General features: G+C 58.5%; 54 protein-coding genes and 1 pseudogene (1 of these 55 cut by a window edge). 38 read left to right on the top strand and 17 right to left on the bottom strand.

Annotation, left to right across the window (positions count from 1 at the left end; genetic code table 11):
- The first annotated feature begins 562 nt into the window (after positions 1–562).
- The 19 genes from PB2503_RS11715 (at position 563) to PB2503_RS14600 (ending at position 20,329) form a co-directional block, all read left to right on the top strand.
- Positions 563–949, top strand: a complete 387-nt coding sequence (locus PB2503_RS11715) for a hypothetical protein (RefSeq protein WP_013301474.1) — start codon at positions 563–565, stop codon at positions 947–949.
- A 58-nt stretch (positions 950–1,007) separates the two neighbouring features.
- The gene (locus tag PB2503_RS11720; protein WP_034827486.1) at positions 1,008–2,849 is read left to right on the top strand and encodes a copper resistance system multicopper oxidase; all 1,842 of its coding nucleotides are present in this window, start codon (positions 1,008–1,010) and stop codon (positions 2,847–2,849) included.
- A complete protein-coding gene (locus tag PB2503_RS11725; RefSeq protein WP_034813580.1) occupies positions 2,846–3,649 on the top strand; it encodes a copper resistance protein B in 804 nt (267 codons plus the stop codon). The genes PB2503_RS11720 and PB2503_RS11725 overlap by 4 nt, the downstream gene beginning before the upstream one ends.
- A 9-nt stretch (positions 3,650–3,658) precedes the next feature.
- The gene (locus PB2503_RS11730) at positions 3,659–4,753 is read left to right on the top strand and encodes a DUF2231 domain-containing protein (protein ID WP_013301477.1); all 1,095 of its coding nucleotides are present in this window, start codon (positions 3,659–3,661) and stop codon (positions 4,751–4,753) included.
- A gap of 135 nt (positions 4,754–4,888) precedes the next feature.
- The gene (locus PB2503_RS11735; RefSeq protein ID WP_013301478.1) at positions 4,889–5,143 is read left to right on the top strand and encodes a hypothetical protein; all 255 of its coding nucleotides are present in this window, start codon (positions 4,889–4,891) and stop codon (positions 5,141–5,143) included.
- Positions 5,144–5,196: 53 nt separating this feature from the next.
- Positions 5,197–7,422: a copper-transporting P-type ATPase gene (locus PB2503_RS11740; RefSeq protein WP_013301479.1), complete on the top strand. Its 2,226-nt coding sequence runs from the start codon at positions 5,197–5,199 to the stop codon at positions 7,420–7,422.
- Positions 7,423–7,439: 17 nt separating this feature from the next.
- Positions 7,440–7,940: a DUF411 domain-containing protein gene (locus PB2503_RS11745; RefSeq protein WP_049782009.1), complete on the top strand. Its 501-nt coding sequence runs from the start codon at positions 7,440–7,442 to the stop codon at positions 7,938–7,940.
- Positions 7,937–9,280 carry an APC family permease gene (locus PB2503_RS11750; RefSeq protein WP_013301481.1) on the top strand — a complete coding sequence of 448 codons (1,344 nt, stop codon included), beginning with the start codon at positions 7,937–7,939 and terminating at the stop codon, positions 9,278–9,280. Before PB2503_RS11745 ends, PB2503_RS11750 begins: the two co-directional genes overlap by 4 nt.
- Complete coding sequence (locus PB2503_RS11755; protein WP_013301482.1) at positions 9,277–9,726, top strand: ion channel; 450 nt, start codon at positions 9,277–9,279, stop codon at positions 9,724–9,726. Before PB2503_RS11750 ends, PB2503_RS11755 begins: the two co-directional genes overlap by 4 nt.
- 63 nt (positions 9,727–9,789) lie before the next feature.
- Positions 9,790–10,359 (top strand): DUF305 domain-containing protein, encoded by a 570-nt coding sequence (locus tag PB2503_RS11760; protein ID WP_013301483.1) that lies wholly within the window; start codon positions 9,790–9,792, stop codon positions 10,357–10,359.
- A gap of 54 nt (positions 10,360–10,413) precedes the next feature.
- Positions 10,414–11,769: an MBL fold metallo-hydrolase gene (locus PB2503_RS11765; RefSeq protein ID WP_013301484.1), complete on the top strand. Its 1,356-nt coding sequence runs from the start codon at positions 10,414–10,416 to the stop codon at positions 11,767–11,769.
- A gap of 106 nt (positions 11,770–11,875) precedes the next feature.
- The gene (locus PB2503_RS11770) at positions 11,876–12,151 is read left to right on the top strand and encodes a metal-sensitive transcriptional regulator (RefSeq protein WP_034798806.1); all 276 of its coding nucleotides are present in this window, start codon (positions 11,876–11,878) and stop codon (positions 12,149–12,151) included.
- 53 nt (positions 12,152–12,204) lie between these two features.
- Complete coding sequence (locus PB2503_RS11775; protein WP_013301486.1) at positions 12,205–12,624, top strand: hypothetical protein; 420 nt, start codon at positions 12,205–12,207, stop codon at positions 12,622–12,624.
- 72 nt (positions 12,625–12,696) lie between these two features.
- A complete protein-coding gene (locus PB2503_RS11780) occupies positions 12,697–13,911 on the top strand; it encodes a TolC family protein (protein ID WP_049782010.1) in 1,215 nt (404 codons plus the stop codon).
- Positions 13,908–15,770, top strand: coding sequence for an efflux RND transporter periplasmic adaptor subunit (locus tag PB2503_RS11785; RefSeq protein ID WP_041535000.1), 1,863 nt, complete (start codon positions 13,908–13,910; stop codon positions 15,768–15,770). The genes PB2503_RS11780 and PB2503_RS11785 overlap by 4 nt, the downstream gene beginning before the upstream one ends.
- On the top strand, positions 15,763–18,978 hold the full coding sequence (locus tag PB2503_RS11790; protein WP_013301489.1) for an efflux RND transporter permease subunit: 3,216 nt from the start codon (positions 15,763–15,765) through the stop codon (positions 18,976–18,978). The genes PB2503_RS11785 and PB2503_RS11790 overlap by 8 nt, the downstream gene beginning before the upstream one ends.
- The gene (locus PB2503_RS11795) at positions 18,975–19,190 is read left to right on the top strand and encodes a hypothetical protein (protein WP_013301490.1); all 216 of its coding nucleotides are present in this window, start codon (positions 18,975–18,977) and stop codon (positions 19,188–19,190) included. The genes PB2503_RS11790 and PB2503_RS11795 overlap by 4 nt, the downstream gene beginning before the upstream one ends.
- A 94-nt stretch (positions 19,191–19,284) precedes the next feature.
- On the top strand, positions 19,285–19,785 hold the full coding sequence (locus tag PB2503_RS11800; protein WP_013301491.1) for a copper-binding protein: 501 nt from the start codon (positions 19,285–19,287) through the stop codon (positions 19,783–19,785).
- On the top strand, positions 19,766–20,329 hold the full coding sequence (locus tag PB2503_RS14600; protein WP_148235279.1) for a copper-binding protein: 564 nt from the start codon (positions 19,766–19,768) through the stop codon (positions 20,327–20,329). The genes PB2503_RS11800 and PB2503_RS14600 overlap by 20 nt, the downstream gene beginning before the upstream one ends.
- A 70-nt stretch (positions 20,330–20,399) precedes the next feature.
- Here PB2503_RS14600 and PB2503_RS11810 read toward each other — a convergent pair whose 3' ends face one another.
- The 6 genes from PB2503_RS11810 to PB2503_RS11835 form a co-directional block, all read right to left on the bottom strand.
- Positions 20,400–20,738 (bottom strand): YnfA family protein, encoded by a 339-nt coding sequence (locus tag PB2503_RS11810; RefSeq protein WP_013301493.1) that lies wholly within the window; start codon positions 20,736–20,738, stop codon positions 20,400–20,402.
- 60 nt (positions 20,739–20,798) lie between these two features.
- Complete coding sequence (gene merA, locus PB2503_RS11815) at positions 20,799–22,250, bottom strand: mercury(II) reductase (protein WP_013301494.1); 1,452 nt, start codon at positions 22,248–22,250, stop codon at positions 20,799–20,801.
- 59 nt (positions 22,251–22,309) lie between these two features.
- Positions 22,310–23,659 carry a dihydrolipoyl dehydrogenase family protein gene (locus tag PB2503_RS11820; protein ID WP_013301495.1) on the bottom strand — a complete coding sequence of 450 codons (1,350 nt, stop codon included), beginning with the start codon at positions 23,657–23,659 and terminating at the stop codon, positions 22,310–22,312.
- A gap of 144 nt (positions 23,660–23,803) precedes the next feature.
- A complete protein-coding gene (merF, locus tag PB2503_RS11825; protein WP_026180822.1) occupies positions 23,804–24,043 on the bottom strand; it encodes a mercury resistance system transport protein MerF in 240 nt (79 codons plus the stop codon).
- Between the two features lie 88 nt (positions 24,044–24,131).
- Entirely contained in the window at positions 24,132–24,455 is a 324-nt protein-coding gene (locus tag PB2503_RS11830; RefSeq protein WP_013301497.1) for a heavy-metal-associated domain-containing protein, read from the bottom strand.
- A gap of 14 nt (positions 24,456–24,469) precedes the next feature.
- Positions 24,470–24,844 (bottom strand): mercuric transporter MerT family protein, encoded by a 375-nt coding sequence (locus PB2503_RS11835; protein WP_041535673.1) that lies wholly within the window; start codon positions 24,842–24,844, stop codon positions 24,470–24,472.
- An 80-nt stretch (positions 24,845–24,924) separates the two neighbouring features.
- Between PB2503_RS11835 and PB2503_RS14885 the strand changes: the two genes are divergently transcribed.
- Complete coding sequence (locus PB2503_RS14885) at positions 24,925–25,341, top strand: MerR family transcriptional regulator (protein ID WP_013301499.1); 417 nt, start codon at positions 24,925–24,927, stop codon at positions 25,339–25,341.
- Positions 25,342–25,350: 9 nt separating this feature from the next.
- Here PB2503_RS14885 and PB2503_RS15200 read toward each other — a convergent pair.
- The 4 genes and pseudogenes from PB2503_RS15200 to PB2503_RS11860 all read right to left on the bottom strand — a co-directional run.
- Positions 25,351–25,757, bottom strand: a pseudogene (locus tag PB2503_RS15200) (cation efflux transmembrane domain-containing protein); the annotation flags it as partial.
- Between the two features lie 72 nt (positions 25,758–25,829).
- Positions 25,830–26,078, bottom strand: coding sequence for a hypothetical protein (locus tag PB2503_RS11850; protein ID WP_013301502.1), 249 nt, complete (start codon positions 26,076–26,078; stop codon positions 25,830–25,832).
- Positions 26,062–29,175: an efflux RND transporter permease subunit gene (locus PB2503_RS11855; RefSeq protein ID WP_013301503.1), complete on the bottom strand. Its 3,114-nt coding sequence runs from the start codon at positions 29,173–29,175 to the stop codon at positions 26,062–26,064. Before PB2503_RS11855 ends, PB2503_RS11850 begins: the two co-directional genes overlap by 17 nt.
- Before the next feature lie 12 nt (positions 29,176–29,187).
- Complete coding sequence (locus PB2503_RS11860) at positions 29,188–30,165, bottom strand: efflux RND transporter periplasmic adaptor subunit (RefSeq protein ID WP_337998496.1); 978 nt, start codon at positions 30,163–30,165, stop codon at positions 29,188–29,190.
- Here PB2503_RS11860 and PB2503_RS14995 point away from each other — a divergent pair.
- The 13 genes from PB2503_RS14995 to PB2503_RS11925 all read left to right on the top strand — a co-directional run bounded on the left by PB2503_RS14995 (position 30,085) and on the right by PB2503_RS11925 (position 42,250).
- Complete coding sequence (locus PB2503_RS14995) at positions 30,085–30,423, top strand: hypothetical protein (RefSeq protein WP_013301505.1); 339 nt, start codon at positions 30,085–30,087, stop codon at positions 30,421–30,423. The two genes, PB2503_RS11860 and PB2503_RS14995, sit on opposite strands and share 81 nt — an antisense overlap.
- A 35-nt stretch (positions 30,424–30,458) precedes the next feature.
- Positions 30,459–31,600, top strand: a protein-coding gene (locus PB2503_RS11870; protein WP_148235142.1) for an IS3 family transposase whose coding sequence is annotated in 2 segments (ribosomal slippage) — positions 30,459–30,723 and positions 30,723–31,600 — 1,143 coding nt in all. Because the reading frame shifts where the segments join, the coding sequence is not laid out codon by codon here.
- Between the two features lie 484 nt (positions 31,601–32,084).
- A complete protein-coding gene (locus PB2503_RS11875) occupies positions 32,085–32,684 on the top strand; it encodes a cation efflux transmembrane domain-containing protein (RefSeq protein ID WP_013301506.1) in 600 nt (199 codons plus the stop codon).
- 185 nt (positions 32,685–32,869) lie between these two features.
- A complete protein-coding gene (locus PB2503_RS14155; RefSeq protein ID WP_013301507.1) occupies positions 32,870–33,697 on the top strand; it encodes a DNA -binding domain-containing protein in 828 nt (275 codons plus the stop codon).
- Positions 33,698–33,749: 52 nt separating this feature from the next.
- Positions 33,750–34,574: a DNA -binding domain-containing protein gene (locus PB2503_RS14160; RefSeq protein WP_013301508.1), complete on the top strand. Its 825-nt coding sequence runs from the start codon at positions 33,750–33,752 to the stop codon at positions 34,572–34,574.
- Between the two features lie 527 nt (positions 34,575–35,101).
- Complete coding sequence (locus PB2503_RS11890) at positions 35,102–35,665, top strand: antirestriction protein ArdA (RefSeq protein WP_013301509.1); 564 nt, start codon at positions 35,102–35,104, stop codon at positions 35,663–35,665.
- A gap of 5 nt (positions 35,666–35,670) precedes the next feature.
- Positions 35,671–35,865 carry a hypothetical protein gene (locus PB2503_RS11895; protein ID WP_013301510.1) on the top strand — a complete coding sequence of 65 codons (195 nt, stop codon included), beginning with the start codon at positions 35,671–35,673 and terminating at the stop codon, positions 35,863–35,865.
- Positions 35,862–36,335 (top strand): hypothetical protein, encoded by a 474-nt coding sequence (locus PB2503_RS11900; protein ID WP_013301511.1) that lies wholly within the window; start codon positions 35,862–35,864, stop codon positions 36,333–36,335. The genes PB2503_RS11895 and PB2503_RS11900 overlap by 4 nt, the downstream gene beginning before the upstream one ends.
- A complete protein-coding gene (locus PB2503_RS11905; protein ID WP_013301512.1) occupies positions 36,332–38,356 on the top strand; it encodes a ParB/RepB/Spo0J family partition protein in 2,025 nt (674 codons plus the stop codon). Before PB2503_RS11900 ends, PB2503_RS11905 begins: the two co-directional genes overlap by 4 nt.
- Before the next feature lie 456 nt (positions 38,357–38,812).
- Positions 38,813–39,136: a DUF736 domain-containing protein gene (locus tag PB2503_RS11910; RefSeq protein ID WP_013301513.1), complete on the top strand. Its 324-nt coding sequence runs from the start codon at positions 38,813–38,815 to the stop codon at positions 39,134–39,136.
- A 240-nt stretch (positions 39,137–39,376) separates the two neighbouring features.
- Positions 39,377–39,631 carry a helix-turn-helix transcriptional regulator gene (locus PB2503_RS14745; RefSeq protein ID WP_013301514.1) on the top strand — a complete coding sequence of 85 codons (255 nt, stop codon included), beginning with the start codon at positions 39,377–39,379 and terminating at the stop codon, positions 39,629–39,631.
- On the top strand, positions 39,621–40,316 hold the full coding sequence (locus PB2503_RS11920) for a S26 family signal peptidase (RefSeq protein WP_013301515.1): 696 nt from the start codon (positions 39,621–39,623) through the stop codon (positions 40,314–40,316). The genes PB2503_RS14745 and PB2503_RS11920 overlap by 11 nt, the downstream gene beginning before the upstream one ends.
- Positions 40,313–42,250, top strand: coding sequence for a relaxase/mobilization nuclease domain-containing protein (locus PB2503_RS11925; protein WP_013301516.1), 1,938 nt, complete (start codon positions 40,313–40,315; stop codon positions 42,248–42,250). The genes PB2503_RS11920 and PB2503_RS11925 overlap by 4 nt, the downstream gene beginning before the upstream one ends.
- A gap of 26 nt (positions 42,251–42,276) precedes the next feature.
- Here PB2503_RS11925 and PB2503_RS11930 read toward each other — a convergent pair whose 3' ends face one another.
- The 5 genes from PB2503_RS11930 to PB2503_RS11955 all read right to left on the bottom strand — a co-directional run bounded on the left by PB2503_RS11930 (position 42,277) and on the right by PB2503_RS11955 (position 47,659).
- On the bottom strand, positions 42,277–42,813 hold the full coding sequence (locus tag PB2503_RS11930) for an AAA family ATPase (protein WP_158305852.1): 537 nt from the start codon (positions 42,811–42,813) through the stop codon (positions 42,277–42,279).
- Between the two features lie 439 nt (positions 42,814–43,252).
- Positions 43,253–44,578: a hypothetical protein gene (locus PB2503_RS11940; protein WP_013301519.1), complete on the bottom strand. Its 1,326-nt coding sequence runs from the start codon at positions 44,576–44,578 to the stop codon at positions 43,253–43,255.
- Positions 44,575–45,600 carry a hypothetical protein gene (locus PB2503_RS14610; protein ID WP_148235283.1) on the bottom strand — a complete coding sequence of 342 codons (1,026 nt, stop codon included), beginning with the start codon at positions 45,598–45,600 and terminating at the stop codon, positions 44,575–44,577. Before PB2503_RS14610 ends, PB2503_RS11940 begins: the two co-directional genes overlap by 4 nt.
- Positions 45,601–45,620: 20 nt before the next feature.
- The gene (locus tag PB2503_RS11950; protein WP_013301521.1) at positions 45,621–46,196 is read right to left on the bottom strand and encodes a DUF4186 domain-containing protein; all 576 of its coding nucleotides are present in this window, start codon (positions 46,194–46,196) and stop codon (positions 45,621–45,623) included.
- A 2-nt stretch (positions 46,197–46,198) separates the two neighbouring features.
- Positions 46,199–47,659: a helix-turn-helix transcriptional regulator gene (locus PB2503_RS11955; RefSeq protein WP_013301522.1), complete on the bottom strand. Its 1,461-nt coding sequence runs from the start codon at positions 47,657–47,659 to the stop codon at positions 46,199–46,201.
- Between the two features lie 167 nt (positions 47,660–47,826).
- Between PB2503_RS11955 and PB2503_RS11965 the strand changes: the two genes are divergently transcribed.
- Positions 47,827–48,968, top strand: a protein-coding gene (locus PB2503_RS11965) for an IS3 family transposase (protein ID WP_148235142.1) whose coding sequence is annotated in 2 segments (ribosomal slippage) — positions 47,827–48,091 and positions 48,091–48,968 — 1,143 coding nt in all. Because the reading frame shifts where the segments join, the coding sequence is not laid out codon by codon here.
- Positions 48,969–48,974: 6 nt separating this feature from the next.
- Here the strand turns inward: PB2503_RS11965 and PB2503_RS15205 are convergent.
- Positions 48,975–49,316, bottom strand: a complete 342-nt coding sequence (locus PB2503_RS15205; protein WP_083811080.1) for a DUF6932 family protein — start codon at positions 49,314–49,316, stop codon at positions 48,975–48,977.
- A 257-nt stretch (positions 49,317–49,573) separates the two neighbouring features.
- Between PB2503_RS15205 and traG the strand changes: the two genes are divergently transcribed.
- From traG to PB2503_RS11985, 4 genes are all read left to right on the top strand, one after another.
- The gene (gene traG / locus PB2503_RS11970; RefSeq protein WP_083811081.1) at positions 49,574–51,496 is read left to right on the top strand and encodes an IncP-type conjugal transfer protein TraG; all 1,923 of its coding nucleotides are present in this window, start codon (positions 49,574–49,576) and stop codon (positions 51,494–51,496) included.
- A gap of 3 nt (positions 51,497–51,499) precedes the next feature.
- Complete coding sequence (locus tag PB2503_RS11975; protein WP_013301524.1) at positions 51,500–51,877, top strand: hypothetical protein; 378 nt, start codon at positions 51,500–51,502, stop codon at positions 51,875–51,877.
- 89 nt (positions 51,878–51,966) lie between these two features.
- Positions 51,967–52,554 carry a DUF433 domain-containing protein gene (locus tag PB2503_RS14165; protein ID WP_013301525.1) on the top strand — a complete coding sequence of 196 codons (588 nt, stop codon included), beginning with the start codon at positions 51,967–51,969 and terminating at the stop codon, positions 52,552–52,554.
- A gap of 18 nt (positions 52,555–52,572) precedes the next feature.
- A complete protein-coding gene (locus tag PB2503_RS11985) occupies positions 52,573–52,956 on the top strand; it encodes a DUF5615 family PIN-like protein (protein WP_013301526.1) in 384 nt (127 codons plus the stop codon).
- Here the strand turns inward: PB2503_RS11985 and PB2503_RS11990 are convergent.
- Positions 52,953–57,259, bottom strand: the 3' portion of a protein-coding gene (locus tag PB2503_RS11990) for an NACHT domain-containing protein (protein ID WP_013301527.1). 184 nt of this gene lie beyond the right edge of the window; only the last 4,307 of its 4,491 coding nucleotides appear in the window; its start codon lies beyond the right edge, outside the window — the gene reads right to left on this strand; it ends in the stop codon at positions 52,953–52,955. The genes PB2503_RS11985 and PB2503_RS11990 overlap by 4 nt on opposite strands.

The raw sequence follows: 57,259 nt of genomic DNA on the forward strand, positions 1-57,259 counted from the left end.
CTTATTAAAACGTCATGCACAACAAAGACAATAAATACTCTCGACACAGGTGCAAGATATTGATTTTACGATGTTTTATAGAATGAGGAAGCAGGTCTCTTAATCACCGGAATGGCACAATCCGTACTAAACAAAAGGGTCTGGGGTCCAATTTATTTATGAATTGAAGCTCGTACGCAGCGAAACCAGGTTGCCCTTTCGCCAAGAGCCGACAATGGATTCCGAACCGCGAGTGACGCGCCCAGTAATCGTGCTTGAAATTAAATTAATTCAACGCACTATGGCACTCAAAACTTCGCTTGTTGTGCAGATTGTTTGCAATTTGTAGTGCAAACTGTGGTGCAGCCCTTTCGTGTTGTCAAAGTTCGACGCTGCCTATCAACGACATTCACATCGCTAACATGATTTGCTGGCCGTTCAAATTCGCGCTGGAGCGTAGCCATGCAACTTTTCGCTCGGGACTGACCCGCGGGTCTGGGTTGATCCTGCTCCGTTACGACAAACCTTGAGTGCTCAGAGGTTCTTTCTTGATTTAAACCCCTATGGGGTATAAGTGGTAGTCATGAACTTTGTTGTCGCAACTCTCGTGACGGTATTTTTCAGCCTGTCGCAGGTGCTCTGCGCGTGTCCCGTCGATATGTCGGCGACGAATAGCATGGCAACCGAGTTCACCGCTCATTCTCACCAGGCGCCCGCCGATGGGCCTGAGGCGCCCTGCAATGATGAGACTGATCACTGCAAGCTTCAGACAGCAACGGTCGCCCAAGCCGACAAGACGGCGAACCCGGTCCAGCACGTATTAGGCGATACGACGCCCATCGGGCTTGCTACACCCTCATGGCAACACGCATGGAAGCGCGTCGTCAATGTCCGCACGCCCTGGCCTGAGGTCCGAAGTTACCTGCTGCAACAAACGCCAGTCACATTGAAGGTGCGTTCCCTGAGCTGATTTCGTGCGTCGCTGCATTAGCAGCCCGATTGCATAAATTCACCTCATGGAGACGATTATGTTGAACAGACGACGTATGTTGCAGACGGTGCTCGGCACCGGCGCAACCTTGGGGGCAAGCAGCCTCCTGCCCGCTTGGGCAAAATCTTCCAGCAACGGAAACCTTGGTGTGCCCTCACTTTCGGGCACGCGCTTCGACCTCGAAATCGGGCAGTTCCCGGTCAGGCTCAACGGCAAAGTCGGTATGGCAACCGGAATCAATGGCACACTTCCCGGTCCGCTCTTGCGGTTGCGCGAGGGCGATGACGTTACAATGAACGTCACCAACCGGCTTGCCGAAGACACTTCGATCCATTGGCACGGACTGCTTGTCCCCTTCCATATGGACGGCGTGCCGGGCGTCAGCTTCCCGGGCATCAAACCGGGCGAAACGTTCAAATATCAGTTCAAGGTGCCGCAAAATGGCACTTACTGGTATCACTCCCATTCTGGTCTGCAGGAACAACTCGGCCATTACGGTCCGATCGTCATAGATCCGGCAGGTACAGACCCAGTGGCTTATGACCGGGAATATGTGCTCGTCCTCAGCGACTGGAGTTTCACGCATCCGCACCGGATCTTCGACAAGCTCAAGAAGAATGCCGAGAGCCTGAATTTCAACCGCCCGACCCTGTCGAACCCAACCGGACTTGGCGGCATGTGGGGGCAGATGCGAATGAGCCCGCGCGATCTCGCAGACGTGACCGGCGAAACCTACACCTACCTGATCAATGGCCATTCGACGGCCGATAATTTCAATATGGTCTTCCAGCCGGGCGAGCGGGTTCGCCTGCGCATTATCAACGCCTCCGCCATGACCCTCTTCAATGTCCGCCTCCCGGGCTTGCCGATGACGGTGGTCCAGGCCGACGGTCTGAATGTCCAGCCGGTTGAGACCGACGAGTTCCAGATGGGCGTGGCCGAGACGTATGATGTCATCATCGCGCCGACCGAAGCGCGCGCCTACGCCTTTGTTGCCGAATCGATCGACCGCTCCGGCCAGGCCGTCGCCACGCTCGGCCCGCGTGCCGGTATGCGGGTCGATGCGCCTGCGCTTCGAGCTGTGCCGATGCTGACCATGCGGGACATGGGAATGGCCCATGGAGACATGGCGGGCATGTCAGGCATGGGGAGAATGGATCATGGTCCGGACACCGCGACGGCCGGGGACGACATGAAAGGCCACGACATGGGTGCCATGTCGATGATGCCCGATCCTCATGGTCCGGCGGTCCAGCCCGTCAAGATTGAAGCAGATATAGAGCGCGGCCCCGGTGTCGCAAAAGTATCAGGCATGACGATGAGCCGCTTGGGCGAACCCGGTCTCGGGCTTGATGATGTCCCCCACCGCACGCTCACCTACAACCAGCTTCGCGCGCTCGACATGAATGAGGACCATCGCCCGCCTGGCCGCGAAATTGTCATTCATCTGACGTCGAACATGGAACGCTACATGTGGTCGTTCGACGGTGTAAAATTCTCCGAGGTAACCGAGTCAATCAAGTTCTACGAGGGTGAACGTGTTCGCCTGACGCTCGTAAACGATACAATGATGCCACACCCGATCCATTTGCACGGCATGTTTTTCGATCTCGTGAATGGCGGTGGTCATCACATGCCGCGCAAGCACACAGTAACGGTCAAGCCTGCAGACAGGGTCAGCGTCGACATCACCGCAGAACATGTCGGTGACTGGGCGTTCCACTGCCATCTGCTTTACCACATGCACGCTGGCATGATGCAGGTCGTCAGCGTCATTCCGCCAGCAGACGATACGACACCAGCTGAAAAAATGCCGGCAGGTCAGATGAATATGCCCATGGACCATCACGGCATGAACCATGGGGAGGGAAAATCATGATGAAACCGAATTTGGCAGCCCCTCTCCTCCTCGGCTTCGCGCTCTACGCGACCGGCAGCGCGTTCGCGGAAGACACAAATCAAACCCCGCCCTGGGATCAGGCCGACGCCATCTACGGCGAGGATGCAATGGCGGACGCTCGCCGGGACGTTCTTGCGGAAGGCGGAGACCAGAAGAGCTTCTACATCCTCTTCAACCAGCTCGAGGCTCAGATGTCTGACGAGGGCGACAGTTTGTACTGGAACGGACAGGCTTGGTATGGGGGCGATATCAACAAGCTCTGGTTCAAGAGCGAGGGCCGCGCCTCTCTGAATGGAGAGGGCGTGGATGATGCCGAGATCCAGGCGCTCTATTCCCGCGCGGTTGCGCCTTTCTGGAATGTTCAGGCGGGCGTTCGCTACGACATCGAACCGGATAGTCTCGCGCATGGGGTCGTCGCACTGAATGGTCTGGCGCCCTACTGGTTCGAAGTCGACGCTTCCGCCTTTCTCAGTGAAAAAGGCGATGTAACGGCCCGCATCGAGGCTGAATATGAGTTGCTCCTGACCCAGCGGTTGATCTTGCAGCCTCGGATCGAAGCAAATCTTTCCGCGCAGGACATACCGGAAAGGGAAACGGGCGCGGGACTTAGCACACTCGATGCCGGCTTGCGGCTTCGTTATGAAATCAGGAGGGAGTTTGCGCCTTATGTCGGCGTCGAATGGCAAAGCGCCTTCGGTGAGACACGCGACATGATCAAAGCCGCAGGCGGTGAAGGCGACGATATCGTCTTTCTCGTGGGCCTGCGGACCTGGTATTAGGAGAACAAAATGGGCGGTTTCATAGAACCCAATATTCACCCCGTGCTGGTGCATTTTACCTATGCCCTCGGCACATCTGCAGCCTTGGCATATGTGGCTGGCCTCCTCGTACCTGCAGGCCGCTGGCGCGACAGCCTTCGACCGGCCGCCGACTGGATGCTGGCATTGGCTGCCTTGGCGGTTCTGGCCACCATCGCGGCCGGGTTTCAGGCCTATTACAGCGTTGCTCACGATGCGCCGTCCCATGAAGCGATGACAACCCATCGCAACTGGGCTGTTCCCACGGGCCTCGCATTACTGGCCCTCGCCGGTTGGCGCTGGCTGAGAAGGGCCTCGTCGCCCGGCCCGGTATTTGCGATCAGTGCCCTGGCGGTGGCAGGTCTTTTGACGGTTACAGCGTGGTGGGGAGGCACAATTGTCTACAAGTACGGACTTGGCGTGCAGACCCTTCCTGAAGCCAGCGGGCCAGGCCACGATCATGATCATGGCGGCGGAGCCGGTCATGGCGACCAAGGCACCGTAAATTCAACAGACGATCATCAAGACGCTCACGGAGCGCCTCCATCCGACACGATGGATGGATCATCGGCGAGCGGCGATGGACATGATCACGACCATACCGACGGTGCAGCTGATCGAGAAATGTCAGGCACGGTCCCCGCCGGACACGACAACTCCGACGGCCATCACGACACCAAACCGGTCTCGACTGATGAACAGGCGATCCTGGATATCATGGCCGCGATCGAAACCGGTTGGGAGACCGGCGATGGCGAACTGTTCCGACAGAACTTTCTCGACTGGTCAGGCGCCCGGTACTTTGAGTCAGGCGGCGAGAATACTGGCCTGCTCGACCTTGTCGAAAATCATGTCGAGCCCGAAAAAGATACCATTCCGGATCTCGAACTCGACTTCTCGAATATAGACGTGCAATTCGAGGGAAGTGACTTTGCATGGGCTGTCGCGGACACAGCGATCAGTGGAACGTTCAGCTCCAGTGGCGAACGCCTGGAGCGTATCGGGAAACAAACGGTGCTGTTCCGCAAGGTCGCCGGCACCTGGCAGGTCATTCACACGCACTCGTCCTCCCGTGCGCCGCGATAAGGAGGAAATCCAACCTGCCGCTTGCCGGCCAAGTTGAAATGCAACCAGCAAGCGGCGATGATATTGAATATACCCCCTAGGGGTATTATACTATGACTATCCTACTTGCTCTTGCCTGGACCGCTGGAGGTCAGAATGAAAATTATCGCCGTCGGACACTCGCTGTCTCTGTTCCTGCTCGTCAGTTATTTGCTGTGCGTCGGCTGGGGGAGTGTGACGCCGTCCAGCCTTCACATGCATCCAGCATGGCAGGATCTACTGCCCGGATTTGAGTTTGGAACGCTGACCGGTTTTCTGATCGGCCTTGTCGAGAGCTATCTCTATGGCTGGTACATCGCCCTTCTGTTCGTTCCCTTGTTCAACTTCTTCAACCGAAACAGCAGCGCATAAAAGTGATGCATACCCTCATCCTGTGAAGCACTCCTGCTGAAAGAGTCAGAGCCATGACCAACGACACTTCTCACGCCCATTCCGGACATGCGTGCCATCACAACGATCAGGCCGCTCCAGAGAAGCCCGATGATGCCTATGACAAGGTTCCGATCGGCTATGCCGGCACCGTCTGGACCTGTCCCATGCATCCGCAGGTACGCGAAACTGCCAATACAGGCTGCCCGATCTGCGGCATGGCGCTCGAACCGGAAACGGTGACGGCCGAGCAGGATACCAGCGAACTGGATGACATGACGCGGCGCTTCTGGGTCGCCCTTGTCTTCTCGGCGCCACTGCTCGCCTTTGTCATGGGCGAAATGATTCCCGGCAGCCCGCTCAGGCACTGGATTGATCCGACCTGGAGTGTCTGGCTTCAGGCCCTGATCGCGACTCCCGTTGTCGTTTGGGCCGGCTGGCCCTTCTTCGTGCGCGGCTGGCAATCCGTGAAGCGACGCAACCTCAACATGTTCACCCTGATCGCGATGGGCGTCGGCGTGGCCTATATTTATTCCCTGGTCGCAACATTCGCGCCCGGCATATTTCCCGATTCATTCCGTGGGCATGGCGGCGCGGTAGCAGTCTACTACGAGGCGGCCGCCGTCATCGTTACGCTGGTTTTACTTGGCCAGGTGCTCGAACTGCGCGCGCGCAACGCCACCTCAGGAGCCATTCGTGCACTGCTGGAGCTTGCCCCTGCTACTGCGCGCAGGATTGCTGACGATGGCAGCGAACAGGATGTCGATCTCGCGGATGTAAAGTCTGGCGACAAGCTGCGGGTCCGGCCAGGTGAGAAGATCCCGGTCGATGGCGAGGTCGTCGACGGCCATGGGTCGGTTGACGAGTCCATGGTCACCGGCGAGCCCCTGCCCGTCGAAAAAACTATTGGCGCACGTGTGACCGGAGGTACGGTCAACGGAACCGGTTCGCTGGTCATGAAGGCGACACATGTGGGCGAAGACACGCTCTTGTCCCAGATTGTCCGAATGGTTGCCGCCGCTCAGCGGTCCCGAGCTCCAATCCAGCGGCTCGCTGATCTCGTCGCTGCCTGGTTCGTTCCGGCTGTTATTGGAATTGCAATCCTGACCTTTGTCGTGTGGGCCGTGTTCGGACCCGACCCGGCGATGGCTTTTGCGATCGTGAATGCCGTTGCCGTCCTGATCATCGCATGTCCCTGTGCGCTAGGTCTGGCAACCCCGATGTCGATCATGGTCGGCACGGGCAAGGGCGCGTCCAACGGCATCCTGATCAAGAATGCTGAAGCGTTGGAGACGCTTGAGAAGGTCGATACGATCGTGGTCGACAAGACCGGGACGTTGACGCTCGGACGCCCCGAACTGGTACGCGTCCAGCCAGGCGAAGGCTTCGACGAAGCCTCGTTGCTTAGTCTCGTAGCCGCGGTGGAACGTTTGAGCGAGCACCCACTTGCCGACGCGATCGTGCGTGGCGCAAAAGGCAAGGGCGCGCCTCACAAGGATGCGCACGGATTTGAATCCGTCACTGGCGAAGGTGCGCAGGCAAGCGTCGACGGCCAAACCGTCGCCATCGGCAACAGAAAGATGATGCAGCGGATCGGGGGCTGGTCTGACGACCTCGGGACACGCGCTGACCAGTACCGCACCGAAGGCCAGACGGTTATGTTCGCCGCCGTCGACGGAAAACCGGCAGGCATTGTCTCTGTGGCGGACCCGATCAAGGAGACGACACCGGAAGCCATCAGACGTCTTCATGCCGAAGGGTTGAAGATTGTGATGTTGACAGGTGACAATGAGACGACAGCACGCGCGGTCGCCGACAAGGTCGGCATCGATGAGGTTCACGCCGACGTCTCGCCTGAAGACAAGCATCGGATCGTGTCCGAACTCCAGAAGAACGGTGCCCGCGTGGCCATGTGCGGTGACGGCATAAATGATGCGCCCGCGCTCGCGCAGGCGGATGTCGGAATCGCGATGGGAACCGGAACCGATGTGGCCATGGAGAGTGCCGGTGTGACGCTTGTGAAAGGCGATCTGATCGGGGTTGCAAAGGCCCGGGAGCTCAGCCACGCCACGATGCGCAACATCCGCCAGAACCTGTTCTTCGCGTTCTTCTACAATACGCTTGGCGTGCCGGTTGCCGCTGGCATTCTGTATCCCTTCTTCGGCTTGTTACTGAGCCCGATGATCGCGGCGGCCGCCATGAGTTTCAGCTCCGTATCTGTTATCGGTAACGCCTTGCGGCTGAGAACCCTTAAACTCTAATTTTCCGGAGCACAGACATGTCCAGACCACTTGCTATGAGCGCGCTCGGTGCGCTGATGATTGCAGCCCTGATAGCGGGCGTGATGCTCTTCTCCGCGTCACCCGCAGCCAACGCGCAAACGGTCACTGTACACAAGACGCCATGGTGCGGTTGCTGCGCGGCTTGGGTGGACCACCTGCATGACGAGGGTTTCGAGGTCATCGTGAAAGAGGAAGAGGACCTGACACCCATTCGGTCACGGCTTGGTGTTCGGGATGAACTGATGAGTTGCCATACCGCAGAAGTCGCCGGATATATCGTTGAAGGTCACGTTCCCGCTCGGGAAATACGACGCTTGCTCGAAGAAAAGCCTGACGTCAACGGCCTCTCGGTCCCCGGCATGCCGCAAGGCTCTCCCGGCATGGAAACACCGAACGCGCCAGATCGGTATGATGTCATCATCTTCTCCGGAGAGGATGCCAGGACATATGCCTCCTATCGGGGAACGCAATTGGTCTCCGAACCGGCAAGACCATGAGTGAGGATGACTACAAGCAAGGGTCACTGACGCTGGCGGGCACCGTCGCCATGGGGACGGGCGTGATGATCGGTGCCGGCATCTTTGCCCTGACCGGTCAGGTCGCTGAATTTGCAGGCGACCTGTTTCCGCTCGCCTTCCTCACGGCAGCCATCATCAGCGGCTTCAGCGCCTATTCCTATATCAAGGTCTCCAACAAGTATCCTAGCGCCGGCGGCATCGCGATGATACTCCAACGCGCTTACGGCCCGTCTACCGTGACCGGAAGCGCCGCCCTGCTGATGGCGTTCTCGATGATCATCAATGAAAGCCTGGTCGCCCGCACGTTCGGTACGTACACGCTGCAGCTGTTTGGCGTCGAGGGCGGCATATTCGTCCCCTTGCTGGCAATCGGACTGATTATCCTGGCTTTCGTAATAAATATTGCCGGTAATCAGGTGATCGGCGGCGTATCGAAGGTCACGGCTATTCTCAAGATTGGTGGCATACTGATTTTCGCGCTTATTGCGATCTGGGCTGCCGGATTCAGCTTCCAGCCAGCAGCAGACGGTTTCGCTGACAGCGCATCTGCCGGTGGGTTCCTGGCCGGCGTCGCGCTCGCCATCCTGGCCTATAAGGGATTCACCACCATCACGAACAGTGGCGACGAGGTGAAGCAACCGACCCGCAATGTCGGGCGGGCCATCATGATCTCACTTGCGATCTGCACTTTCATCTATCTCCTTGTCTGTTTCGCTGTCGGATCAACCCTCACTGTCTCGGAGATTGTTGCGGCGAAGGACTATGCCCTCGCCGAAGCGGCCCGGCCAGCACTTGGAAACTATGGATTGTGGTTCACCGTAACGATTGCGATCATCGCGACAGCTTCAGGCCTGCTTGCCAGCTTGTTTGCCGTCTCCCGAATGCTCGCCATGCTGACCGACATGAACCTGATTCCGCATAGACATTTCGGCATGCCAGGAACGGTACAGCGTCATACGCTCGTCTATACGGTTGTGGCTGCCGGATTGCTCGCGGCTTTCTTCGATCTCAGTCGCATCGCTTCGCTTGGCGCAATCTTCTATCTGGTCATGGATATCATCATCCATTGGGGCGTCTTCCGGCATTTGAGAAAGGATGTCGGCGCCGCACCTGCAATCCTTATCTGTGCGATAGCGCTCGATGCCGTCGTCCTGATCGCCTTCCTCCTCCTGAAGTGGCAAGCCGATCCAGTCATCATCCTGATCGCGGCTTTCGGCATGGTTGTAGTCTTTTCATTCGAGCATTTCTTTCTGAAACGTCTCCGCGACAATCCTCCCGGAGAGGAGTCCGGAAACGACCAGCACAAAGCCCATTCATGATCATTGCAACCTTGATCGGACTGCTCACTTTTGTGCTGGCAAGCACGGTGCATTATCTCGCACTGGCGCATCTGCACCGACGCCTGAACCATGAAGCGCGTTCAGGTCTCCCGATCGTTGTTTCGGGTATCGTAGGTGCAGGCCTGGCGCACCTCGCTGAGGCAGCGCTCTATGCAACCAGCTTTACGCTACTGGATGCCTTTGACTTGGGTGGTTTCAAGGGCGGGCAAGCGGACGGGTTCATGGACATATTCTATTTCTCCCTCGTCAACTACACATCGCTTGGGCTGGGCGATATCTATCCAACCGGACATTCGCGGTTCCTGGCGGGACTGGAATCACTCAATGGTTTCCTGCTGATTTCGTGCTCGGCATCCTTCATTTTCCTCCTGATGCGAAACCAAATGGATGGTCCAACTTCAGGCGGAATTCAAGCATCGGATTAACTCGGAACCTGTTCACACACTTCTCCGTTAGTCGTGGAAATACCCCACCACTGTATAAGGAGGATGTTGAAAGTGGATATGAAGAACAGTTATTGGCGGTTTGGCGCAATGATCATCACATCGATGATCGTGATGTTTGGGCTGATGTACCTCAACACCTATGCGTGGGAGCATGTTCGCTGGAGCGAGACACGCTTCTACATGGCCTTCATCATGGGCGCCGCGATGGCCGTCGTGATGCTGAGCTTCATGCTCAACATGTACAAGGACAGCCGGATCAATTTCGGCATTTTCGTTGGCGCTGCGGTCGTGTTCGTCCTGGCCCTCTGGCTGGTGCGCAGCCAGAGCACCGTCGACGACCGGTCCTACATGAAAGCGATGATCCCCCACCACTCCATTGCCATCATGACAAGTGAACGCGCCGGCATCGAGGATGTCCGTGTGCGCGAGCTTGCCGACGAGATCATCACGGCGCAGCGCCGCGAGATCAAGGAAATGGAATGGCTGATTTCCGACATCGCGGAGAATGGCCCGGCATCGACGGAAAGGGAGGCGGCGAGCCGCCCCGTTCCCCCCTTTGAAGGCACGCTCAATCCAGACGACGCTGCCGGGGCAGCCATCGCGGAGGACTAACGCGCCTTCCACGTCCAGTCAGACCCGTTCGATCCCGAAAAGGAGCGAAACAGAATGAGACTTGAAAAGATCAAGACACAGGGCCTTGCCCACCTTTCCTATTTCCTGAGCGCCGATGGCGAAGCTGCGGTCATCGATCCGCGGCGTGACATCGACATCTATCTGGACCTCGCCCGTGAGGAAGGCTCTGTCATCAAGCACGTCTTCGAAACCCACCGGAACGAGGACCTGCTCTCAGGCGCCCCTGTCCTGAAGGAAGAGACTGGCGCAAAGGTCTGGCACGGGCCGAACCCTGAAAAGCCGATCCAGTATGCAGCCGAGACGCGGGAAGGCGACACGTTCGAGATTGGCGGCGCGCTCCTGAAGGTGCTTGAAACGCCCGGGCACACCGAGGACAGCCTGTCCTACGTGCTTTATGACAAGAGCTTTGAGGAAGGCCCGGTTGGCGTGTTCACGGGCGATGCCCTGTTCATTGGCGATGTCGGGCGCACGGACTTCTATCCCGACCGCAAACGCGAAGTCGCCGGCCTGCTCTATGACAGCCTGGAGAAACTGTTGGGGCTCGGCGACCAGTGCCTCGTCTATCCCGCGCATGGCGCCGGTTCGGTCTGCGGCTCCGGCATGGCCGACCGGGAGTTCTCCTCCATCGGTCACGAGAAGCTCAACAATCCACGCCTGCAGATCGGCGACCGGGAAGCTTTCATCGACGCCAAGGTGGCCGAGAACCATTACATACCGCCCTATTTCCGGCGCATGGAAGAGGGCAATATGGAAGGCACCGAAGCCGCGCCGCCGGCGCCCCGGCCCGCCTCCCCGGCCAGGTTGCTCGATCCGGGCGATGCGGTCTGCCTCGATGTTCGCGGCATTTTCGACTTTGCCGGCGGACACCGCACGGGCTCGCTCTGCATCCCGGATGACATGCTTGCCGCCTTCGCGGGCTGGTTGCTGCCAGGCGACAAACCGGTGCTGCTGGTGGCGCGCGATGACGACCAGGCGGTCGATGCGGCCACCACTCTTCAGCGGATCGGCTTCGACAATGTGAGCGGATTTGTCAGCGGCGCCATGCCCGTGGCGGTCCAGAACGGCCCGCTCGACACACTCGACTTCGTCGATACCGAAACCGTCGCCGCGCGCGTAGACAACCCGCCGGCTGGCTGGACCCTGCTCGATGTCCGGGCCATCGACGAATATGAGAGCGGCCATATCAAGGACAGCAAGCACGCTTATGTCGGCAAGCTGCCTGACGCGGCCAGTGACCTCGACCCGGACAAACCGGTCACGACCATGTGCGGGAGCGGTGCACGTGCCACGATTGCCGCCTCGCAGCTCATGCGGAAGGGGTTCTCGAACGTCGATGTCTATATCGGCTCGATGAAGGCGTGGAGCGCGGCGGGAAATGCCATTGAGTGATGACTGTCAGTCCATCTTGGGCAGAACCTTTCGTTTCTGACGCATAAAGAGACTGGAAATTGCTTCACGAGGTCCCCATATGGATACCCTGTATGGGGTATTTGCCATGAAGACTGAAACCAAAGAGGCCGCGACCCGGAGGCTTGCCCGCATCGAGGGACAAGTGCGCGGCATCACGAAGATGGTGTCCGACGATCGGTATTGTATTGATGTCATTCGTCAGGTGCAGGCTGTGAAGGCCGCGCTTGTCGGCCTCGAGGCCGTTATCCTGGATGACCATATCGCAACGTGTGTGGATCATGCCCTGACCGGAAGCAATGTCGATGACCGGCGTGAAAAGGTCGAGGAACTTGTTGCTGTGCTTGGTGGCCGCAAGAAGTAGCGGCCTCACAGTTTGTTGAAATGAAAGTTTTAATCTTTTCACGTATTTGAACAATGATGCAGTTTGTGACCCGCCTCCTGACACTGTTTGCCGCTGCCTTCATGGCGGCTCATCCGGTCATGGCGTGTCCATTGATGGTCGGGACCTCCGAAACCGCGCCGACTGAAATGAGCAGCAATCACCCCTGTCATGACATGGCGATGGAAGCCATGGCCGACACCGGGCATACAGATCAGGCATCATCGTCTGATTGTCCCGCGGGATACGACTGTGCACCCATGCTTATCCAGGCGCACAGTGACGCCAATCCAGTTGCACCTGTTGCGAATGTAGACGCAGAATTTGCTGCGGTTCTCGCTAACCCACCAAAGGCATTCCTGCCAGAGCGCGAAACGCTAAAGACCGGGCCTCCACCTCCGCTGGATATCGTCCAGCACACGCCAATATCGCTAAAGCAGCGCTTCCTGAATTGAGAGCGATGACCTGCGGCTGCCACAGCAGCCCGTCGTCATCGTCTCACACAATTCAGAAGAGCCCGTTTTATCATGCCCCACATTTCAAGAATGCTGCTGGTCGCAGCGTTTGCCGCTGTGCCCCTGGCGGCGGTTGCCAACGCTCAGAGATTTGCCGAGCTTGAAGCCCGTCTCGAGGCCCATCCAAGCCTCTCCGCTCTCGGTTACGATGCCGAGGCCGACCGGGAGCGTGCTGTCGCCTCAACCGCACTCCCGGACCCCGTCGTATCCCTCGGGATCAACAACTTTCCGATTTTCGATCCCTCGTTCGACAGTTACTTGCCGACCAATAAAGCCGTTGGTATTCGGCAACAATTTCCGAGCTTCGCGGGCCGTGAAGCCCGCGCCGGTGAAGCCCGGGCTATGTCAGCACAGACCGAGGCGGTTCGCGATGCCCGTTATGCGGCCTTGCGCGCCGAACTCATCGCTCTTCTCGCTGACAAGACTAGACTGACCAGGCAGAGATCCCTAGCCGAAGCGCGAAACGCCAAATACGACGAGCTTGTCGACATTGTCGAGGCCGAGATCGACGCGGGCCGCCCGGCCGTCTATCGCCTTGCCGAAATTGAAAGCGAACGGGCAGAAGTTTCCCGGACGCTTGTTGATCTTGATCGGCAGGAAGCCGAGACCGATGCGCGCCTGATCGACCTCGTCGGACTGGTCCCTTCAACCGGCCTCCCTCCCCTGACTGAAAGAGACTGGTCCGGCGCAGCGCTTGAGTTCCATACCGTACGCATTGCCGACGCGGCCGTCCGCGTTACCGATTACGGTATCGACGAGGCCCGCGCGGCCTGGAAGCCAGAATGGGGGGCCCAGCTCACTTATCAACAGCGCGATGAAGGCGCGATGTTCGCGGGGGATGACTGGGTCTCCGGTATGGTGACTTTTACGGTTCCGCTCTGGGCCGAAAGGAAGCAGGCACCGAACTTGCGCGCCGCAAAGGCTGAGCGGGCCGGCGCCGAGCAACGCTACCAGGCTGCCGCACGGAATGCGGCGGCCCAGTATGCGTCCCGGGACGCCATTATACGCGCGGCCGATGCCAGTATCGACGTGCTGCAGGTCAAGATTGCTGCCGTCGAAGACGAAGTCGAGGCCCAGCTGATTACTTATGAATCCGGTGTTGGCGGTTATGCGCCGATCATCGACGGCGAGATCGCCATTCTCAAACTCCGGGCGGAAATCGACGCTGAAACGGCCCGCAAGGCCGCTGCGATCGCACGCCTGAATGCCCTCCTGGTGACACAATGAAAAAGACATTCCTGATAATGGGCACCGCATCTGCCGCCCTCTTGCTCGCCGCATGCGGCGCACCGGGCGGATCACCGGGCGGCCAGGGTGAAAAACCGAACGCCTCGAGCGAGACGCAACGATACACCTGCCCCATGCACCCTCACTATATTTCGACCGATCCGGACGGCACCTGCCCGATCTGTGGCATGGACCTGGTGCCTGCCGACAAGACCCAGGAACCAACGAGCTCAGCAGGCGAAATCCTTTACTACAAGCATCCCATGGGCAAGCCGGACACCTCGCCCGTTCCGAAAAAGGATTCCATGGGCATGGATTACATCCCGGTTTATGCCGATGACACCGGATCGGGCGTGGCCGTCTCGCCGGAAATGATCCAGACCATGGGGATCCGGACAGCACCTGCCGAGACCAGGGATTTCAGCCGTGTACTGAGAGCCTTCGGCACGGTCGAGACCAATGAACGGCTCGAAAATGTTACCGTCTCGCGGCTAGAAGGCTGGATTGAGAACCTGGCGGTCAATGCCGAGGGCGACACCGTCCGCCCCGGCAGTCTCCTCTACCGGATCTACAGTCCGGACCTGATCGCCGCGCAGAAAGATTATCTGAACTCGTTCAGGATCGGCAACGAAGCGCGCATCGCGTCGGTTCGCCAGCGCCTGCGCTCCCTTGGCATGCAGAATGCGGCCATCGACCGGCTGACCGAAACCCGCCAGGTCATTGAACGTGTTCCGGTTTACGCAGAAGCCGGCGGCACGGTTGCCGAGCTTCAGGTCCGCAATGGCGACTATGTCAAACCCGGTACACCCATACTGCGCCTGCAATCCTATGCCGATGTCTGGGTCATTGCCTCTGTGCCGGAGAGCGACCTGCCGCTAGTGCAGGCAGGCATGCCGGCCGAACTCGATTTTCCGAGCGCGCCCGATGCCCCCGGTAAAGGCCAGGTCGACTATATCTATCCGACAATCGACCCGAAAACCCGTACAGCCGACGTCCGGATCGAAGTGGACAATGTGTCGGGCTATCTTCGCCCGGGCGCCTATGCGGACATAAGGCTGAATATCGGCGGCCGACCGCGTCTTTCGGTTCCGAGTGAAGCCATTCTGCTTGGTAGCGAGGGCGCCCGTGTCGTCATCGCCGAGGGCAATGGCCGCTTCTCCGGACGCGCCGTGCAAACCGGCATTTCGGCCAATGGCCGGACCGAAATCCTGTCGGGTCTGGAAAGCGGCGACATGGTCGTCGCCAGCGGGCAGTTCCTGCTCGATAGCGAAGCCAACCTGAAAGAAGGCCTTGCCAAGCTGGAAGCTCCAGATGCGAGTGCGGCCAGTCCGGAAACACCGCTCTCCGATATACCGGTGGACAGTAAAGCCCTCGCCGAAATCGATCACTTCACTGACATGGCGCTCTACTTCCACGAGGCCCTGAGAGACGGGTATGACATCGATCCGCTATTCGTGGACCCGGCGCTCGCCCTGGTGCCAGTGCTGCGGGACCGTTACGCGAACACGAAACTGGCACCGGTCATGGATGCTACGCAAACCGCTCTCGCCGCCGCGCAGGACGCCACGGACCGCGAAGACCTTGCCACACAACTCTCAGACCTGGTCGAGGCCTTGAAACCCTGGCTGCTGGAAGGCGCACCTCAGCATTACAGCGAGGCTGGTCTGGTGCTCTACCGGGACACCGCAACGGGCCGGTACTGGCTGCAGGAAGAAGCGAAACCAGCCAATCCGTACAGCGCAGATGGAGCCGAACGGATTGACTGGCTCAACCCGATGGCCGGCATGTCGATGACGACCAATGACGGCGAGACTGGCGCTGACCAGGCCCCTGGGCATTCGGGGGACAGTCATGACTGAACGAAACGACAGAAACCTCGCGGGGCAAGACCCCTCCAAATCATGGGTGGCAAAGCTGATCTCCTGGTCGGTTTCCAACCAGCTCATCGTCCTCATGCTCGCCGCTGCACTGGCTGTGACCGGGTGGATGGCGATCCAGCGCACGCCGCTCGATGCAGTGCCGGACCTGACAGATACCCAGGTCATCATTCGCACCGATTTTCCTGGCCAGAGCCCGCAGATTGTCGAGGACCTCGTCACCTATCCACTATCGACGAACCTTCTCGGTCTGCCGAAGACGAAGGACGTGCGCGGCTCCTCAATGTTCGGCACCAGTTTTGTGTATGTCATATTTGACGATGATGTTGACCTCTACTGGGCCCGCTCGCGCGTTCTCGAAGCCTTGTCCCGGCTGGGGTCCGAACTCCCGGAAGGCGCCGTACCCCAGATCGGACCGGATGCGACCGGCGTTGGCTGGGTCTATCAGTATGCCTTGGTCGACAAGACCGGCAAGACCGATCTCGCCGAGCTGCGTTCACTCCAGGACTGGTTCCTGAAACTTGAACTCGCCGGAGTGGAAGGGGTCTCTGAAGTCGCTTCGGTCGGCGGTTTTGTCCGGGAATACCAGGTGCTACTCGATCCCAATCGCCTGAGAAGTTACGACCTGTCGATCACCCGTATCCGTGACGCGGTCCGCGCCGCCTCGAGCGAGGTCGGTGGCCGCGTGCTCGAACAGGGCGAAACGGAATATGTCATCCGCTCATCAGGCTATGTCGATGAGAAACTTGATCTCGAACAGGTCGTGGTCAAGGCAGAGGATGGCACCCCCGTCCAGCTGAGCCATGTCGCCCGGATTGTCGAAGGCCCGGCCCTCCGGCGCGGCATTGTCGAACTCAATGGCGAAGGCGAAACGGTGTCCGGCATCGTGGTGATGCGCGATGGCGAGAATGCGCTGTCGGTGATCGAACGTGTGAAGGAGAAACTTGATAGTCTCCAGCGCGGCCTGCCGGAAGGTGTCGAGATTGTCACTGTGTATGACCGCGCGCCACTCATCGAGGGTTCGGTCGATTATCTGAAAGACAAGCTGATCGAGGAAGGCATCGCGGTTGCGCTCGTCATCCTGATCTTCCTCCTCCATGTAAGGTCGTCTCTGGTTGCCATCATCACCTTGCCGCTCGGAGTGCTCGGCGCGTTCCTGATCATGTCCTGGCAAGGTGTCACAGCGAACATCATGTCACTTGGCGGGATCGCCATCGCGATCGGCGCCATGGTCGACGCCTCGATTGTGCTTGTTGAGAATGCCAGCCGGAAACTGGCGGATCTGGGACCGAAACCCGATCCGAGCGTGCGCCGCCAGGCGCTGGTCGAGTCGGCTCAGGAAGTCGGCCCCGGCATATTCTTTTCACTCCTCATCATCACGGTCTCCTTCCTGCCGGTCTTTGCCCTGACCGGTCAGAGCTTCAGGCTCTTCAGTCCTCTCGCCTATACCAAGACCTATGCGATGGCCTTCGCGGCCATTCTGTCGGTGACACTTGTCCCGGTTCTGATGCTGTACCTGATGCGGGGTCGGTTCCGGCGCGAGGAAGCCAATCCCCTGAACGCCTTCTTCGTCTGGGCCTACAAACCGCTGCTCCATCTAGCCCTGAGGTTCAAATGGATCACGGTCGCCCTTGCGCTCGCGCTGACGGCCAGTGTCATCGTGCCGGTCCAGAGGATCGGCTCCGAATTCATGCCGGCCCTTTATGAAGGCGAGCTCCTCTACATGCCGACCACCCTGCCCGGCGTGTCATCCACCAAGATGCGGGAGATTCTTGGCCAGACAAACCGCGTCATCAAGACCGTGCCAGAAGTCGATCGTGTCTTCGGCAAGGCCGGGCGCGCCGATACCGCAACCGATCCAGCGCCACTCACCATGATCGAAACATGGATCAAGCTGAAACCGAAGGAGGATTGGCGGCCAGGTGTGACGGTCGAGGACATCACCGATGAGCTCGATGCCAAGCTGCAAATGCCCGGCCTCGTGAATTCATGGGGCTATCCGATCAAGATTCGCATGGACATGGTTTCAACAGGTGTGCGCACGCCCATTGGCATCAAGGTTACGGGCGATGATCTGACAGAGATTGAGACCATTGCCCGGGACATAGAAGCGGCCATTTCGGACGTACCCGGAACGCGCTCGGCCTTCGCCGACAGGGTCATGGGCGGAAAATATCTCGAGATCACGCCGGATAGGGGCGAACTCGCCCGGCGGAATATCGACATGGCAGCCTTCCAGTCCGTGATCCAAACCGCCCTGGGCGGCATGACGCTCTCCCAGTCTGTCGAGGGCCGGGAACGCTATGACATCATCCTGCGCTATGATCGGCCATTTCGTGAGAGTGCCACAGACCTGGAAGAGATACTCGTGCCTGCCCCGTCCGGCGCCCATATCCCTCTCAGCGAACTGGCGGACATTTCCTATGCGGAAGGCCCGCCAATGATCCGATCGGAAAATGCCAGGCTGACTGGCTGGGTTTTCGTCGACATCGCGGACCGGGACATGGGCAGCTATGTTGCAGACGCCAGACAGGTGATTGCCAACGCCGTCGACCTGCCTGCGGGATATGCGGTGGAGTTCTCCGGACAGTATGAACAGATGCAGGAAGCGAATGCGCGGCTGAAAATCGCCATTCCAGCTGCGATTGCACTGATCTTCCTGCTGCTGATGCTACATTTCGGCCGGCTCGACCGGACCCTGATCATCATGGCCAGCCTGCCATTCGGCCTGGTCGGCGGAATGTGGGCCGTCTGGCTGGCAGGCTACAATCTGTCAGTTGCCGTCGCGGTCGGTTTCATCGCCCTGGGCGGCATCGCTGTCGAGACGGCCGTCGTGATGCTGCTCTATATCGACGCGGAAGTCCGAAAGGCGAACCCGTCTGACAGGAGCCAGCTTTTCGCAGCTGTCAGCAAGGGCGCGGCCATGCGCGTCAGGCCGAAGTTGATGACGGTCACGACCATTTTTGCAGGTCTTGCCCCGATCTTCCTGACCGACGGCCTCGGATCGGACGTCATGCGCCGGATTGCCCTGCCCATGCTTGGCGGCATGGCCTCAACCCTCATCCTCTCCCTGATCGTGATCCCGGCCATCTACTACATCCGGGTCGGGCTGCAGATTCCATCAGATTTACCCCGGGCCGAACCGGATAACCGGGCCGGCTCATTCACCCCCGAAGGAGAAAAACCATGACGAGACACCTGTTGAAAATTCCGCTTTTGTTTCCACTGCTTCTGAGTAGCGCCATGCTGCCGGCGGCCGCGCAGGATCGCTCATCAGGCAGAATGATGATCGACGGCGGCATGATGGGTGGCGGCCTGTTCGGCACGGTGTTCATGCTGCTTGCTGTGCTCCTCCTCCTGCTCGGGATCGCTGCCCTCATCAAATATCTGAGGTCGAAATAATAGTCCCGTGTCCATCCACCCTATTCCCCCGTCCCGGCGCGCATCGGGGGCCTCTGTTGAAAGCCGCGCCTGACAATCAAAAAGGAAGAAAACGATGAAAACCCTCGTCAGAAAGACAGCAGTCACAGGCGCAATCCTCGGACTGGCCCTGATTGGTCCGGCGCTCGCCCAGGAGGCCGGCATGAAAATGGACAGCATGAAAGACATGGACATGTCCGGCATGAGCTGCTGCGGCGACATGGCGCCCGGCTTTGGCGTCATTAACGGCGTCGATCTGGATGCCCGAACCGTCAATATTTCACACGATCCGATCAAGAAGATCGGCTGGGGTGAAATGACAATGGACTTCGAGGTCGGCGGAATGGTTGCGCTCGACAAATTCGAGAATGGCGACAACGTCCATTTCATGCTCAAGCAGGACGACAGCGACAATTATGATATCGCCATGATGATGCCGATCGGCGGCGATCCGGATGCTTTCAAGCTATCCATGATGTCGATGATGAAAGGCAAAGGCATGATGGACTGCAACATGGGCGGACACGGATCCATGTCCGGCATGTCAGGCAAGGATCATGACGACACCGATCACTAGCCGGTCCTCTGTTTCAAGCAAAAAATTCGTAAATCAGGTTCCGGCCGCGTTCCGCGGCCGGAATGCCTGCGTCTCCCGATTAGTTCACCAGGAAATCCCAATGACTCAAAGAATTCTGATTACCGCCTTCTTGTTAGGTTCCGTTTCCCTGACAGCCTGCAGTGACCCCGAAAGCCGAACGCCGCCAGCATCCGGCCCTGCGGACCAGACCAGGCCTGAACCGTTCGAACAGGCAGATGAAGCTATGCCCGGCGATACTGGACGGGCCACGGGCAGGATCACATCCCTTGATCGCGACGACGGCCGGGTCACCATCGACCATGGCCCTTTCGAAGGCATCGCCATGGGCGCGATGACCATGAGTTTCGCTTTAATGGGCGATCTTGAGCTGACTGACCTCTCTGAAGGCGATGACGTGATCTTCCAGGTCAAACGGGGCCGGGACGGTTCTCATCGCATCATGGAAATTTGCAGCATTCCCGCGAATGGCCGCGACTGCCCGGACCAAGAAACGGTCTATCCGCACAACCCTCCAGATCAGTAAGGCGGCATACTCCGGCACTGTCCCCGATCGAGCTAAAGGGAAGACGATAAAGACCCGTTTCGCCATAGCGTCAAACTGGCATGCGCGGACCAAAAAGAATAACCGCAGCCCCGATCAGACAGGTTACAACCCCTATCAGATCCCAGCGGTCGGGACGAATCCCCTCAATGGTCCATAGCCAGATGAGCGAGGAAGTTATGTAAACCCCACCATAGGCGGCATAGGCGCGCCCGGCTGCAGACGCTTCCACCAGTGTCAGCAGCCAAGCGAATACAACAAGGGATATCATCCCCGGAACCAGCCAGAAAGCGGACTTTCCAAGCCGCAGCCAGGCCCAGAATGCAAAACAACCGGCAATTTCGGCGGTTGCCGCGCCAGCATAGATCAACAACGTCGCGCGAATATCCATGGCTGGGGCATTACCTGATCTGGCTGGACTGGCGAGGCCCCGTTGCGGTTAAAATTGGTTTCAGCCTGCGCAGCATGAAAGCTTCGCCACGTCCTTGTCGAACGTCTGTGCCGCCAATTTTAACCCTTCAACAGTTGTCAGGTATGGAAAAATTGTCTCGCCAAGCGCCTTGCTCGTCATGCCGAACTTCAACGCCATAGCCAGCGTCTGAATCGCATCAGACCCTTCGGGCGCCGCGATCTGTCCGCCCAGGAGGCGGTCGGTCTTCGCATCCGCGACCAGCTTGATGACGCCGCGGGTATCGCGGGCGGCGGCGGCGCGTGCCACGTGGTCCAGCGTCAGCACGCTGGTCTTGACGTCATGACCGGCTGCCTTCGCCTGCACCTCGGAAAGGCCGACGCCGGCGACCTGCGGATCGGTGAACACGACCCAGGGCATGGCCGCATTGTCATAGCGCAAATCCTGAAGCCCGAGCGCATTGTTGACCGCCACCTTGGCCCCATAAGCGGCCATGTAGACGAACTGGTCGCGATCGGTGACATCACCCGCTGCCCAGACGCCAGGCCGCGTTGTGGCCATGTCGGCTCCGACCTTGATCGATCCACGCGCATCGGTCTCGATGCCGAACTCGCGCAAGCCGAGGTCTTCGGAATTGGCCACCCGGCCAGTGGTGGCCACAAGCCGCTGCGCGGAGAGGGTCACGGGCTTTCCACCCCGTTCGATTGTCAGCGTGACGCCGCCGTCACTCCGTCTCACCGATCGGTAGGACAGGCCGGTCTCGACCGCGACACCCTCAGCCTTCAACGCGTCGGTCAACGCCTTGGCCACTTCCGGTTCCACGCCGGGCAGAAGGCGCGAACGCGTGACCAGTGTAACCTTGACGCCCAGCCGCGACGCCATCTGCGCCAGTTCACAGCCAATATAGCCGCCGCCCAGTACCAGGATGCTTTCGGGCTGATCGGGCAGGCTGAGAAGGTCCCAGGAATCGAGCGCCTCCACGGTCTCGATCCCGTCAATTTCCGGCAAGAAAGGGCGCGAGCCGGTGGCGATCAGAACCTTCGGTGCAGCGATGATCCGCCCGCCGACTTCGATGCCGCCTTCGACCAGGCGTGCGGCACCTTCCTCGATATAGGTGACATACTCATAGGAAGGCAGCAGGTCGATGTATTTTTTCTGGCGCATCTCGTCGACCAGATCGGCCGTGCCCTTGACGACCGCCGACCAGTCCACGCTGTGCGCACAGGGCTCAATGCCCGGAAACCGTGCCGCCGCTGTACCAGCATGCACCGCTTCACCGGCCCGTATCATCGCCTTGGACGGCACGCAGCCGACATTGACGCAGGTGCCGCCGATGGTGCCATGCCCAACCATGGCCACGCGCCTGCCGGCCTCGGCCGCGCTAATCGAAGCCGAAAACCCGGCCGAGCCAGCACCTATGACGATGAGGTCATAGCTGTCGTCGCCGTTTTTATTGACGGAGCAGCAATCGCCTGTCTTTACGGTTTGATTCATTATTTCTTCCTTGGCTTGTGACCAGACATGGCGACGCGGCCTCGATCAAGTATTCAAAATCACACCATCGACCCGATGTCGGAGGCGTAGCTGGGATAGGCGAAGATCATCGCCTTGATCTGATTGGCGGTCTGCCCGGCGCGCATGGCCATGGCGAAAAGGTTGATCTGTTCCTCAGCCCCCGGTCCGATCAGATGTGCGCCCAGGATCTTTCCGGTGTCCTGTTCGACCAGCACCTTGTACGCGGTTCGCTTCGCGCCGACGCGCATTGACGAATACCAGTCATGGGTCTTCTCAAAATGGATATCGAACTTCAGACCCTGTTTCCTGGCCGCCGCCTCTGACAAGCCAACGGTGGCAACCATTGGCAAAGTGAAAACCACTGAGGGAATCGGCGGGTATTTGACTTGTCGCTCGTCCTTTCCGGCCAGCAGGTTCTTGCCCGCCACACGCCCCTCGAAGGCAGATACCGGGGTCAGGTTGGGGCCGCTGTCGGCGCAATCGCCGGCGGCGAAGACCGCGGGATTGCTCGTGCGCATCGAGGCGTTCACCTGAATGCCCCGGCGGGTGTACTCGACGCCGGCAGCCTCAAGGTTCAGCCCGTCAATATTTGGCACCCGGCCCGTGCCATGCACCACTAGGTCGCAGGTCAAGGTTTCGGCACCACCCGCGCCTTCCACAGTGACGATAAATTCTTCGCCCTGTTTCTCGATCGCCAGCACTTTCGCCTTGGTGCGCAAGTCGATGCCAAGCTCTTCCGTGCCCTCCACAAGTATCTCAACCAGGTCGTCATCGAAGGTGCCCAGGGGGCGCTCGGCCATTTCGAGTACAGTAACTTCGCTGGCCCCGGCGCGCCTGGCAATATGAGCGAACTCCATGGCGATGAAGCCACCGCCGACAAAAGCGATCCGGTCTGGCCGCTCGGTTAGTTCGAGAAACTCGGTGCTGGTGGTCAGATACGCCTCGCCAGGAATGTTCAGCGTTATCGGCCGTGCGCCGGTGGCGATGTGGAAATGTTTCGCGCGCAGGATTTCGCCATTCAGCTCGATACTGTCCGCGCCTGTGAACCGCGCTTCACCATGCAATACATCAATGCCTGCCTTTTCCATTCCCGCCTCGATACGCGGCGGCATGGCGTCGGTGAATGTTCTCTTGAAGGCGATCATCTCCGGCCAGTCGACGGAAGGCTGCATCTTCAGCCCATTGCCCTTCATCCTGTCTGCCCAATCGACGCCTTCTGTGACCGCAACCAGCATCTTCTTTGGATCACAGCCGCGCAGGGCGCAGGTTCCACCATAAGGCAGGCTATCGATGCTCGCCACATTCCAGCCCGCCTTTGCGGCCATCCGGGCGACACCATTGCCACCGGTTCCACCGCCAATCACGATAAGGTCATATGCGTCTTTCATGGCATGTCTCCATTGGTTGCGCTGATTGCCCTGCGCGGAAGATCCCGAGACCCGTTCAAAAAGATCCAGCCCCCTTCCACAATCGGCACCTGCCTGCTGCTCCACCCGGAAGCGATCCTGCTCATCGCGGCACGTATTGAGCCATCATGATTGGTTTCCGTCAGGGCTGCATGGCCGCTTCTGCCTGCGCCAGACAGCATAGACCGTCAGCGCAATGAACAGGGCAAGCGCGGGCAATAGCACATAGTCGATCCAGCCCAGCACTGCCGACAGGCCCACAGCGCCAAGCAGCACCACGAGTATCGGTGTGAAACAGCAAAGTGCCGCAATGACGGTACCGGCCAGACCCGTTATCAGCAGTTTTCGGTCAGTCCATTTTGACATCAAAGTGAAAGCCTTGTGTGAAGATCTGACGATGTATGCGAACATCGACTGGCAGGTGCCTCATCAGGATATTCCAGATGCTGCGTGTTCAACCGTCCGTAACGCTTGCCGGGTATCCTACATCGGTTGAAGCCGCAGCGATCAGCACAGGCGTTGTCGCCGCCGTATCGTAAACCACCTCTGCGGTCCTGGCCGCATAATCGATATCGACAGATTTAACGCCCTCGACACGCATCATCGCTTTCCTGACAGCAATCGGACATGTCGCGCAGGTCATGTTTCCGATCGTAAAACGGGCTGTCGCCTGTTCGACCTCCACCGAGGCATCCGGAGCATTCTGCGCGCCGGCGACTGCGAGCCCCCCCGCGAGTGCCAGACCTGCCAGTCCGGCGATCATCCATGTGCGTTTCATACTTGTCTCCCTGGCTAGTAAAATAACGGTGCCCATACATCGATGGTCAAGGCCGCCAGCACGACAAGCGCGCCGCTCCACAGGGCGACCTGCTTGACGACTGACGACTGCGGACGGGCGCAATAGCTACCATCCTCGCAGACACTGGTTTTTCGAAAATAGACATCCCAGAACCCAGCCGCGAGAAATCCGATCGCGACCAGAAGAAAAAGGGGCTTGTAGGGTTCCAGCGCCGTCAACTGGCCAATCCACGCTCCGGAAACACCGAGACTGATCAGCACAAGCGGCACGATGCAGCAGGATGATGCAAGGAATGCCCCCAGCATGCCACCGGCAACAAGCCACCTTGAACGACGCTCATTTGCTGGGCTGTTTTCCGTATCTGCCATGACCAGCTGTTCCCATTGCATTATTGATCATGATCACGTTACGCTCTGTAGTTGGTACAGACACAAGCGGGTATTTCATCATGGCCATCACATCGCCGCGAGCAGCACTCAAACGGGCTGAACTGGCCGGGCGGCTCGGCTGCAATCTTGAAACGATCCGCTATTATGAAAAGATCGGCCTTCTGCCCGAACCGGCCCGCACGGCCAGTGGCCACCGGCTGTATTCAAATGAAGATCAGGTACGACTGCGTTTCATATTGCGAGCCCGCAGCCTCGGCTTCTCCGTGGAAGATGTACGCTCGCTACTTGGCATCAATGATGGCAGGCCGAGCTGCGCGGAGGTCAGGGCGCTGGCAGAAGCACATCGGGGCGATATCCGTAAACGCATCGCCGATCTGAAGCAGATGGATCGACGGCTCGGCGAGATCATGGCTGGTTGCACCGGCGCTGAAACACCCGATTGCGCACTCACCGACAAACTGTTCGAAGATAGCTGACAAAAGGGGCTCCTGCATCTGCCAGAGATGAAAATGATGGACACCCACGACACCATCACCGCTCCGCATCGCCTCAATGACGGCACCGTTGTCAATGTCCGGCGGACTACCTAGCCACAACATGTGGATCGGCCCGCCGATTTCGCGGAACGACAGGCAGAGAATGTTACCGCGACACCAATCGTCACGAACGGATCGAACAGTTTTCAGTCATAGATGAGGATGAGCGCGTCGCCCGCAACCACGGCTACAGATGCGAGTGCGTCGGACAGATTGTGAAGGAGGAGCGCCCGGATATTCACGCTCCCATTCTGCACCGAATAGATCAGGAGGGCTGTAAGCTCGGCAATGACCAGCGCAACACCGCCACGAATAACGATCATCCAGCCACAAACGGCGGGCGGATCAGTGATTCGTATGACACTCTTATTGACCAGATAGCAATGGAGACCCGACGATCATCGCTCGCGGGATCAAGATCGTCATGATCATGTGCGTGGCTCAGGATCGGCCTCCTCTTCCAGCACCTTGCGCTTGCACTCGAGATACGCGCGTCGCCGCGAGTGCACCGCGTTTTTGACACGACTCTTTGGTGGTATCAGGCCGCATTCCTCCTGCACCTTGGCCGCCTGCTCACTCGAAAGGGCCCCCATCACGTTGTCGAGACTCTCGCAGCCGGCCAGGGCTGCGAGAGAAACGGACATGACCGCGAAGCGAAGTTCACGATGGATGAACATGCTCGGCCTCCAACAAGGAATGGTGCGCGTCGGGCTTTGGTGCGAACCAGCGGTGAAGGGCGGGTAGCACCAGCAAAGTGAGCACGGTCGAGGAGACCAGCCCGCCCATGACCACCGTGGCCAGTGGCCGCTGCACTTCAGCACCGACACCACTTGCGAAGAGCAGCGGCGCAAGGCCGAGCGCCGTCGTAAGGGCGGTCATCAGCACAGGACGTGCCCGCAAGCCTGCCGCCTCGACGGCAAGTTCATCGCGACCACGGCCCTCCCTGGCAAAATCATCCATGAAACTGACCAGCACCATGCCATTGCCGAGCGCGATACCGAACAGGGCAATGAAGCCGACCGTGGCGGGCACCGAGATCGGCAGGCCAGCAAGCCAGAGCGCCATCGCCCCGCCGGTCAGCGCCAGCGGAATGTTGAGCAGGATCAGGATGGCCGATTTCATCCGCCCGAACGTCAATAGCAGGATCAGGAACACGATACCGAGCGTGATCGGAATCACGACGGCGAACCGCGCATTCGCTTCCTGCTGGAGTTCGAACTGTCCGCCCCATTCGACGCGATAACCAGCCGGCAGGTCGAGCTGACTGGCGACCGATTGCTGCGCATCAGCGACATAGCTGCCAATGTCGCGTCCTCTCACATTGAGCTGAACGGTGATGAATCGCTCACCATTCTCGCGCGTGATCTGACGTGGACCGACAATCTCCCTGATGTTTGCCACGCTTTCGAGTGGAACCCGTGCGCCGCTGGACGATTCCAGAATAATCCGTCCAATGGCCTCCGGCGTGTCCCGGTCCTCTTCGGCATAGCGCACGATGACGGGAAACTGGCGCACTCCCTCGAAAACGGCACCAGCCTCTGCCCCGCCGACGCCGGAACGCAAGGCATCGAGCGCCTCCTCCACGCTCAGTCCATACCGGCCGAGCGCAGGACGGTTGAGCGAGACCACAAGCTGCGGCGCGCCGGTGATCTGATCGGCCTGGACGTCGGTCGCCCCAGGAACCTCCTGAAGAATGGACTGCAAGTCCTGCGAGCCTTCCAGCAGGACCGCCGTATCCGGACCGAAGATCTTGACCGCCAGTTGCGCCTTTGTGCCGGTCAGGAGCTCATCAACAGACATGGCGATCGGCTGGCCAACATTGACCCTGACGCCTGGAAAGCCGCCGAGATTCTCGGAGATCGACGCCCGGAGTTCATCCGGGCTGATGCCATTGCGCCATTCGCTTCGGGGTTTGAGCGCCACGAAGGCCTCGATACTGTTGACCGGGTCGGCATGCGCGCCGACTTCCCCACGACCGATCCGGCTGACAATGGAACTGATCTCGGGGAAGGCTTCAAGCAGTCTTGTCTCGATGCGGGTCGACGTTTCCTTTGCTTCGGTTAGTGAGATGGACGGCGCCATCGTCACACGCAACAGGACATCGCCTTCCTCCAGCGCAGGCGTGAACTCCGAGCCAAGGCGTGTCGCAGAGAGCCCCCCAACCAGAAGCAGGACGCCTGCTAGCCCGACCGCCGCGAGACGTCGCCGGACGAAGAAGGCCGCAAGCGGCTTGATCAGCGAAACAAGCCGGCTGTCGCTCTCCTGGCTATTGCTCTTGGGCGGACGCATGAGGCCGAGCGCCATCGCCGGAGCGATGAGCGCGGCATAGATCAGCGACCCTGTCATGGCGAGCGCGGCAGAAGCGGCGAGCGGCCGAAACGTCTTGCCTTCAGTGCCCTGTAGCGAAAAGAGCGGCAGGAAGACGATGACCACCACGGCGACGGCAGCAATTAGCGGCGCGATCACTTCGGCGCTCGCTCGCGCGACCGTCGTGCGGCTATCTTCACCCTCGCGTCGTTCGCGCAAGCCGCGATCCACGTTCTCGGCGATGACGATGGCGCCGTCGACCATCATCCCGATGGCGATCGCTACCCCGCCCAGCGTCATCAGATTGGCCCCGATGCCGAGGGCCTTCATCGCGATGAAGGCAAAGCCGACCGAGAAGGGAATAGCCATGACGACAACAAGACTTGGCCGCCAGCCGCCGAGGAACAGGAAGACGATGACGGCGACCAGGAGCGCGCCCTGCCAGAGCGCGGTCGTCACGGTCGCAGCCGCCTTTTTCACCAGCGTGCCCTGATCATAATACGGGACGGCTTTGACACCGTCGGGAAGCGACAGGTTGATCTCTTCGAAGCGCGCCTGAGCGTTCTCGATCACCTCAGACGTGTTGGTGCCATAAAGTTTCAGGACGAGACCGGCCACGGTCTCACCTTCGCCATTGGCAGTTGCGAGCCCCTGCCGGACGCCGCCACCTATCGCGACTTCACCGAGGTCGCTGACGCGGACGGTTCGTCCATCCACGGTCTTGACCGGCGTTTCACGCAGATCATCGAGAGATCGAGCGAGCCCGACCCCGCGCACCGTGTACTGTTCGGCGCCAATTTCGATGAATTGCGCGCCGGCCGTCCGATTGGCGCTTTCCAGGGCGGCAATCACCTCGCCGACGCTGAGGTCATAGGATGTCAGCTGATCGGGATCGAGGCGGACCTGGTACTGCTTCTCGAAACCCCCTAGTGACAGAACCTCCGTCACCCCTTCAACCGACTGAAGCGGATACTTGATCATCCAGTCGGCAATCTCGCGCAGCTCAACCAGCGACCGCTCGCCGGTCTCATCGACGAGCCGGTAGTACATGATGATACCAAGGCCGGTCGAAATCGGCCCCATCTTGGGTGTGCCGAAGCCGTCGGGAATGGCGTCGGCGGCCTCGCCGAGGCGCTCGCCGACGACTTGGCGGGCGAAATAGACGTCCGTGCCATCCTCGAAATAGATATTGATGACGGACAGGCCAAAATTGGATGTCGAGCGGATCTCGTCGACCTTGGGGAGGCCGGACATGGCCGTCTCGATCGGATAGGTGACATAGCGTTCGACCTCTTCGGGCGACAGGCCTTCAGTTTCGGTGAAGACTTGGACCAGAGAAGGTGAGGGATCGGGAAAAGCGTCGACAGGCAGGCTGCGAAAGGCAAACAGCCCCCCGATCGACAGGGCGAGTGCGGCCATGGCGGCAAGCAGCCGGCCACCCGCAAGGCGGTGCATCAAATTGATCATTTTGCGGGTCTCCTAGTGTGCGTGGCCGTCGCCGAAAGCGTCTTTTTCAAGCTGCGCTTTCAGGGTGAAGGCGCCCTCGGCAACGAATGCTTCGTCGGCCTCGAGCCCGGAAATGATCTCGGTATAGCTGCCTGCACTCTCTCCTGTCCGGACCTCGCGCGGTTCGAACCCGTCATCCGTCGGGACGAAGACCGACATCCTGTCTTCAACACTGACAATCGCATCGGAGGGAACGCGCACGACGGAGCGCCCCTCTCCCGTGTCGATCCGCGCCGTTACGAACTGACCGGGCTTCAGCCTGTGTTCGGCATTGTCGACAATGACCCGCGCGGTCGCGGTGCGGGATGCCTCATTGATGACAGGCAGGACATTTGAAATTGTCCCTTCGGCCAGGACGCGGCCATCTTCCTGCTGGAAGGTCACGGTCTGGCCTTCGCTGACCTTGCCGAGATCTTCCTTGTAGACGGCGATGTCGGCCCAGACGACGCTATCATCGATGATGACAAAGATGGGCGCGCCGCCAGCCGATACGGTTTCTCCAAGAGAAACGCTCCGCTGAATCACCTCTCCGGCAAGGGGAGCCGTCACATAGGCTTGTGCAAGCGACCCATCCGCAGCCTCATTAAGCTTGTCCAGTGTGCCATGACCAATGCCGATCGCATGAAGCCTGTTTTCAGCAGCTTCCCGGCCGGCATTGGCTGCGGCGAATGCCGCACGCGCCGACTGCAGATCGGCCTCGGCGGTGATTTTCTGCTCCCAGAGGTTTTCCTCACGCTCAAGCTCGGCTTGCGCGAGGCGCTCGGCGCTCAGGGCATTCAGATAATCGGCCTTTAGGCCGGCGAGTTCACGACTGGTCAGCCGGGCAAGCGTGGCGCCGGCTTTCACGATATCGCCTTCGCCTGCATAAAGTTGGGCAACGGTGCCCTCGACCTGTGGCGAGACCCTTGCGACACGGTCCGCATCGAAACGGATCTCGGCCGGCAGTTCCAGCTGGCCCGAAACCGCTCCGGTCTGGGCTCGCCCGGTCCGGATACCGGCAGCTTCCGCCTCCTCGGCGGTCAGCTCGACATGATCGCCGCCTTCACCTTCGTGTTCGGTATGACCGCCTCCTTCTTCATGTCCCTCATGATCGTCGCCATCGGCCTCATCATGGCTTTCATGCTCCTCATCACTACCGTCTTCGTGGTCGTCATGGCCATCTTCGGCTTGTGGGGGCGTGGTCTGCCTCCCGAAAAGTGGTCCGGTTGATGTGTTAGACTTGGCTCCATGGAAGGAGCTGAGGAATGGGACGGAAGAGACGAACGGCCGAGGAGATCATCGGTCATTTGCGAGAGGTCGAGGTGCGCCTGGCGAAGGGCGAGACCATCGGGATTGCCTGCCGGGCGATCGGTGTGACCGAGCAGACGTACTATAGGTGGCGACGGGAGTATGGCGGTCTGAAGGTCGATCAGGCGAAGCGGCTTAAAGAGCTTGAGAAAGAGAACCAACGCCTACGGAAGGCTGTGTCGGATCTCACGCTGGACAAGCTCATTCTTTCTGAGGCCGCAAAGGGAAACTTCTGAGCCCCGACCGCCGTCGGAAATGCGTCGATCACGTCACGAAGGAGCATGGCGTCTCAGAGCGCCGTGCCTGCGAGGTGGTGGGTCAGCACCGTTCGACCCAGAGGAAGCGTCCTTCGGGCCGTCCTGGCGAGAAGGCGCTGACCGGTGCCATCATTCAGCTAGCTGAGCAGTATGGCCGCTATGGCTATCGCCGGGTGACTGCATTGCTCCGGCGCGACGGATGGCACGTGAACCAGAAGCGGGTCTATCGCATCTGGCGGCGGGAGGGGCTTAAAGTACCGCAGAAACAACCGAAACGCGGGCGCCTATGGCTGAACGATGGGTCGTGCGTGCGGCTTCGGCCGGAGCGCCCGAACCACGTCTGGAGCTACGACTTCGTCCAGGACCGGACCCATGATGGAAGGGTCTATCGGATGCTCTGCATCATCGACGAGTTCACGAGAGAGTGCCTCTCGATTCGCGTCGAGCGAAGGCTCAACTCGCAAAACGTGCTCGAAGAGCTCTCTCAGCTGTTCCTCATCCACGGGCCACCGGAGAACATTCGCTCCGACAACGGACCAGAGTTCATCGCTACGGCTGTCCGGGGATGGCTCGGCAGGCTGGGCGTGACGACACTGTATATCGAGCCTGGCTCACCATGGGAGAACGGCTATTGCGAGAGCTTCAACTCGAAACTCAGGGACGAGTTCCTGGACCGGGAAATCGTCTATACACTGAAGGAAGCGAAGGCCCTCATCGAGTGGTGGAGGCGCCACTACAATCAGCTGCGGCCACACTCATCGCTGGGGTACAACCCGCCCGCACCGAAGACCATCTTGCCCGCGGGGCTCCCGCCGCCTTACTATGAAGGTGCGGCGGCATGAGCCCCGCTAACCTGCCAGGTCTAACGCTACCGTTGGACCACCTCGTGGGGTCAGGCCACCACAGGTGGCGCAGTTGCTGTGATTCCTATTTGGTCTGCAGCCTTCCCCGCGCAGAGAATTTGGCTCCCGCAGCGTTATTCGCGTTTCGTGGCACCAATCATCTGGAAGGGTACGATCACGAATTTCGGAGCGGCGCTGTCGATTGGGGCTTCAGGTAGGGCAACCGCTCCCGTACCCTGCTGGGCGATATTCGGCCTCGGGTTTGCCCCTCTCATCATCGCGAATATGGTGGTTTGGCGCGCAGATTTCCGGTTCGGTTTCGACGAGACACCAGGAGCCAAGGGCACACTTGCCACCACAGGGCCCTACCGCTACTCCAGCTATCCTCAATACGCTCGCAATACAAAGCTTTCTAACGGAGACGCTTCGATAAAATTCTTACGGTGCATCTCCCCTCACAGACAACGCATGGTAAAATCATAGGATGGGTAGCGAAGACTTGAAAATCGAGACGTCAGACGAGCGCCGAACTCTTCAAATTGTACTATGGCTAAACATACTCATAGCCATTGGCTTTTTTGTCACAGGCTGGTTCGGCGACTCCAATGCCCTCCTGGCGAACGGGCTGGATAATTCCTCGGACGCGATTGTGTATGGCTTGAGCCTGCTTGCACTTACACGTTCGCAGATCTGGAAACGCAACGCCGCTCGACTGTCAGGTGGAATGCTTCTTGTATTTGCCGTCGGCGTCGCCGGCGACGCAATCCGTCGATACTTTGAAGGATCTGAACCCCTCGGTCTCATCATGCTGGCAATGGCCGCGATTGCAGGTGTTGTAAATCTGATCTGTCTCTGGCTTTTGAAAAAAATAGAAAAGAAGGATGTAAACCTGCGAGCCGCTACAACATTTAGTTTCAATGACTTCATCTCGAATGGGGGGATCATTCTCGCGGGCGTAATCGTACTGTGGACTGGGTCCAACTGGCCAGATCTGCTTGTCGGATTGGGAGTCGCGGCGATTGCGGTATATGGTGGAATCGATATTCTGCGCGATGCGCATGCTGATAAGCATCAGTCAGGATGATGCCCCAAACCCGGAATGAAACAAGTGCGTAAAATTCTCAAAATGGTGCGCGCGCAGCGTCACTGGGCCTCGCATGATGGGTTCCCAAGCGTTACCGTAACAAATATTTACTCGATCAACTTTCTATTCCGGCATTGAATTTGCTTTCCCTGTTGAGTTGAATCTCTCTTGGGAAACGAGGACAAATGTCCCGGCTGGCAGATCATATAAGTGCCTATGACTACACATGGTTGTTGTCAGACAGCAGATGGGCCTGGGAGTTCCTGCGCCGAAACCGCCGGTTTCTTGAGGACTCGTCGCTTCCTTCCGCGAGTGAGCTTAGTTTCGCTCCCGCCTGCCATCAGATCACCCTCGTGCGCCCTAGAGCCTCTCAGGCGCTTGCTGAGCGATGGGGGCTCGCCTTCTTCCCGGATCCAGAGGATAGCGGCCTTGAAGCCGACGCGTTCTGGTCGGGAGGTCTCTATCCGAGGCGGGTTCACATGCAAGTTTCTCCGAGTGGTCCTAATGAATCCTGTGAATTCTATGATCGCACTGTTGGCATCTGCAGGATCACGCACTTCACCGACCTCGCCGGCCGCGAACAATTTCTTCTCAAGGGAAATGGCTGCGTCATTCAGGTATTCTGCACGGGCATGTCACTTCTGGCCCGCGAACCTGTCAAGCTCAGCTTCATCATCGACAGTCTCGACGAATTCCAGGCCAAGCTGAAAACGCTCCAGCGCGCCCAGCGTGTCTATGACCCGCAAGCAGAGGCGGATATCCCGGAATGGACTCGCCATTCCTTGGCCCTTCGCAATGCACTGGTCGCACTCGATTGTCATGATGCCAAACTCTCATATTTTGAGACGGCGGGGTTCATATATGGCGAAGAACGGGCCCGCGAAGCCTGGGACAGCCCAAGCCGAGCGATGAAAGACGAGATGAGACGTGCCCTTGCCCGCGGCCGGGACCTGCGGGACGGCGGTTATGCAACGCTTCTCGGACCCGTCGAAAACGCGCTTCTTTTAGCCTGAAGTAGAATTTTGGCACCTCTTTTGCAGCACCCGCTTGTGAAGGAGGCACCTGATGAGTCCCGCCGACACACCCTCGGTCCGTATTGATCTGGATGACTACGCCTATACTTGCCGACTCTCCAGAAGTCGCTGGGCTTGGGAATTTCTTCGGCGAAATAGCGAATTCAGGCAAGCCGCCCTGCGGGCTGGCGACTCACAGATATCTGAAAAGCCAGCCTGTCATGGCATCCGGCTGCTCCGGCCGCTATGCGACCAGATCGACGCTGAGAAATTCGGCTTGGTTTTCTTTCCCGACATAGACGCGAATGGCTATGAGGCCGACGTCTTCTGGATCCCTGCCCTCTATGCTCGCGCCCTGACCATGCAGGTCGTACCGCGTCATCCGAGCGAGCGCGACGATATTTTCGATCAGACGATCAATGTGTGTGAAGTCACCCACCTCACAGATCGCGTCGGCCGGGAATACCTGATGATCCGTGGGCACGGCCACAGCATCCAGGTCGCTTGTTCTGGTCTGTCACTACTCAGCGTCGAACCCGTCCGCATGAAACTGATCATCGATAATGTGTCGAGCATGGACGAAACACTTAAAGTCATCGGCAAGGCTCAGCGTATTCTTGGCAAGGACGATTCGAGTTTCAACGACACCTGGACACGCTCATCGCTTGCGTTTCGCAATGCGCTCATTGCGCTCGATGCGTATGAGACCGGTCTAACTTATTTTGAAACCGCTGCCATCATCTATGGCGAGGATCGCGCCACCGAAGCCTGGCAGAGCCCCAGCCGGGCCATGAAAGACGAAATGCGCCGCGCCCTCGTGCGAGGACGTGAACTCCGGGATGGCGGATACAGGGACCTCCTGACTGCACAGACCTGAGCAGATCCAATTTGGCATCAGACCTTGATCCGGCGATCACCCCTCGCTGACGCGAGGGGGCTGTTTCGCGGGCGGCACGCCGCCAGCGGCCCGGCTCGTCTCCGGACCTCTGGCCTGCCCTTCCGGGCAGCCCAGCGGCATGCGGGTGTCTCGCCGGTGATCGCGCCAGCCTGCGCTTCCCACTGCAATGCAGAGGGGTCACAGGCTGCGTGGCCTTTGAAAGCGGACCTATGACGTTTTCGATGATCGTCTGACGGTGAAAGCTGAAGCGCATTGCAGCCTGGTCCGCATCGGTCTTCCTGGCGTCCATGACAATCTCCCTCTCAGACGGAGGTGGGCGAACGACCGGTCTGCCCGGACCCGCCGCTTGCGCAAGGCGCCGGGACTGAAGGTGTCTGGAAGCGGTCGCAGCGTCCTACCTTTCCGCCTTGCCCAACCGGCTAATGGGTCCGGCCTGCCGGCCTTCTCGCCGCCCACCCCCGCCTGATGCGGGAGGGACATTTGGGCGGGGAGACGAGACTGACGCCATGACCGCACCGCAACCTTCAGCCCCCCTTGCGGCAGACGCTGCACCCACACCTGAAACCCGCCCCCGTATCTATGTGGCCTGTCTTGCCGCCTACAATAATGGCTGCCTGCACGGGCGCTGGATCGACGCGACGACGCCTGATGAGGTGATGGCCGAGGTCTGCGCTATGTTGGCGGCGTCGCCGCTGCCGGACGCCGAAGAATGGGCAATCCATGACTATGAAGGCTTCGAAGGCGCGCACCTGTCGGAATATGCGAGCTTCGAGACGGTCTGCAATCTGGCCGACTTCATTGCCGAACATGGCAGGCTCGGCGCGCTGGTCCATCGCCATTTTGGCGACGACCTTGAGCAGGCCGAAGCGTCCTTCGACGATTATGCAGGCACCTATGCGAGCCGGGCAGACTTCGCCGAGGACCTGCACCGCGACACCGGCACCGAAATTCCCGCAGCCCTCGAATACTATATCGACTGGTCGGCGCTCGCCCGCGACATGGAGCTGGGTGGCGACATCATGGTGTTCGAGACAGGGTTCGAAGTCGTTCACGTCTTCTGGACGCGGTGAGCGCCATGGCGAGATTTCAGGCAAGACCGCGCGAAGATGGCCTTGGCCCCTATCGCTGGGCGCATGTCGTGAAGACCCCGCAAGGGTTCGCGCAGGGCACGATCTATCACCAGTCCGGTGACGAGTTCGACGAGGCAGAGGCGCGCGAGCTGCGCGCACTCTGCGACCGGATGGGATTCGAGCTTCGGAGGGCGTCATGAGCTTTACCGAGCACTTCGATGCCTACGCCTGCGAAGGCGATGCGATCAGTTGCGAGGCAAAGGGCTTCATTGTCACGGCCCGGATTGTTGCCGATGACTGCCTCGATGCGCCGGACCAGCGGCAGGATGGGTTCTGGCCGTCGCTCTACAAGGATGCGCCCGGCTTCATCGGGCCGGGCAACAGCTTCCGCCAGCGCTTCGCCGTGGCGCAGGCCAAGGCGGAAGCCGTCATGGAAGCATGGCGCAAGAGCGAGTGGTTCTATTGCGGGATCGTGCTTTCGGTCGAGCGCGACGGCATTGAACTGGACCGTCATGCCGCCAGCCTCTGGGGCGTCGAATGCAACTATCCCGGCACGGATAACAGCTATCTCACCACGGTTGCGAACGAGCTGCTGCCGGAGGCGCTGGACGCAGGGCGTGCCGCAGCCTCGCGGCTTGCGGCGACCGTGACAGGCTGGGCCGCGACATGAGCGCGGCCCGCACCCTCACTGAATTGCTCGGCCCACGGCCCCGTATGACGCTTGTCGTTGCCGAGGCCCAAGTCGCCGAAATCTGGGTCGAGGGCCGCGCGCCGCTGATCACGATCCGCGATTATGACTGGGGCGAGACCGACCCCCAACCAAGCCGGGACGCGGACGGCTTTCCCTTCACCAAGATCAACTGGAGAGGCCCCGCGTGGGCGCTGGGTCTCGCGCTTTACCCGCCAGAAAAGGAGACCTCCATGGCACAGCCCGACCTCAAACACATCCCGCTCGACGAGCTTCGGATTTCCAAACTCAATATGCGGCATGGGCGCAAGAAGCCGGACGTATCCGACATTCTGCCGTCCATCCGGGAGAGCGGATTGCGTCAGACTTTGCTCGTTCGCCGCGAAGGCAAATATTATGGCGTCATCGCCGGACGCCGCCGTTTTTTTGCGCTCAAAGAAATCGCGAAGGAGACGGGCGAGGTGCCGTTCGTTCCATGCGCGATCATGACTGAAAAGGATGCGGCCTCCGCGATTGCGGCATCTGTCATCGAAAATGTCGGACGCCTGCCTGCGACAGAAATGGAGCAATATGAGGCGTTCAAGCGCCTCAACGATGAAGGCAAGGCGCTGGAGGATATCGCCAGCTTCTTCGGAGTGACTGAGCTTCTGGTGCGCCGTGTGCTCGCGCTTGCTTCGCTCGACGAACCGATACGGAAACTCTACGCCGAAGACGAACTGGACCGCGAAACGATCCGCGCGCTTACGCTTGCGACGCCAGAACAGCAGGCCGAATGGTTCCGTCTCTTCCAGAGCGAAACCGAACGCGCCCCGATGGGGCGGTCGTGCAAGGCTTGGATCACGGGCGGAACGACGATCACGACCGACAAGGCCTTGTTCGATCTTGATGCCTATGAGGGACAGGTCACTGCCGACCTCTTTGGCGAGCATGGCGTCTTTGCGGATGCGGATCAGTTCTGGAAGGCACAATCCGCCGCGATTGCCGAGCGGGTCGAGGCCCACAGGGCCGACGGCTGGAGCGATGTTATCTGCCTTGAGCGCGGGGCGTATTTCCACCGCTGGGAGTATGTCCAGTGCGCCAAGGAAGATGGCGGGAAGGTCTTCATCGAAATCCGCCATGACGGGACGGTCCAGTTCCACGAGGGACAAGTAACCTCGGCCGAGGCCCGCAAGCGGCAACAGGGTTCGAAGGGTGAAGGCGATGCCGTTCCGGCAGCCGTTCGGCCAGAAATGTCCGGCCCGCTCGCGGAATACATCCTGCTTCATCGCCACGCAGCTGCTCAGGCGAGTTTGGCCACATCCCCCGCGATTGCTCTCCGCTTGATGGTGGCGCATGCCATGGCGGGGAGCGCGCTTTGGGATGTCCGGCCTTTCGAACTTCGCGCCCGCAAGGATGAGACGCAGGCGAGTGTGGAAAGCGGGGTATCTGTAGCTGCACTGGCCGAAGCGACGGCGCAGATCGACGCCCTGTTCAAGGCGCTCAACGTCAGTCCAGCGCTTCGCCGGAACGGCGATGACTACCGCTTGTGCGAGCTTTTCTCCGCGCTGCTCGCCATGTCGGACGGGGAAGTGTTGCAGGTGCTTGCGACGGTGATGGCCCGCACACTCGAGGCCGGAAATGGCATCGTGGAAGCCGTCCTGCATGTCTGCGGCACCGATCTTTCGGCGGCTTGGAAACCAGACGAGGCCTTCTTCGATCTCACCAAGGACAAGCGCGCCATCAATGCGATGATTGGCGATATTGCAACCCTGTCGCTCGCGGACTCCTGCCGCGCCGAGACGGGCAAGGCGCAGAAGCAGGTGCTTGCGAACCGGATCAGCGGGGAGGGTTGCGAGGCCAATCCTGACTGGCGACCGAGCTGGATGCAGGTGCCGCCGACACGCCTTGTTGAAGGGGCCGGGTCACCACCTGCCGATGCATGGACACGGATCGCGGGACTATTCGAAGCGGAGGCAGCAGCCACGCCCGATGAGACACCTGAGACGCGACAGGACGCTGCCTGAATAATCGTCTCCTGTTCAGCCAGCTTGAGGAGCCGTCCGGTGGGTATCACCGGGCGGCTTTCCGCTTTCTGGGACTGGGGATTGTGGCTCCAAAACCTGGGCGACCCATGAAATGCCTTCACAAAAATCGCGCGTCTTGAGGTCTCGATGGACAATCGAGATGCGCATGAGGAGGAGCCTGAATTCTTCCCGCAAAGCATTTCACGGACCCCTTGCTCCCGTCTTTGCCTTGAAGACCTGGACGTGGACTGAGCGGCCATGAAACCGCCCGAGGCAAAGAAATTTCCCCGCCGCTTTGCGGCTCCTCGCGCAGCAAATTTCATCGCCCCAGGCGGTGCTCCGCATGCGCTTCGCCCCTATCGGGTTCTAGCCGCTCAGCCCCCGTCCGGGCGGTCCGGCGTCGACGGGGACAAGGGGTCCCCGGGAGACACGCCAAGGAAAGAAAAGGAGACCCCTATGGCAAACGCACTCGGATATGTCAGCGAGACCAAGTCCGGCTTTGAAGGCACCCTCGCAATGATGAACCTCTCTGCCGCAATCCGCATCGAGAAGAATGCAGAAAAGACCGAAGAAGGACATCCGGACTACCGCATCTATGCCGGTGAAACCTCGACCGAAATCGGCGGCGGCTGGATGCGCAAGTCGAAGGCATCGGGACGCGACTATGTCTCGCTGACGCTGGCAGACCCGCAGATCGGACCGCGCCGGATTTTCGCAAACCTCGCCCCGGTCAAGGGCAAGAAAGGCCGGCACGTCATTCTCTGGAACGCGCGCGACTAGGGTAGATCACAGCCTTGCCAAGCCGCTCCGGAGACACCTCCGGAGCGGTCTTCTTTCATGCCGAAAGGGTCTGCAACGAAGGTGCTGATACGCCTATCAGCGCTGCATTCTAACGTGAGGGTTCTTTGGGGATTCAAGGGTGTCGCGAGCGTGTGGTGCAAGTTAGACACTCTTAATCTGAGGATGAGTTGGCAGTCTGTCAGGGCTTCGAGTTGCGTAGAGGAAAGGAGAAGCAACGCTATGACAGAGACAAATAGAAGTGGAGAGGAGCTTCGACCCAAATCAAACCTCCCAACCCCGACCGAATGGATGAACACGGATGAAACCGCTGACCATCTCGGCCTCAAACCGAAGACCCTGGTCAATATGCGTTCGCTGGGAACAGGCCCGGTTTATCACAAGATCGGCGCCAAGGTCTGGTATCGCGGCAAGGACATCATCGCTTACACCAATGGACGTAGGTTCATGGGGACAGGCCTTCGCGATGAGTCGTAGAATCGCGTTGTTAGGCATGGGATGCGGGCTAGGCCTCATGGTCTCCGCCAGCATTATCAACCGGTCCGACTTCATCTGGAACCGGACGGAAAGCATGCCCAAGGGCCTTTACTTTGTTGACCGGTCGGCGCGAATTTCGACAGGCGATCTGGTAGCGTTTGCGCCCTCGGATGAGGTTCGACATTGGCTGAACGATGAGGGAATTGTTGGCTCCGACTGGCCCTTGTTGAAGCATGTTGCGGGCCTATCCGGTGACGAGATTTGCAGATGCGATACGCAGGTCTCCATCAACGGGATCACATCTGTTGATGCGCTCAAAGTAACCGAGTCCGGCAGCGCCCTTCCCGTCTGGCAGGGCTGTCAGACCCTCAAAGCCGGCGACGTTTTCCTGCTCAACTCTCATCCCCTGTCAGTCGATGGACGATACTTCGGCGTTCAGGACGGCGCGCGCATCATTGGCGTCGCCAGGTCCATATGGACTTATGGCAACCGGTCGGCTGAGGATCAGGCGACCGTCAAAGCGATAGATAGCGGGACGGGAATGGCTTCTGTGTCCCGGAGGGCAAGATTAAGGGAGTGTCACCCAGCGACACTTAACCCATTGTCTGCACATCCTTTTTTGTGTGACCCGGTGCCGGAAGGCGGGTGCACGGATTTGCAATCCGCTGCGCACTTGGAGCCGTGAGCGACGATTTCGACTTCGTTCCCCGGCTTGGGAAGATCAGGTCGAAGGGTAAGGCAAAGACCCAGCTGAAACGGCTGAAGCGCGTCGTCGCGAAGGGGCGGCTTGGAAGCCGCGGACGCAAAGGCCTGCCGCCTGGCGCTGTGCGTCATGCAGGGCGCGGAAAAGTGCAGGCCGCCCTTGCCCGGCACTGGTCCAGCCAGCAGGCTCGGCGGGTCATTGTGAAGGTCCATATTGCGCGGGCGAGTCCAACCGGCGTGGCGGGCTTTGCAAAGCATGTCGCCTACATCCGCCGTGATGGGGCCGGGCGCGAGGGCGAGCGCGGCAAGCTCTATGACCGGAGTGTCGATGAAGCGGATGCAAAAGCATTCAATAATCGGGCTGACGAGGACAGGCGGCAGTTCCGGTTGATCGTCTCTCCGGAAGACGCAGATCAGATGAAGGACCTGACGCGGTTCACGCGGGAGTTCATAAGCCAGGTCGAGAAGGATCTGGGCCGCCGGCTCGATTGGGTCGCCGCCAACCATCACGACACGGGCCAACCGCATGTGCATATTGTGATCCGCGGCGGCAATACCCGGAATGGTGAACTGCTGATCGACCGCAAATACATCACGCGGGGATTTCGGGCGCGGGCGCAGGAGCTGGTGACGCGTGAGCTTGGTCAGCGGCGGCTACGAGAAATGGCAGCGGCAAGGTCGAACGAGGCCGAGCGAGAGGCGCTGACGGCGATCGATCACGACATCGCGGCTAGACTGAGTGATGGACGTTACACGCCGGAGAGTGAACGGGGCGGATTGTCAAGGTTCGATGGCGCGCTCGTTAATCGCCGTCTTCGGTTTCTTCGGACACTCGATCTTGCGAGGCGACGTGAGGATGGTCGCTGGACTTTGAAAGAAGGTTGGCAGGAGACGCTGCGGGCACTTGGCAGGCGGGGGGACATTGTTAGATCGCTCGCCAACCTGGAGGGCCGGAAAATCGATGCGTCGCGTCTGCACGCCCTGCCCCGAGATTTGAACTCTGGTGGCGAAGTTCTCGGACAGCTTGCCGCCACCTTGCCGGGTGATGAATTGCGGAACGGAACGACGGCACTGATCGAAGGCCTCGATGGACGAGTCTGGTCAATTGAGATGACCGAACAAGAAGCGGCTCAGTTGCCCAAGCCTGGCGGGATTGTTTCGGTCGGGAGGAAAGCCGTCGAACCGAAGCCTGCGGACATAACGATTGCTGCGATCGCCGAACGGAATGGCGGGGTGTATTCGGATGAGCTGCACGAGGCGACTGATCCATCGAGTTCGCCGGCATTCCGGCTCGCGCATAAGCGTCGGCTGGAGGCTCTGAGGCGACTGGGAGTCGTCGACAGGAATGTTCATGGCACCTGGGCCGTCCCAAGCAACTTCGAGGAGCGCGCTTTGCAGGCCGAAGCGACAAAGCATGGTCTTGCTATCGACGTGAGGTCATGGTTGCCCGTTGAAGCGCTTGCTGAACGGCACGCAGAGACTTGGTTAGATCAGATCGACACCGATGTGCTGGATGGCGCAACGGGTCCGTTCGCGGACGAACTTCGAAAGTTGCTCAGCATTCGAAAGGTGTGGTTGCGAACCGAGGGCTATACGCTGGATCAAACTGGTCAGCCGACCGCGGAAGACGCTGAGCGTCTCAAGAGAACGGAATTTGAGAAGGCGATGAAGACAGAAGGCGCTCGCATGGAACTATCTTTTGCGTATCCGGAAAGCTGGAGTGAATTTTCCGGGACCTACTCGCAGCACGTCGAGCTGGCTCAAGGCCGGTTTGCTGTAATTACGGGACGAGATCGCTACACGCTTGTTCCGGCATCCCACAGAAATGCAGTTTGGCTTGGTCGAGAAGTTACGCTCAATCGGACGGGCAATTCATTTCAATGGCAAATCGGCAAATCACGATCGGTCAGCCGATAAAGCTTGTGCAAACCAATTGTACGCCATCAGCTTGCCAGATAAACGAGAATGTTGCCGACGATGTCCTCAATTGGCGCGGACGCATCGATGACCAAGTGAGCCCTGCTTGGGAGGTTACTGCTCAAGTCCTTCTCGACAACGTGACCTTCGGCGCGAACAAAGTCGCTGAAGTCATCGCCTCTTCCCGCCATTCTCGACTTCCGCGAACGGTCATCTAGGTCAAGGTGGATGAGGTGGAATCTCGAGTTTGGCAGGCGACGAACCAAGGCGTCGTAGACATCGACATGCCGAATGCCATCGACGACGAGGTCATCCCCAGTTGTGAAACCCGAATAGCTTAGAACGTCATCGCAGAATTCAGCTATGTTCTGATCGACCCGAAGTTGCCCATAGTCTTGCAGAGCTTTCCGGCTTGTCGGGTCTCCGCCCTGGCTCTCTACCTTATGCCGGATGTAGCCGCCAAAGCTGGCCATCTTGCATGCAAGCGCATTCGCAACAGCTTCGCTAACCGATGACTTTCCGCTTCCGATCTTGCCGGAGAAGCAAACAATGCGGCCAATCAAAAGCTGAAACTCCGTTGGCGGCAGTCAAGTGGCACCCAGCCACGTCGATCGCGTTTGGGAATATCAAACGGCTTTATAGCGATCGTGTAGCAAAGTTCGATGATGGTGGCGAACAGCGCGGACCTCTGAGATTCCCAAAACTCGTCGTCCCCACAGATCCCTGCTCCGTAGAGCGTTTTGACTCTCTCAATAGAGTCATTCTGAAAGTCAAAATAGGCAATCTTCGCTGCTTGGGTAATCGCTCGAACCGGCCCTCCTGACTGTTTCACCAAAATGATGTCGCCAGAGTGGACTTGCCGGTACGGAGCACATTCGATCCGACTAAAGCGTGACTCTACGGTCTTTTGGCCATTCAGAACGAAACTCAGATAGGGCTCCTGAAAAACAGCTAAGTGCACATCTGCGCTGACCCTACCGGCCTCAACACTATCGATATAGCTCAGCCACCGGCAGTGCCCATCGACGTGTTGGGCGAGTGTTGAAAGGTCGATTTCTCGATCCACGTCTCTTCCCCCAAAATGAGGCCGCGCTCTTCAGCAGCCTCTCTCGTCGCCAATTCCTGCAACTTGTATTTGAGTCGGACGGTTGCGTCGATTTCTGAAAGCAGAGTAGTCGATGGGCCGCTTGATCCTCGCGCGATAATTTCGTCAAGGGTGAGGCTGGCCGCCGCAATGACCAAATCCGGCCTCGAGCACTTGAAAATGCGATTACCGGATGTCCAGAGGTCAGCACCTTCCCTCCGCGGGTCATGGCGGCTTACGGTGGGCAGGATATCACCATCCAACAACGGGCGAAGCGCTGCGGACGCACCGACAGTAGCGCCAACTGAACGCCTCACAAACACGCGCATACGCCCGACCTGCAAATCGATCCATTGCGATTGACTGGTACTGCTGGTGTCAGTCCGTTCGACCACACCTGACGATTTCCTGAATGTCGCAAAGTCGGCTCTTCGCCAGACCGCTGGCGCACCCAAGCCGGCAGCACGGAGCGCATTCGCCTCAAAATATGGCGTTTCGTATGCAAGTGCCGCTTCGTTGATGCTCTCCAGTTGCAGCCCATACGATTCGGCCAAGCTGAAAACGTCAGCTCGATGCTTATACGCTGACCGATTCGTACCCACCGGGGCTAACGAGAACAGAACGACTCCGTCACTTCGACACGCAAACGCAGCCGTTCGGAGCATTTTTTCAACGAAATCTGTGTACCATGGAGGATCCAATAGTACAGTGTCGGCAAAGCCTGCCGGCAAGCTGGCACCACAGCGGTGGAGTGTAATTGGAGAGCCGACGGAATTGTTCTCGGCTTCCAACAAGCGAGTGACATGGTTGTCTTCACCCAGAAATGTGAGACCTTGGCCAGGACGTACCTTAAGTGCTGATCGGGCCACGCCAGGTGTTCCCAGCATCAGAATTTGACCGTGTACGCCGGATCGACGCTTTGCCTCCGAAATCATGAACTGTGCGCTTTCGTGAGTGAAACGCCATTCATAATTGAGGGGGTGTGGTGGGGGCAGCGTTAGATCGACCTCAATAGGCCCGTATTCACTTCGGGCTTGATACTCCAACAAACGGAGGGTGGGTGCATTCAGACGGTCGGCTCTATGCAGCCGGCGCAGTGAAGCGAGCGCCGCACTAGGAAACACCCCCGGCAGTGATCTCAAAACCTGAAGAAAGCTTGAAGGCTGTCTATGCAGAACGTCTAGCATCCAAAGATCGATGCGTCGCTCAAAAGGCAATTCCGACATATGCAATTCCACCGTCATGCGGTACTCCTCGCACCTATACGGATGTCGCAAATCGATCGCGAGATCAGTTCGTTTGAATAGCGCGCCTCGAGTTCTGCCACCCAAAGCGCAATGGCGGTCTCTTGTATTTTCAAACTTTTTTCTCGTTCCGGCGTGAGTCGACCGGTTACTGGACCATAAACACCTATTTTTAGTGGAACTATTCTGAGGGGAAGATGTGGATCCAAGCTCTGGAGACGATCCATAAACGCCGACATTTTGCTTGCCAGTTGATTGTCGGACGGCGCCGTCAATGTCAGATACCCGTAGAGATCGATATCCAGAGTTAGCAACCTAGCCATGATATCGAACTGGCGATCAAAATCTCCTTTCTGAGCATTGGTATTGAACGAAAAAGACGCGGCATCGAAGCCTTTAAAGCAACAGACACGTCCGTAGTTCGGGTATGATTGAAGGCGATCAATCTGTGCAGTCGATAGTTCGTCGAACAGGTAAGTTGTGCTCAGATTGTCGTCTGACCAGAGATACGTTGAGGTGCTCAGCCCCGCTGTATCAAGTGCGTCCATCATCCAGACAGACCATTCCGGAACCAGATCTGGCGAACCACCTGATAAGTCGATCACCCGAGGTGGTTCTGGCTCCCGACGATAAAGTTGGACGAGGTCATCAGCACCCACCCATCGAGACCGGCTTTCGTCTGCACTGAGTAGATTGTACGGGACGAAACAGTACCAACACCGCCAGGGACACGCAGCATTCTGAAAAACTTGCGCGGTCATAACCTTCGGTGAATCAGCAAAGCCGAGCGCTTCTGCTGCTGGAACAATTGGGAGGGGGTTGATCGGCCAACCTGGCGCTGTCTCATGCCTGAAGTGCCGAATCCGTCCTAGGCCATTGCAATTGGCTGGTGAAGCAAAGTCCGACTCTTGCCCTGAACCCGCTAGGACGGAAACCAGCAGCTTTCTTTCATCAGGCTTGATCGCCTTTTCACGAAGTAAGCGTGCAAAGCTGTTAGTGTCTATGTGCTTCTGGTTGCTCATTTCAGACACTCTTGTTCCGATCACCGACGGATCGGAGGGACATGAACAGGATTATCGTCAACTTCAGGGAGCCGCTCGTCAAAAAACAGCTCGAGAATTTCTACGCAGTAATCAATCTGCTCCTCAGTTAGTGGGACTCCTTTTGGAATATCATGCCAGTATTCTAGACAAGTTCGGCAACAGGTTGCGGTGGCATGTTGGCCGTAGAATATTGGATTGTCGCTCATCGGCGTTTGGCGACCGTCCCAAGAAGGGTTTGCGGATCCGATTGATTTTTGGACACGAGCCCTGATCGCGTCTTTCAGCTTCTTCCTACCTTTTCGCTTTGCGTAGTTGATCGCCTTTTGGTCGATTGGCACGTGAAAGAAATGGTGCCTGATCGTTTCGCGTTTGAGTGCCTGGAAAGTGTATTTGGCGTCCCCAATTGACCGGTTGTGTATTCGTGTCCAGTCAACCAGGTCTGCGTTGCAGGCGCGGCACTTGCCGCGGTCTCCGACAGGCATTTTTTGTGTCGCCTTAAAACAATGAAGATCATTGTCGCAATCTGTCATCGTGCAGGTAATTTTCAGAGGCTCGGGTTTCTGAAATAGCGGCATGGTCATCCTTTCTCGAGGGCGCGTTCGAGCAGTCCCCGGTCAATTTGATCTGTTTGTTCAAATGGAAAGCGCTCGAAAAATATATCGCGTGCGATCATCCAAGGGTCCTGATCGGTCCGCTGGAGGTTCGCCGCCGCACCCCACCAATTAATTCCTTGCCAAGAAAGTCGAAAGGCCAGGTAATTCGCAAGCGCGCCCAGATCGACACTTTCTTGATCCGCTATTCTCGGCACAACGCCTTTGAGCCGTTGTACACTTCCGCCTGCTGCAGAAACACACAACTGCGCGATTTCGTCCGCTCGTCCATCCAACGCGACTTCGCCAGCATACTGGCTAGCCATGATCTCCTCGTCAGATTCTCGACGCTCCGCTGATGTTTCGTCTAACTCAATAACCTCAAATCGTTCCCGGTCTGGAAACTGAGACGCGTGATAAAGCTCATGCAACAAATCAAACAACCAGCGTGCCTGATGAGGAGACCGTTGTTTCAGCACGACGACGTTTCGGCTGGCGACGCGCCAGCAGGCCCCATGAAAGGTTCCGCCGTCATTGAGCGGTAGAACTGGAACGCCCAAGTCCCAAGCAAAACGTAAACAAGAGACCAGAGATACTGATCCATAAGCGTCGATGATGGACCGGCGCATAACAACTGGATCTTCAGGAATCACCTTAGCGGGAGCTTCTCGTACAGCACTAAGGACAACGAGCGCCAAATAGTGTGCGTATGCGGCATATGCGCTGGTTTCAGAATGTTCGCGACGCGCCGGCATTTTGAACCGGGCCTCTGCGGCGGCCATGGCTGGGGGGGCAAGGGGTGGCGCGCTGAACAAGCTCGCACGATCCCATCCGTAGATCCTACTTAGAACATCGGTTGTTCGACCAATGGAAACCGCTTCTTCTTCTGGACCGTATGTCAACTCGTCCTGAACAATGGCGGTGTCTCGTGGGTCCATGAGCCGCGCAGTTAAGAAATCGCGGTCCACGCCTACTTGAGACAGCTTTTTAACCAAACCATCAAACCCACTCGGCGAAAACGGCACGAAAATATCATTGGAAATACGGACACCAAGTGCCTTCACGATTTCAATCAGGCGGGTCAGGCTTGCGCCTGCATACCTTTCGGCCTCGTATCTTTGGATTTGTTGTGGCTTCAGGCCTACTCGCTCAGCGAGATCTTGTTGAGTGAGCCCCGAGGCGATACGCGCCTTGATAAGGCCGTCAGCAAGCTCACTAAAGTCATTGATCTCGATAATCGAGGCTTCGGAAGATTGAAGTGCATCATACGCCTCCAATTCATCAGTTAAGTCTTGAAGTTGGCTCTCTAGCGCTTCTCGTTCAGCGCGAGCTAAGCGTGGATGCAAATCAGCTTTTAGCTCGTGTGTCTTGCTAAGTTCATCCAACGCCTTGCGAAACTTGTCCGCCTGCGTGCGGGTAATCTTATACTGTCTCTCATTGGTAATCATACGATGCTCCCGAGATCTATCTCCAGAACGCCTTTGGGGACGCCGTTGCGGTCCTTCTGAAAGAAATCTCTGTAGATGACGCCGGCCTCAGCCAGCGCCGTTGGTCTGCCTCCCGAAAAGTGGTCCGGTTGATGTGTTAGACTTGGCTCCATGGAAGGAGCTGAGGAATGGGACGGAAGAGACGAACGGCCGAGGAGATCATCGGTCATTTGCGAGAGGTCGAGGTGCGCCTGGCGAAGGGCGAGACCATCGGGATTGCCTGCCGGGCGATCGGTGTGACCGAGCAGACGTACTATAGGTGGCGACGGGAGTATGGCGGTCTGAAGGTCGATCAGGCGAAGCGGCTTAAAGAGCTTGAGAAAGAGAACCAACGCCTACGGAAGGCTGTGTCGGATCTCACGCTGGACAAGCTCATTCTTTCTGAGGCCGCAAAGGGAAACTTCTGAGCCCCGACCGCCGTCGGAAATGCGTCGATCACGTCACGAAGGAGCATGGCGTCTCAGAGCGCCGTGCCTGCGAGGTGGTGGGTCAGCACCGTTCGACCCAGAGGAAGCGTCCTTCGGGCCGTCCTGGCGAGAAGGCGCTGACCGGTGCCATCATTCAGCTAGCTGAGCAGTATGGCCGCTATGGCTATCGCCGGGTGACTGCATTGCTCCGGCGCGACGGATGGCACGTGAACCAGAAGCGGGTCTATCGCATCTGGCGGCGGGAGGGGCTTAAAGTACCGCAGAAACAACCGAAACGCGGGCGCCTATGGCTGAACGATGGGTCGTGCGTGCGGCTTCGGCCGGAGCGCCCGAACCACGTCTGGAGCTACGACTTCGTCCAGGACCGGACCCATGATGGAAGGGTCTATCGGATGCTCTGCATCATCGACGAGTTCACGAGAGAGTGCCTCTCGATTCGCGTCGAGCGAAGGCTCAACTCGCAAAACGTGCTCGAAGAGCTCTCTCAGCTGTTCCTCATCCACGGGCCACCGGAGAACATTCGCTCCGACAACGGACCAGAGTTCATCGCTACGGCTGTCCGGGGATGGCTCGGCAGGCTGGGCGTGACGACACTGTATATCGAGCCTGGCTCACCATGGGAGAACGGCTATTGCGAGAGCTTCAACTCGAAACTCAGGGACGAGTTCCTGGACCGGGAAATCGTCTATACACTGAAGGAAGCGAAGGCCCTCATCGAGTGGTGGAGGCGCCACTACAATCAGCTGCGGCCACACTCATCGCTGGGGTACAACCCGCCCGCACCGAAGACCATCTTGCCCGCGGGGCTCCCGCCGCCTTACTATGAAGGTGCGGCGGCATGAGCCCCGCTAACCTGCCAGGTCTAACGCTACCGTTGGACCACCTCGTGGGGTCAGGCCACGACCGTCGTCGAACGTCAACAGCACCTCATCAATCAGATCAGGGTCGACACCGGATGGTTCCCACGCGCCGTCATAATCATTTGGAAGAGACTTCGATGAAACGAAGCTTCCATCGAGCAATACGATCTTACACCCAGCTTTACGAAGGTTGAGCAGAGCTTGCTTCAATCCTCGCAAAAGACGCTGTCGGTGAGAATTTGTACCACATAAGAGCTCCACATCTGACCATGTCGTTTCATGAACGCCAGGCGGAAGGTAGCCAGTAGCAGGATCAATCTTCAATGACATAACACAACGAATATGTTGTGTTGCGCCAATTGTCAACGATCTATGCTTTCGGACGGCCGGTATTCACTTACCTGGGTTCAACTCACCTTTGACCCAGCGCCTTCGGTGTGGCCTTCGCCCTCCACTCGGTCAGGTGTTGGAGCCGGTTTAGCCAAAAGCCGAGGCACCCAGCTTGTTCCCCCAATATCCCGCAGTTTCATTGGGCAAGCTGCTTAGGTGCCAGGTAATGTTTCAACCAGCTAGGAAGGAGACCACAGATAACCCCGACAAAGTTTCTACTGGGGCAGTTCCTGCTGACGCTTTTGCTGATCACCTGTTCGGTGTGGATAGCGACGCAGTGGGTGGCGGGTATTCTGGACCATCAACCGCGTTTGGGCGGACCCTGGTTCGAGCTTGCGGGTCAGCCAGTATACAAGCCGTGGCGGCTGTTCCAGTGGTGGTATGCCTATGATGCTTATGCGCCAGACGTGTTTGCGCGTGCGGGTTTGATTGCCTCGCTGGGTGGCATCGCCGGTGTTGTAATGGCGATCATCGCGTCGCTCTGGCGGGCACGACGCGAGAAGAATGCGACGACCTATGGCTCTGCGCGCTGGTCATCGGCGCGGGACGTTCGGCGATCTGGTCTGCTTGGTACGTCTGGCGTAGTGCTGGGACGATTCAGAGGCCGGTATCTCCGGCATGCGGGCGCCGAGCATGTCATGGCCTTCGCGCCGACCCGGTCGGGCAAAGGTGTTGGGTTGGTGATCCCTACCCTTCTGTCCTGGACAGGCAATGCGATCATTCATGACATCAAGGGAGAGAACTGGGCGCTGACGTCGAAATGGCGGTCGGACTTCTCTCGATGCGTTCGGTTCGATCCGACAGACTTGTCGAGTTCACGCTTCAATCCCTTGCTGGAAGTGCGGCTCGGGGCACATGAGGTCCGCGACGCGCAGAATGTGGCGGACATTCTGGTCGATCCTGATGGCTCTCTGGAGCGGCGTAGCCATTGGGACAAGACGGCGCATTCACTGCTCGTTGGTGCCATCCTGCACGTTCTATATGCCGAAGATGACAAATCGTTAGCGGGCGTGGCGACGCTGCTGTCTGATCCAGCCCGGCCGATCGATGATACGCTGGAGCGCATGCTTGAGGCGAACCATTTGGGAAGCCGCAACCGGCCATTGACGCATCCCGTTGTGGCGGAGGCGGCACGTGAACTTCTGAACAAGTCGGAGAACGAAAAGTCATCGGTCGTGTCGACGGCCATTTCGTTCCTGGGGCTCTACCGCGATCCGGTTGTCCAGCGGGCGACCTCCGGTTCGGATTGGCGAATCGAGGATTTGTTTCGCGGCGAAAGTCCTGCGTCGTTGTATCTGGTGGTTCCGCCGTCTGATCTCTCGCGGACCAAGCCGTTGATGCGGTTGATCCTCAATCAGATTGCCCGGCGGCTTTGCGAAGAGCTGCCGGATGGAAAAGACCGCCGGCAGACCCTGTTGATGCTAGACGAATTCCCTGCGCTTGGACGTCTGGACTTCTTCGAGAGTTCGCTCGCCTTCATGGCCGGTTATGGGATCCGCGCCTTCCTCATTGCTCAGTCTCTGAACCAGGTCGAGAAGGCCTATGGGCAGAACAATTCAATCCTCGACAATTGCCATGTCCGGATCGCGTTCGCGACGAATGACGAGCGCACTGCCAAGCGTATTTCAGACATGCTCGGCACCACGACAGAGCAGCGAAACCAGAAGAATTATACCGGGCACCGGCTCGCGCCCTGGCTCAGTCATGTCATGGTCTCGCAACAGGAAACCCAACGCCCGCTTCTGACGCCCGGCGAAGTAATGCAGATGCCGGCCGATGACGCGCTGATCTTCCTGGCGAGCCATCCGCCGATCCGGGCGAAGAAGCTCCGTTACTATGAAGATCGTAACTTCACTGAGCGGGTCGGTGCGTTGCCGGTCAACTCAGCGGGTGCAGACGCAATGCGGTTCGGTGGATATCATCGATCTGGACCATCCCCCTCAGACGGTAATTCCGGCGGGCTGGCGCGAGCGGTGGGACCGGACATCGGCGATGAGGATGAGATCTCGCAGGATATTGCGAATGAGGAAGAGCACGCACCTCAGCAGCGTGGCGGCATTCAGGACCAGATCGCGCGCTACTACCTTCAAGTCCAGGAAAATGGCGGACGGGAGCTTTAGGACATGGCGCGCAATCCACGGCTTCATATCCGTGTCTCCGAGACGAACCATCGCAAGGTGAAGCAGTTCTCTGCTGAGAATGGTGTCCACGTCGGCACGCTGATCGACGAAGCTCTGACCCTGTTGTTCACACCGCCTGAAGACCGGCCCGATGCCGCGATCATCCAGCGGCTGGAACGGGTGGAAGACCAGATCGAAAAGCTGGAGACAGGAACAGCTTTCCAGACGGACCTCTTGATCGAGTTCATTTTCGAATGGTTACGGCAGCGACCAGGCAAGAACCCGTTCGAGACGCCAACAGATGCAACGAGGGCTCGAAGCGAGCTGGAAGCGCTGACCAAGCGCGTCGTTGAGCGCTCCAATCCACATATTTGGAATTGAACTCACGGCAGCCATTTGGTGGCTACACGACAATTACTATTGCAAATAGCATCCATTGATACTAAGTCTTACCTCATGAGGAAAGACTTATGACGACGACATCGGACTTGACGGTAAAGGAAACAGCACAGCTGGCAGGTGTTACGGCGAATGTCGTAGAAAAGGCACTTGAGACGAAAGTGCTGAAAGCCAAGGAAAAAAAGGCAAGACGACGGGGTGGAGCAACGCGTTTTCTCCCGGTCAATGCAGTGATCTATCTCGCCGCCATCAAGGCGGCAAAGCTGACGGATTTGCCGGTGAAGTATAAGAAAGCGCTTTGGGCTCAATTAAAGACGCTCGAAGTCGGTACATTGAAGCCCGTGGAGTTTGCTCCAATGGCTATTTTGAAGGTGGATGAACTTGTGAGCGAACCATATGCGAAAGCGCTGCGATACGTGAACGCTAGGGACGCACATATTGTCTCCAACCCGGAGATTCTGGGTGGGACGCCGGTGATCGCGAATACGCGGATCACTGTCTATTCCGTATTGGCGCGGCTTGAAGATGGCGAAGGCCTTGATGAGATTGCAGGTGACTATCCCAGCGTCCCGCGAGAGGCCTTCGAAGCCGCTGCTATCTACGCCAAGGCCAACCCAATGATGGGCCGCCCCAAACGGCCCTGGCATGCGGCCGCATAATCGAAGGCGACGGGCGGGGTGGAACTCTTCATTGACGAGTGCCTGTCGCCTTCATTGGCGGCAGAATTGAATGCGACAGGATTTCATGTCGCACAACATCCGAGGGACTTCGGAGGGCTCGGCGATCCTGACCATGTTGTGCTTCGAAGGTGCGTCGACAATAATCTGGTCATTGTCACCCAGAATGCCCGGGATTTCAGAGCGCTTGTTGCGACCGAGGAGATTCATCCCGGCCTCATTATCCTTCCTGTGGCAGGTAAAGCCCGCTCGAAGGAACTGGTCGAGCAAGCAATCGCTTTTCTGCACACGCTTGGTGATCCGATGATGGTGATGATCAATTCAGTACTTGAGATCACATCGAACGGATCGATGAGGCTGTATGATCTGCCTGTGGACGACTAACTCGCCGGCGCGGAGGGACTGTGATCTGACGCAGGCCCGTACCACAAATTTTCACCCGTCGCTGGATGCGGCACACCGCTGGCCAGATCGGGATGTCGTGGATCATCGGGACTTCCGCCATATTCGCCAATGATGGCGTCAATCCGCGCCAATTGCTCTCGCCAGAACTCACCATCACTTGTGCGCGACAAATGAAAGATCCGCTGACGGAGCGCGGCCAGAGGCTTCTGGGTGAGCTCATAGCCCGATTGTCCGATCGGTTCGCGCAGTATGCATTGATCCGGGAGCATCTTGGCAACGAGACGCTTCCACGCATCCTCTCCTGATTTCACTGCGCGTTCCATGGCGATCTCGAAAAGTACGGGAGAGTCCAGCCCATCGACAATGCTGGAAAGCCGGGTAAGGCGCGCGTCACCGTCAGACCGGGTGAGCAGATCGTCGACAAGTGCCACGAACCGCTCAGGCTTCTTGGCGAGATACTCGGAAAGCGCATTGGGCCCGTGCCCAAAAAAATGGAGATGCCGGCCATGTCGACCGTTCATCGCGTCTTCGAGAAGGGTTTCAAGCGCACGATCAGAACCGATGCGAAAAAGAGCGTTCACTCTTGCATAGGTGCCCTCCTCATCCGAACCTTGCGCTGCAAGAGCTTCGACCGTATCCATCTCGACATCTTTATCATCGGCAATGACGCCGCCGACATAATCGCGTACGCGCCAGCGTTTGACAGATTCAGGGTATTTTTCGATCCGGCGCACGAGTTCCATCGGATCGTCGCAGCGGCTCAGCATCTCAAGCCACGGCCGCAATATGTAGAAGTCGTTGTCTGGTCGCCACTTTTGAGAAAAATACCTATCTTCAGCGGCGTCGAGGCCGCGGGTGATCCACGCGGCTTTGAGCGGATGCCCGGTGTGAGATAGCGCCTCCAGTAATTCCGAGGCCTTTCCAGGCTCAGGATTCCGCTCGATCACGTCCCAGATTTCCCGAATCCTCGGCCCGCAATCCATCCAGGCTGCAGACGTCGCCAGCTGACGAATGCGCGACCATCCCCCTTCGGATTGCACATCAATCTCGGCAACTCGGTCGAGCAGCCTTGCCGCGACGGGGTGACATTGCTGCGTTTCCGGGCGTTCGATCCAGGCTCGCCGCCGTCGCCTGAGAAGCTCATTGCTGGGGCCCCCAAGTACTCTGCCCTTATCGACAATGTCCGCAGTCCTGAACGGCGCATAAGGACGAAGTGCAATGGCTGCGGAGATCTCAAAGCGCTCATCGCCAAAATAGTCCAACAAAATGTTGCACGTCTCCGGTGACCGAAGCTCGTAGAAGGCCTGCCTCATGAGATTGTCGTAATACATTTGAGCGGTGCTGCGTCTTCTTCGCGCTGGCGGAAGACGGAGGAACTCCGCCTGCTCGGCTTGGTGCTGATTAAGCTCGGTATCGAGAAGCTCTTTCAACAAAGACAGATCCTGCAGTCTGCCAATTCTAGCAACCGCCCGAGCACCGTCTGCGAGCCATTCCCGGGACCGGTTCGGGTCGTCCAACACGGCGCGGCACCATCGGCGCGCTTGAAGACCAAGTGCAAGCTGCTGAAGACCTGTGGGCTTAAGACCACCTTGCTCCGGATACGAATCACCCTTCCACCACAAGACAAAATCGAACAGGATCGATGCCTCGCCCCCTGACCGGGCGCTGGTATTGATAAGTACGCGGATGAGCGTGTCGTGATCAGCCCGTGCGAGATAGTCTCGTATCCGCACAATCTCCCGCCACAAAGGCGCAGCTTCTTGCCGGGACAGTCCCTGCATCTGATTTCGCAGGTCGAACGCGCGCCTGATCAGCTGCCGCAAGCTTCCCGCCTTCAGCAGTCGGGTTAGCCCCGCTGTATTGTGGACATCCTCTTCTTGTTCGCCGAGAAGGCGCAGGAGCCGCTGCTCGTCACGCTCTGACAAGTCCCGGACATAGTCTTCGGGCCGGTAGATGCGGTTGCCGTCGAAGTACCGGCGCAACATTACATCCGAAAGGAGGTCGGGCGCGATTTCCCTGAACCGGGACGCGAACCAGTGCCGATTTTCCTTGTCCTTTTCATCTAGATCGAGGCCGGCCTTGATATCCTCCTGAGTGAGAGGTTCTCCGGTCATCGCACACCAGGTCAGTTTTGCTCTTAGGGCATGCGATGGGTCGTCCGCTCTAATCTGCCGAATAAGAGCTGGCTCGTAGATATCCCGGGCTTTTTCGGCAGCCAAAGCGCTGACCCGGGAGTCGAGCGCCCAACGACTCCAATGATCGTCGGAGAATTTTTCGAAGAGCTCGCGGGCCAACTCACTTCGGCGGCGATAATGAAGTTCGTCCAGAACGAAGCCAAGGGCATCCGATTTCGGCTCGCCGAGCGCAAGCTCAAGGCCACTTCTGAGGCCCACCTCGCCTCCCATATAGCAAAGATCGTGGATAACACTTCTACGGGTTTCTTCCGGAAGCGTCCTAAACCGGTCCCTCCAGCCAGTTCCGAGGATCGCCGGATTGAAGGGACGCCTGCCCGTCAAGCCGCCGCGGCGGCGGTGATCGTCATTCTGTTCGAGATCCTTCCAGATCCGTTCCGAAAAATCCGCCCGTCCTGTGCTGATCATGAAGTCAAATAAGGCTTCAGGATCGGTTTCCTCGGCCCATTCGTCGACAAAGGATGTGATCGCGCCAGAAATGCTCTGCCAGGCTTCATTTCCAAGCACGCCAATCAGTTTGCCGGCGAAGGCGACATCGACGCCGCACATCTCCATCAGGAACCTCTGCAATCCAGGAGAAGCCGGGCCGTCCTGAGACATTTGTTCAACGGCGATTTCAAGTGCGCCCTCCCATGATCGCTGATTTCCCAGCGCACCGATTGCCTTGCACGGCGTATTGCCATCCGCGGAACAGGCCTCGATTTCAAAGGCAACCCGGGATGATGCGAACCAGTCTCTGAGCATCTGATGATCGAAAGCGAGTGTTCTTGCACCACTATCTTCGTCGACATGAACAAAGGACTGGAGGCTTATTTCCTCCAGTATCGTTTGGGTGTCTGCCCCAAACGCCGCTACGCCAGATCGCTTCCTGAAGGGCTCGATGATTTCGCTGACCCGTGACCATGACAGATCTAGGCGATTTGTTTCGACCATTTCGTTGGCAAGTGCTTCCAGCAGTTCGCGAAGAACTTCTATGCGTTCAGCAGGCGCGCCGGTACGTTGCAGCATCCTCGCAAACTCTTCATCAACGAAGGCTCCAATAAGGGCTGCCGCCGTTTGTGGAATGTCCCTGTCGGAATCACTCCACGGCAGGCGGGCGAATATGCTGAGAAAGAAGGGCGTTCCGAGCACGCGCCGCAGCGCCGGTCTCTGCTGAGCATACCGTAGCGCCGTAACGCCTGACTCGCCCGCAACCTCTCGAACAAAATGCTCCCGGTCAGCGTAGGACAGGCGATCGAGATCGAATTGCGCCTTTGGCGGAACGGGGAGCGGGAACCAGGACGGGCGCGTCGCAAAGCAAAGCGGCGCATGTTCATAATCCTGATGAAAGTGGCTGATCGCATCCCGGACTGTCTTACGATCAGCAGGCGGCAGCTCATTCCATCCATCGAACAGGATGACCAAGTCACCTGCCCGCGCCAGCGCAGCGAGATCAGCATATGTTACCTTGTGTTCCATGAACGCATCGCGTTTTGCGATTGCCTCGAATACGTCAGATTTGAGCGCAACTTCTGCCATCGGCAAAACGATCACAGCCGTGTTCTCAGAAGCGGTCTCAATTGCGTCTGCCAGAAGGAACAGTGTTGTCGACTTGCCGGCGCCGGCGAGATCAACGATGGAGGCAACCCATTGTGGCGCAAAGAGTGCAGCAACGTCCGGCATCAGAAGTGTCTCGGCGCCGTCTTCGCGAACACGTTCGAGTCGCCGCGGGATAATAGGGCCGGATTGGTGAACGCGATCTAGCCGTTTGGCGCGATCTTGGCGTGACGCTAGGCGAACGCGATCGAGTACAGCGGACAGGCGTCGGTCGGGCACCAGCTCGCCAACAAGCAAATCCAGTTTTGCTTCCTGGAGGTAAATGGCGAGCGCCTGCCTATGTTGCGACAGTGGCGGTTTGCTCCAAAGCTCGTCGTCGAGAATACCCGCCAGGCGAGCCGCCAAGGACTCGGATAAGCCTGTATCTCGCGCTATCCGGGCGGACAGCGCCTCTCTCAATGGCTGCATCCCGGTCCCAGCGGTCCGCCGATGAAGCGTTTCCAGCGCGACCGTGAACACAAGCGGTTGATGCTGCTGGATCGTCTCGCTGACGA

This window comes from Parvularcula bermudensis HTCC2503 (assembly GCF_000152825.2).
Taxonomy (GTDB): Bacteria; Pseudomonadota; Alphaproteobacteria; order Caulobacterales; family Parvularculaceae; genus Parvularcula; species Parvularcula bermudensis.

What these genes read in the sequence shown, in the direction of transcription:
- PB2503_RS14155 (WP_013301507.1), top strand. Translation starts at nt 32,870, where the DNA reads ATGTCCCGGCTGGCAGATCATATAAGTGCCTATGACTACACATGGTTG.
- PB2503_RS11810 (WP_013301493.1), bottom strand. Translation starts at nt 20,738, where the DNA reads ATGGATATTCGCGCGACGTTGTTGATCTATGCTGGCGCGGCAACCGCC.
- PB2503_RS11760 (WP_013301483.1), top strand. Translation starts at nt 9,790, where the DNA reads ATGTTGAAAGTGGATATGAAGAACAGTTATTGGCGGTTTGGCGCAATG.
- PB2503_RS11785 (WP_041535000.1), top strand. Translation starts at nt 13,908, where the DNA reads ATGAAAAAGACATTCCTGATAATGGGCACCGCATCTGCCGCCCTCTTG.
- PB2503_RS11920 (WP_013301515.1), top strand. Translation starts at nt 39,621, where the DNA reads ATGAGTCGTAGAATCGCGTTGTTAGGCATGGGATGCGGGCTAGGCCTC.
- PB2503_RS11800 (WP_013301491.1), top strand. Translation starts at nt 19,285, where the DNA reads ATGAAAACCCTCGTCAGAAAGACAGCAGTCACAGGCGCAATCCTCGGA.
- PB2503_RS11765 (WP_013301484.1), top strand. Translation starts at nt 10,414, where the DNA reads ATGAGACTTGAAAAGATCAAGACACAGGGCCTTGCCCACCTTTCCTAT.
- merA (WP_013301494.1), bottom strand. Translation starts at nt 22,250, where the DNA reads ATGAATCAAACCGTAAAGACAGGCGATTGCTGCTCCGTCAATAAAAAC.
- PB2503_RS11895 (WP_013301510.1), top strand. Translation starts at nt 35,671, where the DNA reads ATGGCGAGATTTCAGGCAAGACCGCGCGAAGATGGCCTTGGCCCCTAT.
- PB2503_RS11955 (WP_013301522.1), bottom strand. Translation starts at nt 47,659, where the DNA reads ATGATTACCAATGAGAGACAGTATAAGATTACCCGCACGCAGGCGGAC.
- PB2503_RS11910 (WP_013301513.1), top strand. Translation starts at nt 38,813, where the DNA reads ATGGCAAACGCACTCGGATATGTCAGCGAGACCAAGTCCGGCTTTGAA.
- PB2503_RS11745 (WP_049782009.1), top strand. Translation starts at nt 7,440, where the DNA reads ATGTCCAGACCACTTGCTATGAGCGCGCTCGGTGCGCTGATGATTGCA.
- PB2503_RS11950 (WP_013301521.1), bottom strand. Translation starts at nt 46,196, where the DNA reads ATGCCGCTATTTCAGAAACCCGAGCCTCTGAAAATTACCTGCACGATG.
- PB2503_RS11900 (WP_013301511.1), top strand. Translation starts at nt 35,862, where the DNA reads ATGAGCTTTACCGAGCACTTCGATGCCTACGCCTGCGAAGGCGATGCG.
- PB2503_RS14160 (WP_013301508.1), top strand. Translation starts at nt 33,750, where the DNA reads ATGAGTCCCGCCGACACACCCTCGGTCCGTATTGATCTGGATGACTAC.
- PB2503_RS11715 (WP_013301474.1), top strand. Translation starts at nt 563, where the DNA reads ATGAACTTTGTTGTCGCAACTCTCGTGACGGTATTTTTCAGCCTGTCG.
- PB2503_RS11770 (WP_034798806.1), top strand. Translation starts at nt 11,876, where the DNA reads ATGAAGACTGAAACCAAAGAGGCCGCGACCCGGAGGCTTGCCCGCATC.
- PB2503_RS11940 (WP_013301519.1), bottom strand. Translation starts at nt 44,578, where the DNA reads ATGACGGTGGAATTGCATATGTCGGAATTGCCTTTTGAGCGACGCATC.
- PB2503_RS14610 (WP_148235283.1), bottom strand. Translation starts at nt 45,600, where the DNA reads ATGAGCAACCAGAAGCACATAGACACTAACAGCTTTGCACGCTTACTT.
- PB2503_RS11875 (WP_013301506.1), top strand. Translation starts at nt 32,085, where the DNA reads ATGGGTAGCGAAGACTTGAAAATCGAGACGTCAGACGAGCGCCGAACT.
- PB2503_RS11905 (WP_013301512.1), top strand. Translation starts at nt 36,332, where the DNA reads ATGAGCGCGGCCCGCACCCTCACTGAATTGCTCGGCCCACGGCCCCGT.
- PB2503_RS11725 (WP_034813580.1), top strand. Translation starts at nt 2,846, where the DNA reads ATGATGAAACCGAATTTGGCAGCCCCTCTCCTCCTCGGCTTCGCGCTC.
- PB2503_RS15205 (WP_083811080.1), bottom strand. Translation starts at nt 49,316, where the DNA reads ATGTCATTGAAGATTGATCCTGCTACTGGCTACCTTCCGCCTGGCGTT.
- PB2503_RS11735 (WP_013301478.1), top strand. Translation starts at nt 4,889, where the DNA reads ATGAAAATTATCGCCGTCGGACACTCGCTGTCTCTGTTCCTGCTCGTC.
- PB2503_RS11755 (WP_013301482.1), top strand. Translation starts at nt 9,277, where the DNA reads ATGATCATTGCAACCTTGATCGGACTGCTCACTTTTGTGCTGGCAAGC.
- PB2503_RS11795 (WP_013301490.1), top strand. Translation starts at nt 18,975, where the DNA reads ATGACGAGACACCTGTTGAAAATTCCGCTTTTGTTTCCACTGCTTCTG.
- PB2503_RS14885 (WP_013301499.1), top strand. Translation starts at nt 24,925, where the DNA reads ATGGCCATCACATCGCCGCGAGCAGCACTCAAACGGGCTGAACTGGCC.
- PB2503_RS11750 (WP_013301481.1), top strand. Translation starts at nt 7,937, where the DNA reads ATGAGTGAGGATGACTACAAGCAAGGGTCACTGACGCTGGCGGGCACC.
- PB2503_RS11830 (WP_013301497.1), bottom strand. Translation starts at nt 24,455, where the DNA reads ATGAAACGCACATGGATGATCGCCGGACTGGCAGGTCTGGCACTCGCG.
- PB2503_RS11720 (WP_034827486.1), top strand. Translation starts at nt 1,008, where the DNA reads ATGTTGAACAGACGACGTATGTTGCAGACGGTGCTCGGCACCGGCGCA.
- PB2503_RS14600 (WP_148235279.1), top strand. Translation starts at nt 19,766, where the DNA reads ATGACGACACCGATCACTAGCCGGTCCTCTGTTTCAAGCAAAAAATTC.
- PB2503_RS11975 (WP_013301524.1), top strand. Translation starts at nt 51,500, where the DNA reads ATGGCGCGCAATCCACGGCTTCATATCCGTGTCTCCGAGACGAACCAT.
- PB2503_RS11730 (WP_013301477.1), top strand. Translation starts at nt 3,659, where the DNA reads ATGGGCGGTTTCATAGAACCCAATATTCACCCCGTGCTGGTGCATTTT.
- PB2503_RS11835 (WP_041535673.1), bottom strand. Translation starts at nt 24,844, where the DNA reads ATGGCAGATACGGAAAACAGCCCAGCAAATGAGCGTCGTTCAAGGTGG.
- PB2503_RS11790 (WP_013301489.1), top strand. Translation starts at nt 15,763, where the DNA reads ATGACTGAACGAAACGACAGAAACCTCGCGGGGCAAGACCCCTCCAAA.
- PB2503_RS11855 (WP_013301503.1), bottom strand. Translation starts at nt 29,175, where the DNA reads ATGATCAATTTGATGCACCGCCTTGCGGGTGGCCGGCTGCTTGCCGCC.
- merF (WP_026180822.1), bottom strand. Translation starts at nt 24,043, where the DNA reads ATGTCAAAATGGACTGACCGAAAACTGCTGATAACGGGTCTGGCCGGT.
- PB2503_RS11740 (WP_013301479.1), top strand. Translation starts at nt 5,197, where the DNA reads ATGACCAACGACACTTCTCACGCCCATTCCGGACATGCGTGCCATCAC.
- PB2503_RS11890 (WP_013301509.1), top strand. Translation starts at nt 35,102, where the DNA reads ATGACCGCACCGCAACCTTCAGCCCCCCTTGCGGCAGACGCTGCACCC.
- PB2503_RS11780 (WP_049782010.1), top strand. Translation starts at nt 12,697, where the DNA reads ATGCCCCACATTTCAAGAATGCTGCTGGTCGCAGCGTTTGCCGCTGTG.
- PB2503_RS14745 (WP_013301514.1), top strand. Translation starts at nt 39,377, where the DNA reads ATGACAGAGACAAATAGAAGTGGAGAGGAGCTTCGACCCAAATCAAAC.
- PB2503_RS14165 (WP_013301525.1), top strand. Translation starts at nt 51,967, where the DNA reads ATGACGACGACATCGGACTTGACGGTAAAGGAAACAGCACAGCTGGCA.
- PB2503_RS11775 (WP_013301486.1), top strand. Translation starts at nt 12,205, where the DNA reads ATGATGCAGTTTGTGACCCGCCTCCTGACACTGTTTGCCGCTGCCTTC.
- PB2503_RS11820 (WP_013301495.1), bottom strand. Translation starts at nt 23,659, where the DNA reads ATGAAAGACGCATATGACCTTATCGTGATTGGCGGTGGAACCGGTGGC.
- PB2503_RS11850 (WP_013301502.1), bottom strand. Translation starts at nt 26,078, where the DNA reads ATGTTCATCCATCGTGAACTTCGCTTCGCGGTCATGTCCGTTTCTCTC.